The sequence below is a fragment of the Promicromonospora sukumoe 327MFSha3.1 genome, assembly GCF_000385135.1.
Classification (GTDB): Bacteria; Actinomycetota; Actinomycetes; order Actinomycetales; family Cellulomonadaceae; genus Promicromonospora; species Promicromonospora sukumoe_B.
Genome location: NZ_ARQM01000010.1, coordinates 2166712 through 2208261, shown reverse-complemented (window position 1 = coordinate 2208261; position 41550 = coordinate 2166712). Strand labels below are relative to the sequence as shown.

General features: G+C 71.7%; 52 protein-coding genes and 2 pseudogenes (1 of these 54 only partly in view). 21 read left to right on the top strand and 33 right to left on the bottom strand.

The features are described from left to right. The 5 genes and pseudogenes from H291_RS34200 to H291_RS0113745 all read left to right on the top strand — a co-directional run. Positions 1-265, top strand: a pseudogene (locus H291_RS34200) (hydrolase); the annotation flags it as partial. 103 nt (positions 266-368) lie between these two features. Beyond that, a complete protein-coding gene (locus tag H291_RS0113760) occupies positions 369-989 on the top strand; it encodes a superoxide dismutase (RefSeq protein WP_020015587.1) in 621 nt (206 codons plus the stop codon). A 12-nt stretch (positions 990-1001) separates the two neighbouring features. Beyond that, on the top strand, positions 1002-2192 hold the full coding sequence (locus H291_RS0113755; protein ID WP_020015586.1) for a zinc-dependent alcohol dehydrogenase: 1191 nt from the start codon (positions 1002-1004) through the stop codon (positions 2190-2192). A 7-nt stretch (positions 2193-2199) separates the two neighbouring features. Next, positions 2200-3528 carry a cytochrome P450 gene (locus H291_RS0113750; protein WP_020015585.1) on the top strand — a complete coding sequence of 443 codons (1329 nt, stop codon included), beginning with the start codon at positions 2200-2202 and terminating at the stop codon, positions 3526-3528. Between the two features lie 20 nt (positions 3529-3548). Then, positions 3549-3998: an SRPBCC family protein gene (locus H291_RS0113745; RefSeq protein ID WP_020015584.1), complete on the top strand. Its 450-nt coding sequence runs from the start codon at positions 3549-3551 to the stop codon at positions 3996-3998. A gap of 18 nt (positions 3999-4016) precedes the next feature. Here H291_RS0113745 and H291_RS30075 read toward each other — a convergent pair whose 3' ends face one another. The 10 genes from H291_RS30075 to H291_RS30055 form a co-directional block, all read right to left on the bottom strand. Beyond that, positions 4017-4805 (bottom strand): GvpL/GvpF family gas vesicle protein, encoded by a 789-nt coding sequence (locus H291_RS30075; protein ID WP_020015583.1) that lies wholly within the window; start codon positions 4803-4805, stop codon positions 4017-4019. Next, positions 4802-5119, bottom strand: a complete 318-nt coding sequence (locus H291_RS0113735; RefSeq protein ID WP_033325970.1) for a gas vesicle protein K — start codon at positions 5117-5119, stop codon at positions 4802-4804. The genes H291_RS30075 and H291_RS0113735 overlap by 4 nt, the downstream gene beginning before the upstream one ends. Further along, positions 5106-5762 (bottom strand): gas vesicle protein, encoded by a 657-nt coding sequence (locus H291_RS33785; RefSeq protein WP_020015581.1) that lies wholly within the window; start codon positions 5760-5762, stop codon positions 5106-5108. Before H291_RS33785 ends, H291_RS0113735 begins: the two co-directional genes overlap by 14 nt. Further along, positions 5759-6127: a gas vesicle protein gene (locus H291_RS34795; RefSeq protein WP_033326836.1), complete on the bottom strand. Its 369-nt coding sequence runs from the start codon at positions 6125-6127 to the stop codon at positions 5759-5761. Before H291_RS34795 ends, H291_RS33785 begins: the two co-directional genes overlap by 4 nt. A gap of 127 nt (positions 6128-6254) precedes the next feature. After that, a complete protein-coding gene (gene gvpO / locus H291_RS30065) occupies positions 6255-6557 on the bottom strand; it encodes a gas vesicle protein GvpO (RefSeq protein WP_020015579.1) in 303 nt (100 codons plus the stop codon). Beyond that, the gene (locus H291_RS0113715) at positions 6550-6801 is read right to left on the bottom strand and encodes a gas vesicle protein GvpG (protein WP_020015578.1); all 252 of its coding nucleotides are present in this window, start codon (positions 6799-6801) and stop codon (positions 6550-6552) included. The genes gvpO and H291_RS0113715 overlap by 8 nt, the downstream gene beginning before the upstream one ends. A 3-nt stretch (positions 6802-6804) precedes the next feature. After that, entirely contained in the window at positions 6805-7539 is a 735-nt protein-coding gene (locus H291_RS0113710) for a GvpL/GvpF family gas vesicle protein (protein WP_020015577.1), read from the bottom strand. 27 nt (positions 7540-7566) lie between these two features. Then, complete coding sequence (gvpJ, locus tag H291_RS0113705) at positions 7567-8028, bottom strand: gas vesicle protein GvpJ (RefSeq protein WP_026365729.1); 462 nt, start codon at positions 8026-8028, stop codon at positions 7567-7569. Positions 8029-8035: 7 nt separating this feature from the next. Then, the gene (locus tag H291_RS30060; RefSeq protein ID WP_020015575.1) at positions 8036-9010 is read right to left on the bottom strand and encodes an SRPBCC family protein; all 975 of its coding nucleotides are present in this window, start codon (positions 9008-9010) and stop codon (positions 8036-8038) included. 54 nt (positions 9011-9064) lie between these two features. After that, on the bottom strand, positions 9065-9709 hold the full coding sequence (locus H291_RS30055) for a hypothetical protein (RefSeq protein WP_020015574.1): 645 nt from the start codon (positions 9707-9709) through the stop codon (positions 9065-9067). Positions 9710-9977: 268 nt separating this feature from the next. Between H291_RS30055 and H291_RS0113690 the strand changes: the two genes are divergently transcribed. Both H291_RS0113690 and H291_RS0113685 read left to right on the top strand, forming a co-directional pair. Next, positions 9978-10397: a CBS domain-containing protein gene (locus H291_RS0113690; protein WP_020015573.1), complete on the top strand. Its 420-nt coding sequence runs from the start codon at positions 9978-9980 to the stop codon at positions 10395-10397. 43 nt (positions 10398-10440) lie between these two features. After that, on the top strand, positions 10441-10623 hold the full coding sequence (locus tag H291_RS0113685) for a hypothetical protein (RefSeq protein WP_020015572.1): 183 nt from the start codon (positions 10441-10443) through the stop codon (positions 10621-10623). 26 nt (positions 10624-10649) lie between these two features. On the opposite strand, the gene ligD (H291_RS34870) is transcribed toward H291_RS0113685, so the two are convergent. From ligD (H291_RS34870) to H291_RS0113675, 3 genes and pseudogenes are all read right to left on the bottom strand, one after another. Continuing rightward, positions 10650-11636, bottom strand: a complete 987-nt coding sequence (gene ligD / locus H291_RS34870) for a non-homologous end-joining DNA ligase (protein WP_051109424.1) — start codon at positions 11634-11636, stop codon at positions 10650-10652. A gap of 20 nt (positions 11637-11656) precedes the next feature. Continuing rightward, positions 11657-12538, bottom strand: a pseudogene (gene ligD / locus H291_RS34865) (non-homologous end-joining DNA ligase); the annotation flags it as partial. Between the two features lie 54 nt (positions 12539-12592). Further along, positions 12593-13168 (bottom strand): iron transporter, encoded by a 576-nt coding sequence (locus tag H291_RS0113675; protein ID WP_020015571.1) that lies wholly within the window; start codon positions 13166-13168, stop codon positions 12593-12595. A 247-nt stretch (positions 13169-13415) separates the two neighbouring features. Here H291_RS0113675 and H291_RS0113670 point away from each other — a divergent pair, with 247 nt between their 5' ends. Continuing rightward, positions 13416-14147, top strand: a complete 732-nt coding sequence (locus tag H291_RS0113670; protein ID WP_332256653.1) for a PAS and ANTAR domain-containing protein — start codon at positions 13416-13418, stop codon at positions 14145-14147. A 157-nt stretch (positions 14148-14304) separates the two neighbouring features. On the opposite strand, the gene H291_RS0113665 is transcribed toward H291_RS0113670, so the two are convergent. The 5 genes from H291_RS0113665 to H291_RS0113645 form a co-directional block, all read right to left on the bottom strand. Beyond that, complete coding sequence (locus tag H291_RS0113665) at positions 14305-14757, bottom strand: Hsp20/alpha crystallin family protein (protein ID WP_026365728.1); 453 nt, start codon at positions 14755-14757, stop codon at positions 14305-14307. Positions 14758-14895: 138 nt separating this feature from the next. Continuing rightward, positions 14896-15915 carry a hypothetical protein gene (locus H291_RS30045; RefSeq protein ID WP_232216043.1) on the bottom strand — a complete coding sequence of 340 codons (1020 nt, stop codon included), beginning with the start codon at positions 15913-15915 and terminating at the stop codon, positions 14896-14898. 40 nt (positions 15916-15955) lie between these two features. Continuing rightward, positions 15956-16219: a GlsB/YeaQ/YmgE family stress response membrane protein gene (locus H291_RS0113655; protein ID WP_020015567.1), complete on the bottom strand. Its 264-nt coding sequence runs from the start codon at positions 16217-16219 to the stop codon at positions 15956-15958. A gap of 83 nt (positions 16220-16302) precedes the next feature. Next, the gene (locus tag H291_RS30040; RefSeq protein ID WP_020015566.1) at positions 16303-17304 is read right to left on the bottom strand and encodes an HAD family hydrolase; all 1002 of its coding nucleotides are present in this window, start codon (positions 17302-17304) and stop codon (positions 16303-16305) included. A gap of 325 nt (positions 17305-17629) precedes the next feature. Next, positions 17630-18520, bottom strand: coding sequence for a LysR family transcriptional regulator (locus tag H291_RS0113645; RefSeq protein ID WP_020015565.1), 891 nt, complete (start codon positions 18518-18520; stop codon positions 17630-17632). Positions 18521-18666: 146 nt separating this feature from the next. On the opposite strand from H291_RS0113645, the gene H291_RS0113640 reads away from it, so the two are divergent. After that, on the top strand, positions 18667-19794 hold the full coding sequence (locus H291_RS0113640) for a serine hydrolase domain-containing protein (protein WP_020015564.1): 1128 nt from the start codon (positions 18667-18669) through the stop codon (positions 19792-19794). 202 nt (positions 19795-19996) lie between these two features. After that, positions 19997-20170: a hypothetical protein gene (locus H291_RS0113635; protein WP_157236856.1), complete on the top strand. Its 174-nt coding sequence runs from the start codon at positions 19997-19999 to the stop codon at positions 20168-20170. A gap of 106 nt (positions 20171-20276) precedes the next feature. On the opposite strand, the gene H291_RS30035 is transcribed toward H291_RS0113635, so the two are convergent. After that, the gene (locus tag H291_RS30035) at positions 20277-21344 is read right to left on the bottom strand and encodes a LacI family DNA-binding transcriptional regulator (protein ID WP_033325963.1); all 1068 of its coding nucleotides are present in this window, start codon (positions 21342-21344) and stop codon (positions 20277-20279) included. A gap of 33 nt (positions 21345-21377) precedes the next feature. Between H291_RS30035 and H291_RS0113625 the strand changes: the two genes are divergently transcribed. Together H291_RS0113625 and H291_RS30030 are read left to right on the top strand one after the other, a co-directional pair. Further along, positions 21378-22148: an SDR family NAD(P)-dependent oxidoreductase gene (locus H291_RS0113625; protein WP_051109422.1), complete on the top strand. Its 771-nt coding sequence runs from the start codon at positions 21378-21380 to the stop codon at positions 22146-22148. A gap of 34 nt (positions 22149-22182) precedes the next feature. Then, positions 22183-23415, top strand: a complete 1233-nt coding sequence (locus tag H291_RS30030; protein WP_232216042.1) for an MFS transporter — start codon at positions 22183-22185, stop codon at positions 23413-23415. Between the two features lie 99 nt (positions 23416-23514). On the opposite strand, the gene H291_RS0113615 is transcribed toward H291_RS30030, so the two are convergent. The 3 genes from H291_RS0113615 to H291_RS0113605 all read right to left on the bottom strand — a co-directional run bounded on the left by H291_RS0113615 (position 23515) and on the right by H291_RS0113605 (position 26950). Then, entirely contained in the window at positions 23515-24171 is a 657-nt protein-coding gene (locus tag H291_RS0113615; RefSeq protein WP_020015559.1) for a PAS and ANTAR domain-containing protein, read from the bottom strand. A 137-nt stretch (positions 24172-24308) separates the two neighbouring features. After that, positions 24309-25169 carry an SDR family oxidoreductase gene (locus tag H291_RS0113610; protein ID WP_020015558.1) on the bottom strand — a complete coding sequence of 287 codons (861 nt, stop codon included), beginning with the start codon at positions 25167-25169 and terminating at the stop codon, positions 24309-24311. Next, positions 25166-26950 (bottom strand): thiamine pyrophosphate-requiring protein, encoded by a 1785-nt coding sequence (locus H291_RS0113605; RefSeq protein WP_020015557.1) that lies wholly within the window; start codon positions 26948-26950, stop codon positions 25166-25168. The genes H291_RS0113610 and H291_RS0113605 overlap by 4 nt, the downstream gene beginning before the upstream one ends. A 321-nt stretch (positions 26951-27271) precedes the next feature. On the opposite strand from H291_RS0113605, the gene H291_RS0113595 reads away from it, so the two are divergent. The 4 genes from H291_RS0113595 (at position 27272) to H291_RS33355 (ending at position 28652) form a co-directional block, all read left to right on the top strand. Beyond that, positions 27272-27691, top strand: a complete 420-nt coding sequence (locus H291_RS0113595) for a CBS domain-containing protein (RefSeq protein ID WP_020015555.1) — start codon at positions 27272-27274, stop codon at positions 27689-27691. 56 nt (positions 27692-27747) lie between these two features. Further along, a complete protein-coding gene (locus H291_RS0113590; protein WP_020015554.1) occupies positions 27748-28167 on the top strand; it encodes a CBS domain-containing protein in 420 nt (139 codons plus the stop codon). A gap of 99 nt (positions 28168-28266) precedes the next feature. Then, the gene (locus H291_RS0113585) at positions 28267-28482 is read left to right on the top strand and encodes a DUF2945 domain-containing protein (RefSeq protein WP_026365727.1); all 216 of its coding nucleotides are present in this window, start codon (positions 28267-28269) and stop codon (positions 28480-28482) included. Continuing rightward, positions 28479-28652, top strand: coding sequence for a DUF3140 domain-containing protein (locus H291_RS33355; protein WP_084468026.1), 174 nt, complete (start codon positions 28479-28481; stop codon positions 28650-28652). The genes H291_RS0113585 and H291_RS33355 overlap by 4 nt, the downstream gene beginning before the upstream one ends. Before the next feature lie 2 nt (positions 28653-28654). On the opposite strand, the gene H291_RS32580 is transcribed toward H291_RS33355, so the two are convergent. From H291_RS32580 to H291_RS0113570, 3 genes are all read right to left on the bottom strand, one after another. Beyond that, positions 28655-29737, bottom strand: a complete 1083-nt coding sequence (locus H291_RS32580; RefSeq protein WP_157236855.1) for an FUSC family protein — start codon at positions 29735-29737, stop codon at positions 28655-28657. Between the two features lie 5 nt (positions 29738-29742). Then, positions 29743-31155 carry a glycosyltransferase gene (locus H291_RS34195; RefSeq protein ID WP_020015551.1) on the bottom strand — a complete coding sequence of 471 codons (1413 nt, stop codon included), beginning with the start codon at positions 31153-31155 and terminating at the stop codon, positions 29743-29745. 80 nt (positions 31156-31235) lie between these two features. Continuing rightward, on the bottom strand, positions 31236-32399 hold the full coding sequence (locus H291_RS0113570) for an iron-containing redox enzyme family protein (protein WP_157236854.1): 1164 nt from the start codon (positions 32397-32399) through the stop codon (positions 31236-31238). A 173-nt stretch (positions 32400-32572) separates the two neighbouring features. Here H291_RS0113570 and H291_RS0113565 point away from each other — a divergent pair, with 173 nt between their 5' ends. Both H291_RS0113565 and H291_RS0113560 read left to right on the top strand, forming a co-directional pair. Continuing rightward, a complete protein-coding gene (locus H291_RS0113565; protein WP_020015549.1) occupies positions 32573-32794 on the top strand; it encodes a CDGSH iron-sulfur domain-containing protein in 222 nt (73 codons plus the stop codon). A 29-nt stretch (positions 32795-32823) separates the two neighbouring features. Next, positions 32824-33195, top strand: coding sequence for a CBS domain-containing protein (locus tag H291_RS0113560; protein WP_020015548.1), 372 nt, complete (start codon positions 32824-32826; stop codon positions 33193-33195). On the opposite strand, the gene H291_RS30015 is transcribed toward H291_RS0113560, so the two are convergent. The 8 genes from H291_RS30015 to H291_RS0113515 form a co-directional block, all read right to left on the bottom strand. Then, on the bottom strand, positions 33137-33946 hold the full coding sequence (locus H291_RS30015) for a glycosyltransferase family 2 protein (RefSeq protein WP_020015547.1): 810 nt from the start codon (positions 33944-33946) through the stop codon (positions 33137-33139). The two genes, H291_RS0113560 and H291_RS30015, sit on opposite strands and share 59 nt — an antisense overlap. Next, entirely contained in the window at positions 33936-34511 is a 576-nt protein-coding gene (locus H291_RS0113550; RefSeq protein ID WP_020015546.1) for a hypothetical protein, read from the bottom strand. The genes H291_RS30015 and H291_RS0113550 overlap by 11 nt, the downstream gene beginning before the upstream one ends. A gap of 95 nt (positions 34512-34606) precedes the next feature. Next, positions 34607-34906, bottom strand: a complete 300-nt coding sequence (locus H291_RS0113545) for a rhodanese-like domain-containing protein (protein ID WP_020015545.1) — start codon at positions 34904-34906, stop codon at positions 34607-34609. Between the two features lie 38 nt (positions 34907-34944). Next, the gene (locus H291_RS0113540; protein ID WP_020015544.1) at positions 34945-35208 is read right to left on the bottom strand and encodes a hypothetical protein; all 264 of its coding nucleotides are present in this window, start codon (positions 35206-35208) and stop codon (positions 34945-34947) included. After that, positions 35205-35687 (bottom strand): membrane protein, encoded by a 483-nt coding sequence (locus H291_RS0113535; RefSeq protein ID WP_026365724.1) that lies wholly within the window; start codon positions 35685-35687, stop codon positions 35205-35207. The genes H291_RS0113540 and H291_RS0113535 overlap by 4 nt, the downstream gene beginning before the upstream one ends. A 77-nt stretch (positions 35688-35764) precedes the next feature. Further along, on the bottom strand, positions 35765-36184 hold the full coding sequence (locus H291_RS0113530; protein WP_020015542.1) for a MarR family winged helix-turn-helix transcriptional regulator: 420 nt from the start codon (positions 36182-36184) through the stop codon (positions 35765-35767). Between the two features lie 240 nt (positions 36185-36424). After that, a complete protein-coding gene (locus H291_RS32035) occupies positions 36425-37669 on the bottom strand; it encodes an FAD-binding oxidoreductase (protein ID WP_020015541.1) in 1245 nt (414 codons plus the stop codon). A gap of 514 nt (positions 37670-38183) precedes the next feature. Beyond that, entirely contained in the window at positions 38184-39050 is an 867-nt protein-coding gene (locus tag H291_RS0113515; RefSeq protein ID WP_020015539.1) for a helix-turn-helix domain-containing protein, read from the bottom strand. 149 nt (positions 39051-39199) lie between these two features. On the opposite strand from H291_RS0113515, the gene H291_RS0113510 reads away from it, so the two are divergent. The 3 genes from H291_RS0113510 to H291_RS0113500 form a co-directional block, all read left to right on the top strand. Beyond that, complete coding sequence (locus H291_RS0113510) at positions 39200-40000, top strand: NADPH-dependent F420 reductase (protein ID WP_020015538.1); 801 nt, start codon at positions 39200-39202, stop codon at positions 39998-40000. A 181-nt stretch (positions 40001-40181) separates the two neighbouring features. Then, positions 40182-40949: an SDR family NAD(P)-dependent oxidoreductase gene (locus H291_RS0113505; RefSeq protein ID WP_020015537.1), complete on the top strand. Its 768-nt coding sequence runs from the start codon at positions 40182-40184 to the stop codon at positions 40947-40949. Between the two features lie 49 nt (positions 40950-40998). Further along, on the top strand, positions 40999-41550 hold the 5' portion of the coding sequence (locus H291_RS0113500; RefSeq protein ID WP_033325959.1) for an NADPH-dependent F420 reductase. 132 nt of this gene lie beyond the right edge of the window; only the first 552 of its 684 coding nucleotides appear in the window; its start codon is at positions 40999-41001; its stop codon lies beyond the right edge, outside the window.

The following is a 41550-nucleotide window of genomic DNA, read 5'->3' as shown; positions in this document are numbered from 1 at the left end:
GGGCAGGGGCGTGCTGCTCAGCGGCGACACGATCTTCGCGAACCCGGACCGGACGTCGGTGTCGTTCATGCGCAGCTACCCGAACCGGATCCCGCTGTCGGGGCCGGTGGTGCAGCGGGTCGCGAACCACGTGGCGCGGTTCGAGTTCGACCGGCTCTACAACAACTTCCGGGGCGTGATCCCGGTGGACGCCCGGGCCATCGTGCTGCGTTCTGCGGACCGGCACGCGGCCTGGACGAGCGGCGCCAACGACCACCTGACGTAGGCGGGGCCGCCCAGCGTCCCGCTGCGAGTGCCGTGGGTGCGGCCTAGCGTCGAGAGGGCCGGCCCGGGCGAACCAGGCCGGCACACGACGACAGGAGCACGAGATGACGGTCTACACGCTGCCCGACCTGCCCTACGACTACTCGGCGCTGGAGCCCCACATCAGCGGCCGGATCATGGAGCTGCACCACGACAAGCACCACGCCACCTACGTGGACGGCGCGAACAAGGCGCTGGAGACGCTGGAGCAGTCCCGCGAGAGCGGGGACCTCGCCGCGGTGAACCTGGCCGAGAAGAACCTCGCCTTCAACCTGGGCGGGCACATCAACCACACCGTGTTCTGGAACAACCTCTCGCCCGACGGCGGCGGTGAGCCGGACGGCGAGCTCGCCGCGGGGATCACCGAGTTCTTCGGTTCGTTCGCGGCGTTCCAGGCCCACTTCACGGCCGTCGCGACGGGAATCCAGGGTTCGGGCTGGGCGGTGCTCGGCTGGGACGCCATCGGGCAGCGGCCGCTGGTCTTCCAGCTCTTCGACCAGCAGGCCAACGTGCCCCTCGGGATCACCCCGCTGCTGATGCTGGACATGTGGGAGCACGCGTTCTACCTGGACTACCTCAACGTCAAGGCCGACTACGTCAAGGCGTTCTGGAACCTGACGAACTGGCCCGACGTCGCCGGCCGGCTCGACCAGGCCCGCGCCGCGACCTCGACCCGCGCCGTCTGAAGGCCGGCGAGCATGAGAGCACTCACGTGGCAGGGTCAGGAGCAGGTCGGCGTCGAGGAGGTACCCGATCCCGCGATCCAGGAGCCGACCGATGCGATCGTCCGCGTCACGTCGACCGCGATCTGCGGGTCCGACCTGCACCTGTACGGCGTGCTCGGCGCGTTCCTCGACAAGGGCGACGTGCTGGGTCACGAGGCGATGGGTGTGGTCGAGGAGGTCGGCCCGGAGGCGGGCGGCCTGAAGCCCGGAGACCGTGTGGTCGTCCCGTTCGGGATCGCCTGCGGCGGGTGCTGGATGTGCGAGCGCGGGCTGCAGTCGCAGTGCGAGACCACCCAGGTCACCGACCAGGGGAGCGGCGCCGCACTGTTCGGGTACACCAAGCTGTACGGGCAGGTCCCCGGCGGGCAGGCGGAGTACCTCCGCGTGCCCCAGGCCCAGTACGGCCCGGTCGTGGTGCCCGACGACGGCGAGCCCGACGAGCGCTACCTTTACCTGTCCGACGTGCTGCCGACCGCGTGGCAGGCGGTCGAGTACGCGCAGGTCCCCGACGGTGGGTCGGTCGTCGTGCTCGGCCTGGGCCCGATCGGCCAGATGGCGGCCCGGATCGCCGCGCACCGGGGCGCCGGGCTCGTCATCGGTGTGGACCTGGTGCCCGAGCGGCTGGCGATGGCGGCACGGCACGGGGCCACGGTGATCGACCAGAACCGGACCGACGTCGTCGGCGCCGTCCGCGACCTGACCGACGGGCGCGGCCCGGACGCGGTGATCGACGCGGTCGGGATGGAGGCGCACGGCTCACCCGTCGCGGAGGCGATGCAGAAGGCGGCCGGCGTGATGCCGGACGTGCTGGCCAAGCCGCTGGTGGAGCACGCGGGGACGGACCGGCTGGCTGCCCTGCTCACCGGCATCGAGCTCGTACGCCGCGGCGGGACGCTGTCCCTGGCGGGCATCTACGGCGGCGCGAAGGACCCGCTGCCGATGCTCACCCTCTTCGACAAGCAGGTGACGATCCGCCAGGGACAGGCCAACGTCCGGCGCTGGACCGACGACCTCCTGCCGTTGGCGAGCGACCCGGCCGACCCCCTGGGGGTGCTGGACCTGCGGACCCACCGCTGGCCGCTCGAACGGGCGCCCGAGGCCTACACGATGTTCCAGGAGAAGGGCGACGGATGCATCAAGGTCGTTCTCGACCCGGCGGCCTGACGGCCGCATGACGTCCACACCCGTCGACCTGAACCCGGCCGAGGCGGCCCGGGTGGTCGCGTCCGTCCTCGCGCCGCTCGTCGCCCAGGGCGCGATCGTCCGCCGTCCGCGCGCCACGGCCTGGGCGGAGCGGCGCCAGACCGACCGTACGGCGCGCGAGGTTCTGACCGACCTGCGCGCGCGGCACGACGGCGCCCCGCTCGCGCTGCGACTCGGGCCCCGCCGCCTGGTGGTGGTCACCGAGCCCAGCGACGTGCAGCGCCTGCTCGAGGGCTCGCCCGAGCCGTTCACCCCCGCGACCAAGGAGAAGGTCGGGGCGCTGAGGCACTTCCAGCCGGACGGCGTCCTGATCTCGACCACCGCCGACCGGCGGTACCGTCGCCCCTTCAACGAGACCGTGCTGCGACCCGAGCTGCCCGTGCACGACGACGGAGCGGCCTTTGTCGAGGCCGTACGGCGCGGTGCGGCGGCCCTGGCCCGGCAGCTGCACGATTCCGGCAGGCTCGACGCCGCGACGTTCACCGACACCTGGTGGGAGATCGTCCTCCAGGTCGTGCTCGGGCCCGCGGCGCGCGCTGACCGCCAGCTCGTGGACGTGCTCGACGCCCTGCGCCGCGACGCCAACTGGTCATGGTTCCACCCGCGCAACGACCGCCTCCGCGCCGAGCTCGCCCGCCGTGTCGAGTCGTACGTCGCCACGCCGGAGCCGGGCACGCTGGCCGCGGCAGCCCACGCCGCAGGGCCCGTCACCGCCCCGGGTCAGGTGCCGCACTGGCTCTTCGCCTTCGATGCGGCCGGGGCCGCGACCCTTCGGGCGCTGGCGGTCATCGCCGCCCGGCCCGAGGTACGCGCGCGGGTCCTCGCCGGGGTGGCACCGGGTGCCGAGCCCGCGCTGCTGCCCTACGCACGCGCGTGCGTGCTGGAGTCGCTGCGCCTGTGGCCGACGACGCTCGTGGTGCTGCGTGACTCGACCGGCCCGACCACCTGGGGCGACCGCACCCTGCCGGGCGGGACCGGGTTCGCGGTCGTGAGCGCGTTCTTCCACCGCGACCCGGACCGGCTCGACCATGCCGACGGCTTCGCCCCCGAGGCATGGCTGGACGGGCGCAACAACGCCGACTGGGGGATGGTGCCGTTCAGCGGCGGCCCGGTCTCGTGCCCCGGCCGGAACGTCGTCCTGCTGGTCACCTCGCACCTGCTCGTGCACCTGGCCGCGCACGACCTGCGGGTCGAGCGGGGGCGTTACCTCACGAGCGACCCGCTTCCGGCCACGATGGACCACTTCGGGCTGCGGTTCGGGCTGCGAGTCGCCGGATCTGCCCTGACGGTGGAATGACCCGACAGAAGGAGCAACCCATGACGAGCATCATGAAGTCCGTCGACGTCGACGTCCCGGTGCGCACGGCGTACAACCAGTGGACGCAGTTCGAGGAGTTCCCTCGGTTCATGGGCGGCGTCGAGGAGATCCGCCAGATCGACCCGACGCTGACCCGTTGGCGGACGAAGGTCGGCGGCGTCGAGCGTCACTTCGACGCGCAGATCACCGAGCAGCGCCCGGACGAGCGCGTGGCGTGGAAGAGCGTGTCGGGACCGGAGCAGGCGGGTGTGGTCACGTTCCACCGGCTGAACGACGAGCAGTCCCGAGTCACGGTGCAGCTCGACTGGACGCCGGACGACGCGGTGGAGAAGATCGGCAGCGCGCTGCACGTGGACGACCGCCAGGTCCAGGGCGATCTCGACCGGTTCAAGGAGTTCATCGAGGGTCGCGGCGCCGAGGACGGAGCCTGGCGCGGCGAGGTGCGCTGACCGGGTTCCCGGAGCGGTTCAGCCGGTCTCGTCCGGCGGAGCCGTCCTGAGGATGTCGGCGAAGGAGTAGGGCGGCCAGGGCCCGAGGTAGCGGATGCGCGCCGCCGGTTCTGCCTCCTGGATCGCCGTCAGCGCGGCCCCGACGTCGTGCACCGCGTCCGCCCGCACGAGCAGCGAGGCGGACAGGACAAGAGCGGTGTCCGGGTCGGGGCGCGCCCGGCGGTTCTCGTCGACCTCGTCGCTGACCCCCTTCAGGACCTGGTGGTAGCTGTCGAACCGCTCACGGGCAACGGCCTCGGTGATGTCGCGCTCCAGGTGGTCCAGCCGTTTGCGGAGCAGGCGCTGGACACCCGGTGGGCGATCCTTCAGCTCGGTCCGCGCCGCGACCACCTCCGGATGCCGCCCGCCCGTCAGATGGTGGTCCAGTCCGATCTCCACGCGCAGCTCGACCCGCCCGGACAGCGCGTCCAGGCGATCGCGCAGGCTGCTGGCGTGCGTGGCGAGCCAGTCCTGCAGCCGGCGACCCGCGGTCATCTCCCTCGTGGGCGCGACGATCACGTTGAAGGTGGCCGGAAGGATCGTCCCGGTGTTCTGCCATATCCGCTCGACCGCGGCGCTGTGCTCGACCACCCACCGCTCGACGTCGGCATCCGCCCCCTGGTACGGCTCGCCCTCGTGGTCGTGCACGAGCGCAGCAATGCCTTCCGGCCCGGGCACCGCGTGCAGCGGCAGCCCGTCGATGCCGGTCCCGAGTTCGGCGGGCGCCGTGGTCACGACACCGTAGAGGTACAGGCGGTCGGCGGTCATCGGTTCTCCCCGCCGGGCTCCCGGACCCACCGCGCCGGGTTGGCGAGGCGGTCGACGAGGTCACCGACGACGTCGTCCAGACCACGCCTGAGGTCCGCGACCGACGCGGTCAGGCCGTGGTCGTCCTTGATCTGCTCGATGGCCTCGTCGAGGTCGAGCAGTGCCTGGCCGAGGCGCTCCTGCTCGTCGTCGGTGAGCCGGCCGCCCTCGATCCGCCGGATCGCCTGGCTCTCCAGGGCTTCCTCGATGACCTCGACGAGAGTGACGACCAGGGTGAGCAACCCGTTCTTGAGGCTCGTCTCATCCACCTGCATCGTCGCCCTCCCCCCGGGGGACAGGGCCGGGCGTCGCGGCTCCGCCGGTGGGCCGGGTGAGCGTGCCCGCGCGGAGCGCGTCGTGGAGCCGCTGGGGTGCCGCCGCGGTCAGCAGCGTGGTGCCCTGAGGGGTGGTCACGCACACCCGCAGCCGGTCCGCTCCGCCCACGCTCACCTCGGGTCGCAGCTCCACCCCGGTCACGTCGCGCAGAGCGCCCTGCCACAGCAGCTCGCGCGGGTCCGGTCGCCAGACCAGCACTCGTCGTGAGGTGACGTAGACGATCCCCGGCCGCCAGGTCCGGTACGGCACCTCCTGCAGGTGTCCGCCGGACATGCGCAGCACGATCTCCTCGCCGTCGAGCAGGGGGACCTCGCGCTCGGCGCCGCTACGGCCCGACCCGCGGATCTGTTCGTCCCAGCCCTGCATGAGGCCGTGCTCGAGCATCGTCTCGACGCCCGCGACGGCAGCCCGGAGGCTGACGCCGATCAGCGGTACGTCGGCGACCGTGATCACGAGGTCGAGGTCGAAGTAGACGCCCTTGTCGAGCACGACGTCAAGGAGGTCCGACAGGCTCGCGCGGAGGTCGTTCGTCGGCTCCATCCGGTTCTCGGGGGCGACGGGTGACCGGAGGTCGGTGCTCATGACGGCTCCTCGTGCTCCGCGATCTCACCGGCACGGCGCTCGGCCAGTGCGCTGCGCCAGCCGCACCAGGGGCAGAGGTCCTCGAGCAGCTGCTTCCTGGGCGAGGCCTTGCCACACCTCGGGCACGTCTCCTTCTGTTCTATGGCGCGCCGCCACGCGATCGACTCGGTGTTGGTGCCGGCGGGGAACTCCAGCCCGTACCGTGCCGCGGTCTCGAAGGAGGCGAGGGCCGCCCGGATCCGGATGCCCAGAAGCTCCACGCCTGCCAGCGACACCATGATGTCCGCGTTGACGACCAGCCCCTTGTCCAGGAGCGTCTCGATCACGTGGTCGAGCGACCCGTTCGCATCGTGCTGCGGAGCCATCACGCGTGACCTTTCGGGCCCCCGCCGTGGCTCCATCGCGCTGCCCCGGTCGCCGAGCGTGCTCATCCGTGACCACCTCCTCCGAGCGGGCGCGCGGTTCGGGAGGTCGCCCGCCGTCGAGCGCCGGTCACCTCTCCTCCGTGCGGCCGCGCACGTAACGCGACCGGCGCCGGTAGCCGGTCAGCTCGCCCTCCGCGTCGAGCTGTACCTCGTACTCGGCCATGACATCGGCACTGCTCGGTACGTGCGCGTCCTCGACCGCCTCGATGACGACGGTGAACGTGCCGTCCTCGGAGCGGATCCCCACGATGCTCTCGAGCTCGCGGGTGATGAGCTGCGAGAGCTGCTCCGCCGCCCTGCGGGCCGCCTGGGTGGCGGTGAGGGGGCGGCCGCGGGTCCGTTCGTCGACCTGCTCGTCGGCGTCACTCATGGCCCTCCCTGCTTCGCCGGTTCGCCTCGACCAGCCGCGCGATCAGGTGCTCCTCCAGGGCATCGGCCTCCTCGTCGTCGAGATCGCCGCTGTCCCGGGCCAGAGCGACCTCTTCGAGCTGGCGTCGCAGCGACGCGGCGTCGTAGTACTGGTGCTCGGCCTCGTGGAGCACCTGCTCGGCGATCCAGACCGTCCCACGGACGGGAGCCAGCGGAAGCGACAGCAGGCCGGAGAGAATGCCCATGACTCACCCCTCGTCCACGAAGTCCACGAAGTCGTAGGGCGCCTGCGGCCCGACCAGGCGAAACGCGACCCGTCCCCAGGCCCGCGCGGCGAGCCTCTCGAGCACGGCCTCGAACAGGGTCAGCTCGGTGCGTCGTACCAGCACCGCCATCTCCAGCACGTCCTCGACGAGATCGGTCTCGTGCTCCTGGAGCTCGACCGCGAACGGAGCGAGCTCCTCGTGCAGAAGAGTCACGTCGTGCTCGCGCTTGCGGGCGAAGCCCTGGACGATCAGCTCGCCGAGCCGGATCCGGGCCTCGTAGGCCGTGTCCGTCGGCAGCACCTGGAGGAAGGCACGCAGCTCGGCGATCTCGGTGTCCTCCGTGATCAGCTCCGCCAGCACCGTGTCGGTGACGTAGCGGACCTGGAGCGTGAACTGGGCGAGTCCGTCCAGCCGGCGCAGCGCCGCGGCGAGCGATGCGCGCTGTTCGGCCGGGAACGCCTCGTCCACCGCGCCCTCGTCGAGGACGGCGGTGCCGAACTTCAACGGGAGGACGGGGTGCTCCGCGGCCACGCCGTCGAGCACCGCGGTGTAGGCGCGTACCTCGGCGGGCATCCCGATGACCTCCGCCTCGGGAATCTCGGAGCTCAGCGCGGCGATCTGTCCCAGCCCGACCAGCCGCACCCCACCCACACCGAGATAGTCGACGTCGTCGGGTACGTCGGCAGTGGGAAGGACCAGACCGTAGAGGTACAGCATGGTTCGCTCGCACCGGTGGACGGGGACTCAGCGGGAACGTTCACCGGACACGCGCCGGCGGGGTCTGCGTTGCTCGCGGCGTCGTGGAGCGGGCTCGGCTTCGTCCTCGTCGGACGGCGAGTCCTGGGACTCGTCCTCGTCCTCGCCGCTGCCGACGAGGGCTTCCTTCGCGCTTGCCAGCACTCCCTTGGTCTTGCCCTTCGCGCCGCTCTGGGAGACGTCCTCCACGAGCTCGGGCAGGTCCCGTCCTCCGGTCTTCGCGAGGTCGAGACGGTTGGTGGCCTCGGCGAACCGCAGGTAGGTGTCGACGCTCGCGATGACGATGCGTGCGTCGATGGTGATCACCTCGATCCCGACGAGCGACACCCGTACGAAGGCGTCGATCACCAGGCCCTTGTCGAGGATGATGTTGATGACGTCCGCCAACGACGAGGACGACGGGCGTTCGAGGTACCCCGAGCTCCGGGGTCGGGTACTCAGTTCGGTCATCGCGCGCCTACCTGTTCTCGGACCCCGTGTCCTCGGTCTCCTCGGTGTCCTCTTCCTCTTCCTCTTCCTCTTCCTCTTCCTCTTCCTCCTCTTCGGTGCCCTCTTCCTCCTCCCGGGCAGCCTGCTCGTCCTCGACGACCTCCTGGTGGCTCCGGATCATCTCCTCGTCGCGGATCTCGGCGCGAAAGCCTTCGTCCTCCTCCGGTCGCAGGACCGACTCGGTCATGACGTGGCGGACGAAGTACTTGAGCTCCAGGCGCACCCGCCTGTTCACCGCCCGCCAGATGTTCCCGGTCTTCTCCATGAAGCCCTGGGGGTAGTAGGACACGACGATGATGAGCCTGGTCAGGTCGTCGGCCAGCTCGTGGAACGTCACGACCCCGCTCAGGTGTCCCTTGGCCCCGCTGGAGCTCCAGGCGATCCGCTGGTCGGGCACCTGATCCGTGATGACGGTGTCCCACTGCCGATGGGACCAGAGCACCTGCCCCTTGAGCTGGACCTCCCCGGACTCCTCGTCGAGCTCGGTGTGCTCCACCTTCTTCATGAACTCGGGCCACTTCTCGTACGACGTCCACGCGTTGAAGACGATCTCGACCGGCGCGCCGACGTCGATGGACTCGACGATGTTGTTGAAGGCGAACTTCTTGCCGCCTCCGCCACCTCCGCCGTTCCCGCCACCGAACGTCTCCTTGACCTTGTCCTTGACGCCCGCCACGGCCGCGGACAGCCCTGCCTTGACGGGTGACGCGCCCTGCGCGAGCTCCTCGGCGCCCTTCGCGGCCGCGGTCGCCTTGGCACCTCCGCCGTCGCCGGACCCGTTCGCGTAGTCGGTGAGCCGGTCGGTGAGCCCGCTCACCCGGTCGGTGAGGCTGTCGACCGCGTTGCTCGCCAGCGCCTTGACATACCCGCCGGCCGACTCCTTGAGGGCAGTGAGCGGCTGCGAAGCTGCCCGGTCCGTCGTTCCGGTGGACTCGTTGCTCATGGAATGCTCCTTCCCGGCGCCGACATGGTCCGTCGGCACCCGTGTCCGGCCCGGTCAGCGGGAGCCGGTCCTCCTTGCGGAGCTTCCGCCCGACGACTTCGTCGTGCTGCCGGACCGGGTTCCCGACGACTTCCTGGCCCGCGTGCCGGAGCTGCTCTGCTTCGAACCACTCTGGGCCGATGAGCGCGAGGAGCGGGATCCGCCGGACGCCGAGCTTTCCCGCTTGCTCCGCTTGGCGGCCGGCTCCTCCTCGTCCTCCTGGGCCGTCTCTTCCTCGCCCGACGGCTCCTCGGTCCCCTCGTCGGCCGGCTCTTCGGTCTCCTCGTCGGGCGATTCCTCGGCCGGTTCGGGCGACTCTTCGGGGGCCTCCGCGGGCTCGTCCTCTTCCGGGCCGTGCTCGGCTCGACGTGAGCCTGCGCGCTTCTCCAGGTTCGAGACGAGGCCGTCGACCCGTTTGGTCGCCACCGCGACAGCGGCGGTCTTCCCGGCTTCGACGAGCCGGCCGGAGAACTCGTCGGTGAGCTTCTTGACCGCGGGGGAGGAAAGGAGGGAACTCCCGGCCTTGAGGAGATCTGGGTTGGATCGCAGCTCCCTGAAGGCGAGTGCGCCGGCGACGGTCAGGGCCAGCTTCATCCTCTTGGTCCGTCCCAAGACGTACCCACCGAGCAGGATCGCTGCGAACTTGAGCTTGTCGTCCATGGTGATTCCCTACGGACCCTGGGGAGCGGACGGCGCACTGTCGCGCCGTGGGGGGTCCGGATTTTCAGGCTAGCACCGGGGATTTTGAGTCGCGTCCCGGAGATCCAGGAGCTCGTCACCAGTGCTCAGGACGCCACCGAAGACCGATACGCGCCAGATCGCGTCGATCGAGCGGATCACGTCTGGCGTTGCGAGTGCCGTAGCGCGAGCACAGGGTGAAGACGCCGGTGGAGCAGCCCGCCGTCGTCCACCACGTGAGGAGCGTGCAATGACCCAGCAGACCGTCGCTGACGTCATGACCCCGTCCCCGACCACCGTCGACATCACCGACACCCTCCGGACCGTCGCACGGACGATGACCGAGCAGGACATCGGTGCACTCGTGGTCCGCGCCGGCACCACCGCCGTGGGTATCGTCACCGACCGCGACCTCGTCGTACGCGGGCTGGCAGCCGGGCTCGCCACCGACACCCCGGTGCAACACCTCGTGACGGAGCAGGTCGTCACGGTCGGACATACCGACCCCATCGAGACCGCGATAGAAGTGATGCGCGACGCAGCGGTCCGACGAGTCCCCGTCCTGGACGGGGACTCCCTCGTCGGGATCGTCTCGATCGGCGACCTCGCTCTCGAGCGCGATCCGATGTCGGCGCTCGCGGACATCTCCCGCTCGGAGCCCAACCGGTGAGCCGAGACCTCCTGATCCCCGACCGTGCAACAGAGGAGCGAGCATGAACGACGACCGTCGTGACCCGACCCCGACCGAGAGCAGTGAGTCCCCGACCGGCGGACATGTGCCGTCCAAGGAAGAGGCCGACCGGCTCAAGCCGCATCCGGACGGGCCCGAGATCCCGGGTGAAGAGCCGGAGGACAACCCGGACGAGGAGGGCGAGGACCGCTTCGACGCGGGATAGCACTCGCGCGAGCCGAGTGCCTCGCCTCACTCGCGGCGTACTCGTTGCGGGTCCTTGTCCTCGCGCCAGCCGCGCCAGCGCGGCTGGCGCAGGCGGCCGTCCCTGGTCCACTCGGCGAACTCGACCTCTCCGACCAGGCGGGGTGTCACCCAGTGGGCATCGCGTGCGTCGGCCCGGGGTATGTCGTGGAACGGTGCGGTCTCGCGCGCGATCCGCCCGAGCCGGCCGTGCAGCTCGTCGAGGTCGCGGTGGGAGAAGCCCGTTCCGACCCTGCCGACGTACTGCAGCCGGCCCTCGGCGTCCCCGACCCCGAGCAGGAGCGAGCCGACTGTCCTTGCACGACGCCCCTGGCCAGGCCGCCAGCCGCCGATCACGACCTCCTGCGTGCGGGCGTGCTTGACCTTGATCCAGTCCCGGGTGCGTCGTCCGACGGCGTAGCGCGAGTCGCGGCGTTTCGCGATCACGCCTTCGAGGCCGAGCTCGTCGCTCGTCCGCCATGCGTGGTCGAAGTCCTCGTCGACCGCCGGGGGGACCTTGACGGACTCGTTCTCGGTCACCAGGGCAGCGAGTCGTGCGCGCCGCTCCGTGTAGGGCAGGCCGACGAGCGGCTCGTCGTCCTGCTCCAGGAGGTCGAACAGGAAGATCTGCGCGGGCACCTGTTCGGCCGCCCGGCGGATCTCCCGTGGATCGGCGAGGTTGATCCGGTGCTGCAGCCGGGCGAAGCTCGGCCGGCCCTTCGCGTCGAGCGCGACGATCTCGCCGTCCAGCACGGCCTGCCCGCGCACTGCGCGGCTGAGGCCCTCGACGACCTCCGGGTAGCCCGGGCCCTGCGTCTTGTGGTTGCGGCTGGTGAGGCTGACGGTGCTGCGTCCGTCCTGCAGCTCGACCCGCACCAGCGCCCGGACCCCGTCCCACTTCATCTCGAGCGACCAGTCGCCCTGATCGCCGTGGCCGACGACGTCGTCGCGCGTACCGAGGGTGGCGAGCATGGCCTCGTAGCCGGGCTGCGTCATCGCGCCACCTCGACGTCGTCGGCGAGGGGGTCGCCGCGCCGGCGGACACGGGGGAGCACCTCGTCCAGCTCGAGCTGGCGGAGCTGGGGCGAGCCCAGCTCGCGCCAGGTTCTCGGTAGTGCGACCCAGGGCCGGCTCCGGCCACGCAGCGAGTAGGGCGCGACGGTCGTCTTGCTGCCGTTGTTCTGCGACCAGTCGACGAGCACCTTGCCCGCGCGCAGCGACTTCTTCATGTCACTGACCACCAGGTCGCCGTGGTCGGCCTCGAGGGCCCGGGCGAGGTCGTGGGCCACCGCGGTGACCTGCTCCGCGGAGTCGTGTCCCTCCAGCGGCGCGTAGAGGTGCAGCCCCTTGCTCCCGCTCGTCACGGGCACCGGATCCAGCCCCATGTCCTGCAGCATCCGGCGGGCGAGGCGGGCCACCTCCACGCACTGGGCGAGCCCGGCTCCCTCGCCCGGGTCGAGGTCGAGCACGAGACGGTCGGGGGAGCGGGGCGCGCCGTTGCTCGCGGCCGGCCTGCCGAACCGCCACTGCGGCACGTGGATCTCCAGAGCGGCCATCTGCGCGAGCCAGACCAGCGTCGCGGTGTCCTGTACGAGCGGATAGGTTGACGTGCCGGTCTGGTGGCTCAGGTCGCGTCGTGCCACCCACTCCGGCGTGCCTCGACCGAGGTCCTTGTGGAAGAACGGGTCTTGCCCGACTCCGTCCGGCCAGCGCTTGCGGGTGGCCGGACGGTCCCGCACGTGCGGCAGCATCGTTGCGGCCACGGCGGCGTAGTACTCGACGACGTCGCGCTTGGTCGTTCCGGTCTCCGGGTAGAGAACCTTGGACAGGTGCGTCAGGCGCACCTCGCGGTCGTCCAGCGTCACGACCTGGGTGTCCTGGTCAGCGTCCGTGATCATCTCGCCCCCCTCGGACATGCTTGTTCCTCCCCTGCGTCGTCGCCGTACGCTCGATCAGCTCGGTGGGTCGACCGGCTCGGCACCACGTTCGATGCCGACCCCGGTGAACTCGACGTCGACGGGTGAGGCGAACCGTCGTCCGTTGATCTCGTCGTGCCGCATGAAGGACGGTGGGTCGACGTGCACCTTCAGGGTGTAGTCGCCGTCCTCCGGGAGCTCCCAGTTGCGTGCGTAGTGGTAGAGCATCGGATGCCAGACCAGCTCCTGCGGGAACGGCCCGAGCTCCTCCCCGCCAGGCGTCACGAGAGTCGCGCTCACGTTCAGGCCGGGGACGAAGCGACCGTCGGCCGCGTCGCAGACGACTACCTCCACGTGCGAGTTCGCGTCACCGGGGTTGTGCCAGACCAGCTCGCCCTCCTGCAGGTGGTACATGCCCTCGGCGTCCTCGATGGCATAGCCGACCAGGTAGTCGCCGACCTGTTTCGTCCCCGCCGTCTTGGCGACGTCCTGCGCCATGTGGTCGAGAGCCTGCCGGTAGGCCTTGCCCTGGGCGACGGCCAGCCGCAGCTGGTGTTCCGTCGCCTCGGACGAGCCGGGGTCCATGGGCGGGGTGGTGGGGGTCGTCGTCATACGTGCCTCCTCGGGTGGAACGGTGGGCGCGTCTCGATGCTGCATCGCCGGTCTCCCGCTCGCACCCCGGGCCTCAGCGAGCTGTTCCTCGTTCGACCGGGCGCGCGTCCGTGCGACGCCGGTGATCGCCACCCACACGCGGGGGCCCGCTTGCCTTGGAACTTACGGGGTCGGCGATGCACCATTCTGCTGAACTCTGCAGTGAGGACAGCACCTCTGCCCGGCCCTCGCACCACTGACCAGTGGCGTGCCGTCGGCCGGGCACGGTTGCCCGACCGATAGGAACGCCGTGAACGACTCCCAGCCCTCGCCGAACTCTGTCGAAGCTGCCTTGGCGCCCGGTCAGGAAGCTCCCGTCGGCCGTTACCGGCTCGAGCTGAGCACGGGGCGATGGGCGTGGTCCGACGAGGTCTTCCTGATGCACGGGTTCCAGCCTGGTGAGGTCGTGCCGACCACCGAGCTCGTCCTCGCGCACAAGCACCCGGACGACCGCGAGCGTGTGGACCACGTGATGCGCGACGCCACCGCGACGGGCCGTCCGTTCAGCTCCGTGCACCGCATTCGGGACGCCCAGGGCACGATCCGTACCCTCACGGTGACCGGGCAGGCCACGCGTGATCCGCAGTCCGGTGCGGTCACCGAGATACGCGGGTACTTCATCGACGTGACCGCTGCCAACCGTGAGAGTGCCGCGCAGCAGGCCTCCTCCTTCATCCAGGCGTCGTCGGCGAACAGGGCGCCGATCGAGCAGGCCAAGGGCGTCCTCATGGTGGCGTTCGGCATCGACGACCCCACCGCGTTCGACCGTCTGCGTGTGGCGTCCAACCAGCTCAACGTCCCGGTCAGAGATCTCGCCCGCTGGCTGATGAACTGGTTCACCGACGCATCGACCGCCGAGATGCCGACGGCGGACGAGCTGGCCGACTTCCTCATCGCGCCGGTGCCGACCGTGGGTCCTGAACACCAGCCGGCCACGTGAGGGGCGTCGCCGTCCATGGATCCGAGTCGGTGTAGAGGCCGCCCGCCTTCTGTGGGATGGCTCCGACACGGAGGGCCGGTTCCCTTCCGGGAACCGGCCCTCCGTACCAGCCGCTGGTGCCGGCGACTGGCGGCGGGGTCGCACGGAGCCGTCGAGATCAGGACTCGATGGACTGACGTCCCTCGGATCCTTGGCCGATCGGTGTCGTACCGGACGTGTGGGTGACGTCGATCCTCCGCGGCTTGGCCTCCTCGCTGACGGGGATCGTCAGGGACAGGACACCGTCGGTGTACGAAGCGGAGATCCGGTCGAGCGCGAGTCCGCGCCCCACGGTGAGCTGCCGGGCGAAGGTGCCCGTGGGACGCTCTCGGACCAGCCACTGTGCGTCGTCACCGGAGCGCTGCGTGCGCTCGGCGCGGACGGTCAGCGTGCGGTCCTCGACCGAGACGTCGATGGTCCCCGGGTCGACGCCGGGCAGGTCCATGGACAGCACGTAGTGGTCGCCGGTGCGGAACAGGTCCATCGGCAGGGTGCCCGACTGTCGTGCGTTGCTCGCGAACGAGCCGAACAGCCGGTCCATCTCCTGGAACGGGTCCCAATAGGTAGCCATTGCGCATCACCTCCCATGCTGATGCGGTCCTGGCCCCTCCAGGACCGCGGCGCTCGACGGCGGTGGGGCCGCCGTCCGGCTACGTCTCCATTTTTAGCACTCTCGACGCGAGAGTGCCAAGAGGCTGGAGTTGACGTTCTACGTGTTGCGTCGGTCGCGCGCGAGGCGTTCACGACGTTCCTCCTCGCGCTTGGAGTAGGCGGCGGCGCGGATCGCCTCGTCCGACTCCAGACCGGACCCGAGGCCACCGCCGACCGTTGCTGCTGACGCGACGAACCACGCCAGGACAAGGAGGTCGCCGTAGCCGAGCGTGGAGCCCACGTAGCCACCCATCACCTCGGGGTCGAGGACGAAGAGTGCCCACGCCAGGTTCACGACGTAGAGAGCGACGTAGCAGATGGCCACACCGGCCAGCAGAGTCAGTACGGTCGAGGCGTTGTAGAGGCGGGATCTCTCCCTTGCCTGCGGCGAGTCGTCCTCGGGGCGGTCCCACAGTCCGCCGTCGATCACGAGCCAGGCCGCGACGAGGGTGACCGAGGCGATGGAGGCGACCACCAGGCGCCACCAGGACAGCGAGTCCGCCAGGACCCACACCGTCGAGTTGATCGTGGCCACCGCGCCGGTCGCCAGTGCCGCCACGAGCGCCGACTTCAGCCCGGGTACCAGCCGCCAGGGACGGTTCGCGAGCACCATGCCCAGCAGCAGCCGCCACCGGCCGCGCAGGCGGGGCAGGACGACCCGGTGCTCGTCGTCCTCACCCGGCTGAGCCATCGTGGCGACCAGCGAACGCACTGCCCGCCGGGCGTGAGCGTGGACCCGGAGCCCGCCGAGCGCGGGCAGGGACAGCACCGCGGTCCGTCGATCGGGATCGGTGTCGGCCAGCACGTGGCGGCCGTCGCCGTCGTGTAGCGGGAGCTCGGTCAGGCCGACGACGAGGTCCCAGTCCCGGTCGCGGGCCTGGTCCCGCAACCGGTCCATCGCGGTGCGGAGGTTCTCGGACCCGGTCGTGAACGGCTCGCTGACCACGGTGATGTCCCACGCGACGCCACCGTCGGGTGGGCTCAGGTCGGCCATTCCTTGCGCGATGTCGGTGGGTGCGGCTGGGTCGGCCACGAGTCCGACGCGGACGGACACCATGTCGGCAGACTCCCGTCTCATCGGGGATGCGTGCAGCGGCAGCGAACATTCGCGGGTTGGCTCAGGCGCGTCGGCGTGCGATCGCTCCCCAGATGGCGAGGACGAGGAGCGAGCCGATGAGGGCCCAGAACCACGTGGTCAGTGAGAAGAAGGACTCGTTGACCCGGACGTCGAAGAGCGCTCCGCCGATCCAGCCGCCCAGGAGTGCGCCGAGAACGCCGACGACGAGGGTGATGAACCACCCTCCGGCGGCTCTGCCGGGAAGGATGGCTCGGGCGATGGCGCCCATGATGAGTCCGATCAGGATCCAGCCGATGATTCCCATGGAAGCTCCTTCGAGAATGCGTCCCCTGACTCGCGCAGACGCTCTGGCTCAGGCCCGGAAGACGATCTGTTGCACGTCCACTTTCACCCCGCTGGCCAATGTTCGCCAGGGGAGAGCGGGGCTTTCTGAGGCACATTCCCATCAGCGAAAGGCAGCGAAGTACCAGGGGAGTCGGCCGGGCCATGATGTGCTCCGAGTTGTTGCCCCAGCCGGAGAAGGCGACAGGCCGGCTGAGGAAGTTGCCCAGCCGCCAGTGAGAGCAGGGCGCCTGCGGCGCCTTGCTCGTCGACACTGCCCGTGACAGAGGCGGCGACGGCTTTCACCCGCGCGTCGGCCTGGCCCATGGCCACGCCGTGAGCGGCCCAGGCAAGCATCTCCGTGTCGTTGACGCCGTCACCGATCGCGAACGTGTCGTCCGGCGGCACGCTGAGGTGAGCCCGGACGAGTTCCAGTGCCGACGCCTTGGAGAGCTGGTCGGCAGTCACGTTGACCCGGTCGACTCCCTCCGGGGTCGCCCGGACGCCGAGGCGGTGCAGCGAGCTGACCAAGGACGTCACTGATGGGCCGGCGAGCACGACGCGGGTGGTTGGCATCGCCCAGAGCTCGTCGTGCCGGTCGATGACCCGCTGACGGCCGTTCAGGAGTCCTGCCCTGAACGGCTCGGTGACGAGCCAGCCCCGACCGAAGTCCTCAGTTGCGATCGATACCTCGCCGAGGCGCAGGCGAGCCAGCCGAACTACGGGCCGGGCATCGAAGGTGTGACGGGCGTGCAGTCTGTACCCACCGAGCGCCGTGTTCTCGAGGCGCGCGGTCACTGCCCCGTTCGAGGCGACGATCCACTCGTTCGTCAGTCCCAGGTCCTTCGCGACTGCCAAGGTGCTGGCCAGCGTCCTGCCGGTGGCCAGCACCACGTGATGCCCGGCGGTCCGGACCAGCCCGACAGCGTCGATGGTGGCCTGCGGGACGCGAGTGCCGCTGGGGAGCAGGGTGCCGTCGATATCCAGTGCGACCAGATACCGCCGTGCCGCGCCCCGGCGGCACAGGTACTTCGCTTCACATCCACGCGCGGCCTGTAGGTCAGGCACGGGCCGGGACCGAGACACTCCGACGGCGGTGCCGGCTGTCGGCGTAGAGGCGATGCGTCTGCTTCACGTGTCCCAGAGAGCCAAGCGGGGAGTCCATGGCGGTACCGCGGCTGGGTGGTCCCGGGCGGGAGCGCGCGCTCGATCGCCATCGGTTCAGTCATCCCTGCAGCCCTTCGCGCATTCCCCGCGCCGGTGAGCCGCGTCTTGACTCCGTCCGACCGTATCGCGCTTCGGGACGCAGGGGCCGCAGATCGTGGCGGGCGCCGCGACCACCGACAGTGCGGACGAGCCTGTCTCGCTCCCGGGCGGCCGGCTGCACCTGGGGTCAGAGTGCTCGTGGGCCGAGGTCGGTCAGCACGGCGGTGAGGTGACGGATGCCCGGGCTGTCGTTCTCGGACTGCCAGATGGGGCCCCAGCTGATCGTCCAGTCCTGGCGGAACTGCCGGTAGGTGAGGTCGGGACGCCGGTAGTAGCGGGCCGCGTGCCCGCCGAGCGGCTGCGCGACCTCGCCGTTCGCGGTGGCGCTGAACGCCTGTTCCAGGTCCGCGACCAGGGGGCCGCGGGTGATGGTGCGTCCTCGGGGTGTGTGGAACGGGTTGAACACGTCCAGGTACTCGAGCGGGAAGGCGCTGGCGGTGTCGATCACCTCGAAGGCGGCAAGGTCCTCGAGATCGACCGCGTCGCGTCGTGCCAGCTGGTGGTCGAGGGACAGGGCCACGACCATCGGCTCCGTGAACATGACCGGTCCGCTGGTGAGGTCGGGTTCCGTCATGGGGAGCCATCCGATGTAGACGTCGATGTCACCCTGGCGGATCGCCGTCATGGCGCTGCTGAAGGGCTGGTAGCGCACCCGGAGGTCCCAGGCGGGGTGCGCGGCGCGGAAGGCGTCCCAGAACGGCCGCAGCTCCAGGGTGTTGCTCGCGGCGGTCCCGACGCGCAGCACGCCGGTTCGTCCGCCGGCGGCCGCGCGCGCTCGGTCGGTGCTGTCGGTGATGGCCCGCAGCAGGGGCCGCAGCTCGTCCCGAAGCTGTTCACCGATCGGCGTGAGGCGCACGACCCGGCTCGTGCGTTGGAACAGCGGGGCACCGATGCTCCGCTCGTGCTTCTGGATCACCTGGCTGACCCGCGACTGCGAAAGGTGCAGGCGCTGCGCGGTCCGGCCGAAGTGCAGTTCTTCGGAGAGGGTCAGAAAGATCTCGATCTCCCGGAGCTCCATGACTCTCCTGTCGATGAGCGGTGCTGATCGCTGCGATGCGATTTTCGCCGTTGTTGTGCGGTTTGGCCGGAATCGATGATAGGCGAGGCGGCCGGGACGACGTCCTGCCGGTGCCGCCACCTTCCCCAGATAGAACGGAGCCACGCATGACCGCGCCATCCCTCCCCGCCTCGCAGGCGGTCGACCGCGAGCAGCTGCAGCGGGACATCGAGAAGATCGTCGGATCCGGGTTCACCGGTATGCAGGTGCGCGTGCACGATGAGCGGGGTGACTGGACCGGCGTAGCCGGCCGGCAGGCATTGGGCGACGACACCCTGCCGCCGGTCGACGGGCACGTCCGGATCGGCAGCAACACCAAGACCTTCGCCGCGACCGTGGCGCTGGCGCTGGTGGGCGAGAACGTGCTCGGCCTCGACAGGCCGGTGCACGACGAGCTGCCCGAGCTCGGGCTGGACCCGCGCATCACGTTGCGGATGCTCCTCCAGCACACGAGCGGCGTCTTCAACTTCACCGGTGAGTACTACGACGACGGCACGTTCGTGCCAGGTATCCCCGCGACGCAGTCGGGCAAGGAGTGGGTGGACAACCGGTTCCGGACGTACGCGCCGGAGGAGCTCGTCGGGATCGCACTGTCCAACCCGGCGCGGTTCGAGCCGGGCACGGACTGGAGCTACTCCAACACCAACTACGTGCTGGTGCGGTTGCTGATCGAGCGGGTTACCGGGCGCTCGCTCGCCGAGGAGACGCAGCGGCTCGTCCTGGGGCCACTCGCCCTGACCGGCACGGTGCTGCCGGGCACCTCGCAGGAGATCCCCGCCCCGTACGCCCACGCCTACTACCGGTACGACGACGGCGGCGCGGAGAAGACCGTCGACGTCAGCCAGCACAACCCGTCCTGGATCGCCACCGGCGGCGACATGATCTCGACCACCCAGGACCTGCAGACGTTCATCATCGCGCTGGTCACCGGCAAGCTGCTGCCCGCGGAGCTGCTGACCGAGATGCTGACGCCGCACCCCAAGGCGGGCTACGGCCTGGGCGTGTTCGTGCAGCCCACCGAGGCCGGCGGCACCGTCATCACCCACAACGGCGGTATCGCAGGCCACGCCGCGCTCATGTACAGCGCCCCGGATGGCAGTCGAACCCTGACCGGGGCGCTGTACTACGTGGACGACGCCACGATGTCGATGGGCGCAGCCTTCCAGCAGGCCACCCAGCTGCTTGTCCGGGCAGTCTTCGGGGGCGACGACGTGGTCGGCGAGGCCAAGGCCTGAGCACCGGCCCCGCACCCGCTCCGGGTGCGGGGCCACCTCGCCGTGCCTGGCGGAGCCGGATGCTCGAGGCGATGTCTCGCCACGCGACGGCGTGGGCGGGGGAGCCGGCCGTACCCACCCGGAGAGGTAGAGCTCAATCAGGTGTCTGCGGCCGGCACGGCACACCGGGGTGCTCTCAATCGTGGAACTCGCTCGCGCCCCCGTGCGCCAGACCAGCGCCGAGCCGATCGATGACCTCGTCCAGGTACTGCGTCGCGAGCCTCGCCGCGGCCTCATTTCGATGGAAGGCGATGTCGATCCCGTCGGTCCACCGGCGGTAGAGGTCGACGCAAGCAAGAAGCGCTTCTCCGATCTCGTCGCCGTCGTGTCCGCATAAAGTAGCTGTGAGCTGGTTTGCGGCGTCAGGGTCTATCGTCTCGAGCCGTCGTTCGACCCGGGACTTGGGGGCGATCCCCGCGGGGTGGTCTGGTCAGCAAGGTCGCCTACCGGAAGGCGCCCGGCCGATCGTCGGGTGCGACGACCGTCCATGGCACCGAGGGTGCATCGAGCGTGCCCGACAGGGCCGCCTGCGCGCACGCGCGGCCCTGCTCGCGCAGTGAGGCCGCCACGGACCAGACCCCCGCGGCGGCAGCTTCCCGCGAACCATCCCAACCGGTGATTGTCACCGCACGCTCTGTGCGGCTCAGCGCTGAACGGGCGCCGAGCGCCAGCTCGTCGCTCATCGCCAGGACGACCACCGGGCCAGAGTCCTCCAGCGCGTCGAGCAGCGCTGCGGCGGCGCCCGCACCCAGGTCGCGCTGGTTGCGCTCGACGACGGCGACCCGCACGTCGCCCCAGTCCTGTCCGGCCTCGGCAAGCGCGTCGCGGTAGCCGGCCAGTCGGGCCCCGGTGACGGGGAAGGGGACCGCTTCCAGGTCTGTCAGGTCAGGGGGCAGGCCGCCGCCGCGGAGTACGCCGCCGGTGCGGCGTCGGTCCAGGGGGAAGCTGATGATGACGGGGGTCGCGTCGGCCAGCGGCGTGGCGGCCGCGACCGCCGCGGCGGCCGCCCGGTCGTCGGGCCCGACGCGCACCAGCCCCGGGTGGGCGGGGCCGCCCTGGATGGCGGCGGGTCGCCCGCCGGCCGCGACGGCGGCGAGGACCGGGTCGTCGGCCACGGTGGTCCACAGCACGTAGCAGTCCACTGCCGCCGACAGCACCCGGTCGACGTCGGAGGCGTCCCCGCGGGTGGGGATGAGCACCATGCCCAGGTCCTCGCTGACGCAGACCTCGGCGATCCCGGCCAGGAACTGCGTCGCCTGCGGATCGTCGAAGAGGTAGGACAGGTGCTCGCCGACCACGACCCCGAGCTGCTGGGCGCGCCCGGAGCGCAGGGCGCGGGCGGTGCTGTCCGGGCGATAGCCCAGGTCGGCTGCGGCCGCCAGCACCTTGGCCCGGGTGGCCTCGGCGACCCGGGCGGGGTGGTTGAACGTGTAGGAGACCGTCATCGGCGCGACCCCCGCCTGCTCGGCCACGTCCTTGACGGTGGGCCGTCGTCGTCCAGGTGTGTTCACAGCGGACAGCCTACTTGTGTAACGTTACGATTCATGAGTCACGACGCGAGTTCCCGCTCCGTGCCCCGTCCGCCCGCCCTCGTCACCGGCGCGGGACGCGGCCTGGGCGCCGCCATCGCGGCGGCGCTGGCTGCCGGCGGGCACGCCGTGGCGGTCAACGACCTCCCGGACAGCCCGGGTGCCGCCAGTGTGGTCGACGCCGTTCGCGCCGCCGGAGGCCGCGCCGTCCTGGCGCCCGGGGACGTCACCACCCCCGAGGGGGTGCGGGCCGTGGTGTCCGCCGCCGAGGACGGGCTCGGGCCGGTCGGGGTGCTGGTTCCGTGCGCGACAGGCCCGCAGCCGGAGGTCCCGGTCGACCGGATGACCTGGGACGACCTGCTGCTGCCCCTGCGGTTCTTCACGCTGAGCCCGTTGCTGCTGGTGCAGGCGGTGCTGCCGGGGATGCGCGCGGCGGGCCGTGGCCGTGTGGTGATGGTCGGGTCGGACCTGGCCCAGCGCACCGACGTCGGGTGGTCCGCCTACTCGGCGGCCAAGGCCGCTCAGCTCGCCCTGGTCCGCACGTGGGCGCGCGAGCTGGCGCCCGACGGTGTCACCGTCAACGCCGTCGCGCCCGGGTGGATCCCCGTCGAGCGCCATGCCGGCACGCCGCCGGAGTTCCTGGAGGCCTACACCGCGAGGGTGCCGCTGGGGCGCATGGGCACTCCCGCGGACGTCGCCGCCGCGGTGGTGTGGCTGGCCTCCGGGGGCGCCTCCTTCATCACCGGCGAGCAGGTCACCGTCAACGGCGGCCACGGGCTCACCTGATCTCATGGCGTCGAACCGGGACAAGGCCTCTTCCGTGGAGCGCTCGCCACGCGTCGGTGGTCGCGCGGCGTACGCGCCCTACGCCGCCTTCGCCGCGTTCGGCATCTTCTGGGGGGCGTGGGGAGCTGCGCTGCCCGCGCTGCGCACCCAGGCGGGGGTCAGCGACGGCGAGCTGGGCACCGCCCTGCTCTTCGTCGGCCTGGGCGCGCTGCCGACGATGGCCCTCACCGGACGCGCGGTCGATCGCTTCGGGCTGCGGGTGGCGGCGTGGCTGCTGACCGCGCTGGTGGGCGCGGGCCTGCTCATCACCGCCGCCGACGGGATGGTGGTGCTGGTGATCGGCATGCTCGTGGTCGGCGCCGCCTCGGGGGCCGCGGACGTGGCGATCAACACCCTGGCCGGGCGCGCGGAGCATGCGACTGCCAAGCCGCTGCTCACGCGGTCCCACGGGCTGTTCTCCGTGGGCGTGGTGATCGCCAGCCTGTCCACGGGGGCGCTGCTGGGTACGGGGTCGTCCCTGCTGCTGGCCTTCGCCGTGGTCGCGGTGGTGGTGTGTGCCTTGGTCGCGGTCGTCTGGCTGGCCAGCGCGTCGCTGGAGGTACCGGCTCACCGGGGCGAGGCCGGCCAGGAGCGTGAGGTACCGGAGGGCCCCGGGGTGGCGGCGCCTCCTGGCTCACGCAGCCTCGCGGGCATGCTTCGCCGGATCGGCCCGACGTCGCCGCTGTTCGTCCTCGGACTGGTCGCCGCCCTGGCCTACGCCGTCGAGAACGCCCACCAGAGCTGGGGAGCGGTGCTGCTCACCGACGTCTTCACCGCCTCGCCCGGGCTCGCGGCCGCGGCCCCGGCGGCCTTCGCTGCCGCCGCGGCGTTGGCACGCCTGAGCCTGGCACCCCTCTCACGCAGCCACCCGGTCGCGATGCTGGTCGGTGGTGGCGTCCTGGCGACGGTGGGCACCGTGGTGCTGGCCGCCGCACCCTGGGTGGCTGTTGCCCTGGTCGGGCTGGTGCTGGCGGCGCTCGGCACCGCGACCTTGTTCCCCACGCTGCTGAGCCGCAGCCTGCGTGGCACGGAGCCGGGTCGGCACGGCCGGGCCACGTCGACGGTCGCCGCCACCGCCTACCTGGGCTTCCTGCTCGGCCCGGCCTACGTGGGCCTGCTCGCCGAACGCAGCGACCTGCGCGGCGCGATGCTCGGCGTGGCCGCGCTGGCACTGGTCTTCACGCTGGCGGCGGCACCGATCAGTGCCTGGGCTGCGCGGAGGAACTGATGCCGTCCGACGGGATCCCGGCTGCTCGCAGGCGTATCCGCGATGGTCGCCCAAGCCGTTCCTATCCCTGCGGCGACGTCGCGGCGCCGAAGGGCTGTGCTAGTCGCCGGGCACCACGTCCGTCGCGGGCACGACAGGGCTCAAGACGGCCAGCACGTCCTGGGGCGTGCCTCGGTTGCCGGCCAGGTCGACGATGCGTTGGGCGACGTCGCGCACTGCGACGTTGGTGTCATTCGATGTGCCACGCATCCGCTCGAACGCATCCTCGGGGTCGATGCCCAGGGTGATAGCGACAATTCCCTTGGCTTGTTCGATGGACGCGCGTGTCACCGCCGACGCCCGGATGGAGGCGTCAGCGGCCTTGTTGGCCTGCGTGGTGATGCCGGCCGTCACGTCGACGAAGTAGCCGACCAGCTCGGTCACCCGGCCCGTGGTGTCACGTCGGCCTCGCCCGATCACGGTGAGCGTCCGTTCCTGGCCCTTGGCGTCCATGATGCGGTGGACGCTGCTGAAGGGTTCACCGGTTACGGCGGCGTGGGCAAGGATGCGCGAGACGCGGAGCCGGTCGTCGGGATGCTTGTGCGCGAGGATGAGGGAGGTGGTGGGCACGATGTCGCCGGGCTCGAAGCCATGGATCCGGAAGACCTCGTCCGACCAGAACCAGATCTGTGTCGTGAGGTCGTACCGGTAGTGTCCGATGGCGTGGTTGGCGCCGAGCGTGAGGGCACGCTCGATCTCCAGGGGTTCTGCGGTCATGTGTGCAGCCGTTTCATGCGCCGTGCGCTGACGAGCCGCGTCCTGACTCACCTCGACCGTAGCGTTAATGACCGGTAACCGACAGGGCTGGGTAAGGGGACCCAAACTCCGGCCGGTTGAGACCAGAGCGACCCGGTTCAGAAGACGGGCTTGCCGCCCGTCACGCCGAGCACCGTCCCGGAGACGTACGACGCGGTGACGGGTGAGGCGAGGTAGACGAACGCGGGTGCCACCTCGGCGGGCTGCCCGGCCCGGCCGAGCGGGGTGTCGGTGCCGAACACGGTGATCTTCTCCTCGGGCTGGGTCGCGGGCTGCAGCGGGGTCCAGATCGGCCCGGGCGCGACGGCGTTCACCCGGATGCCTCGCGGCCCCAGCTCGGCGGCGAGGTTGACGGTGATGTTGTTGATCGCGGCCTTGGTGGCGGCGTAGTCGAGCAGTGACGTGGACGGCTGGTAGGCCTGGATCGAGGAGTTGTTGATGATCGCCGAGCCCTCACCCAGGTGGTCCAGGGCGGCCTGGGTCACCCAGAACAGGGCGTACAGGTTGGTCTTGAGCACGCGGTCCAGGTCGGCGGTGGTCACCTCCGCCACGGACTCGCGGCGTGCCATCTGGTACCCAGCGTTGTTGACCAGCACGTCGAGCCCGCCCAGGTCACCCGCGGCCCGGTGAGCGACCTCGCGCGCCGTGGCCTCGTCGCGCAGGTCCCCGGGGAGCAGCACGCAGCGCCGTCCGGCGGCCTGCACCAGCTCCTGGGTGGCGCGCGCGTCCAGCTCCTCCTCGGGCAGGTACGAGATCGCGACGTCGGCCCCCTCCCGTGCGAACGCGATGGCGACCGCGCGCCCGATGCCGGAATCGCCACCGGTCACCAACGTCTTGTAGCCCACCAGCTTCTCGCTGCCGACGTAGCTGGCCTCACCGTGGTCGGGCTCGGGGTTCATCCGGCCCGTCGTGCCGGGGGGTTCCTGCTGCTGGGCGGGGAAGGCGTTGTCCTGGTTCATCGGGTCCTCTTTCGTCTCTCGTCTTCTCGTTGTTCGATCAGCAGGGCGCGCGCCTGGTCCGGGTCCGGCTCCTGCTCCAGGCCTGCCAGCGTTCGTTCCACGGTGGACCCGGGCCGGTGGGGCGGTAGCAGCGGGACGTCGGGATCCACCACCGCCTCGATCAGGGTCGGCCGGTCGGCGGCCAGCGCCTGCTGCCAGGCCTCGCCGACCTGGCCGGGTTCCTCGACGCGCAGCCCGTGCAGGCCGAGCAGGTCCGCGTAGCCGGCGTAGGGGAAGGGCGGTACCCGCTGGGAGGCCGGGAACCGGGGATCGCCCTCCATCTCGCGCTGCTCCCAGGTGACCTCCGCGAGGTCCCCGTTGTGCAGCACGAGGACCACGAACCGCGGGTCGGCCCAGTCGCGCCAGCGGTCCGCGACCGTGATCAGCTCGGACAGCCCGTTCATCTGCATCGCGCCGTCGCCGGCCAGCGCCACCACGGGGCGGTCCGGGTGCAGCAGCTTGGCCGCGATCCCGTACGGCATCGCGGAGCCCATGGACGCCAGGGTGCTCGACAGGTTGGCGGGCACGCCCGGGGGCAGCCGCAGGAACCTGGCGTACCAGTACGTCACCGAACCCACGTCGACGGCCACCTGCGCGTCGCGGGGCAGGCGCGCCGACAGCTCGCGGACGACGTGCTGCGGGTTGAGCCGCCCGGACCGCTGGGCGGCCCGGCGGTCGGCGACGTCGTGCCAGGCGGACACCGCGCGCTCGACGTCCGCCCGCCAGCCGGGGCGTTCGGGCAGCAGGGGAGCGAGCGCGGTGAGCGTCGCGGCGGCGTCGCCCGCGAGGGCGACCTCGACGGGGTACTTGGTGCCGATGTTGCGGGGCGTGACGTCTATCTGCACGGCGCGGGCCTGCCCGGGCGCGGGGTAGAACTCGGTCCACGGGTCGTTGCTGCCCACCACGAGCAGGGTGTCGCACCCTGCCATGAGCTCGGCGGAGGCGGTCGTGCCCAGGTGACCCATGACCCCGCAGTGGTAGGGCAGCGACTCGTCGAGCAGGGGTTTGCCGAGCAGTGACGTCGTCAGTCCTGCGCCGAGGCGCTCGACGACGTCGCGCACCTCGCGCTCCGCCCCGGCCGCGCCCTGGCCGACCAGGACGGCCACCCGCTCGCCGGACCCGAGCACCTCGGCCGCCGCCCGCAGGCTGTCCTCGTCCGGGAGCAACCGTCCGGCCGAGTAGGCGGTCGACGACCGCACGATCCCGTGCTCCTGCTGGTCGCGTGCCGGGGCATCGGCCTGCTGCACGTCGTGCGGGACGACGACGCAGACCGGGCTGGAGGTGGCCTGCGCCGTGCGGAAGGCGTTGTCGAGCACGTGCGGGAGCTGGTCGGGTGCGGACACCACCTGGAGGTACTGCGCGCAGACATCCTTGAAGAGGGTCTGCAGGTCCACCTCCTGCAGGTAGCCCGACCCCAGCGCGGTGCTCACCACCTGCCCGACGATCGCCACGACCGGCTTGCGGTCCAGCTTCGCGTCGTAGAGGCCTTCGAGCAGGTGGATGGCACCGGGCCCCTGGGTAGCCAGGCAGACGCCGGTACCGCCCCCGTACTTCGCGTGGCCCGTCGCCATGAAGGCGGCCATCTCCTCGTGGCGTGCCGTGACCAGCTCGATGCGGTCCTGCTGCCGGTGCAGGGCGGCCAGCAGCGGGTCGACGCCGTCTCCCGCGTACCCGAACACCCGCTCGACCCCCCAGTCGAGCAGCCGCTCGACGAGGTGGTCGGCCACCGTGGCGGTGCTCATGCGCCCTCCTCGCCCGCGCGGCCGGCGGCCGGGTCGAGCTCCTGGATCGCAGGATCGGGCACGGTCTCCACGCCGACCTGCTTCTGGCCGTGCCAGGTGAGTGCTCGCATGGGGAAGTCCTCCTCGTGGTCGCGCACCGGTCCTCGAACATGCGGGTGGCCGCTCGAGGCGGCTCCTTCTCCACATTCACCCGGTCGAGACCCACCCGCATCCCGGCCGGCGCGCAGGACACCTCCTCGTGCGAGTCGGGCCGCCCGGGGACACGGTGGGGGAGCCGGTGCAGCAGACCGCCGCCGGCTCCCCAGCCAAGGAGACACGCACATGGCCAAGCAGACCGCCGCCGATGTCATGACCCCGGCACCCGCGACCATCGACCAGACCGAGACGCTCGAGGCGGCCGGGCGGCTGATGGCCGAGCACGACGTGGGGGTGCTGGTCGTCCGGGCCGGCCCCACCGCCGTCGGCGTCGTCACCGACCGGGACCTCGTCGTGCGCGGACTCGCCGCCGGCCTGGACGCCGACGCGACCGTGCAGCAGGTCACGACCGACAAGGTGATCACCGTCGGTGTCGGCGACCCCGTGGAGACCGTCGTCGAGGTGATGCGCGCGGGCGCCGTCCGCCGCGCACCCGTTCTGGACGGGAACGTGCTCGCGGGGATCGTCTCGATCGGCGACCTCGCCGTCGAGCGCGACCCGGACTCCGCGCTCGCGGACATCTCCAGGGCGCAGCCCAACCGCTGACCGACCACGCAGCCCGTGGAGCAGCAGGTAAGCAGCAGCGAACGAAGGAGGACGGCATGACCACCCACACCGTCGCCGACTTCATGACCCCTGCCCCGGTCGTCCTGGAGGCGACCGACACCCTCCAGGACGCGGCCCGCGCGCTGGCCGAGCACGACATCGGGGCGGTCCTCGTCCGGGACGGCGAGCGCCTGGCCGGGATCGTCACCGACCGTGACCTCGTCGTCCGCGGCCTGGCCGCCGGGAAGGGGCACGACGCCCCGGTGCTGGAGGTGACCAGCACGTTCGTCGTCGCGGTCGGCCCCGAGGAGTCCGTCGCCACCGCCGTGCAGGTGATGCGCGAGGAGGCCGTCCGCCGCGTACCCGTCGTCCGGGACGGCGACCCCGTCGGCATCCTCTCCATCGGTGACCTCGCCGTGGCCCTGGACCCGGACTCCGGGCTCGCGGACATCTCCGGGGCGGAGCCCAACCGCTGACCGCGCGGGTCCGGCCAGGCGCGGTCATGCGTTCGGGAGAGCTGACGCGCGTGTGGTGCCTGCCGTGCGAGTCGCCGGCGGGCGGCACACAGTGGGCGCATGAGTGAGAAGAAGCCCCACAGGGGCGACGAGGTGACGTGGTCCAGTCACGGGCAGACGGTGCACGGCGAGGTGGTGGAGGAGATCACCGAGGACACCGAGGCGGCCGGCCGGACGGTCCGGGCCTCGAAGGAGCACCCGCAGTACCGCGTGCGCAGCGACAAGACGGGCAAGGACGCGGTGCACAAGCCGTCCGCGCTGGACGACGACTCGTGAGCGACGAGTTCGACGACGTCGTGAACATGACCCCGGCCGAGCTGGAGCGGTGGTTGGACACGGACGAGTCGAGGTCGGTCGGCCAGTCCGATGGTGGTGAGTCGGTCGGGAATAGGCGAGTGCGAGTCCCGGACCGAGCATCAGGTCCGCCCCACGCGCGACCGCATTGAGATCACGGGTGGCCGTCTGTTCTAGCGGGACCGCGGTCGCCCAGCGCATCCACGCCCCGCCTCAGGGCGACGACGAGCGCCCCGGCGACGAACAGGTCGTCTCCCGAGTCCCCGCGGGCGGCGCGCACCGCGTCGGCCAGCCGGGAGACGGCCTCGGCGGCCCCGTCCGCGGAGTCGTCGTCCCGGTCCGACCGCAGCGCGGCAGCGTACGAGCGGAGCGTCGTCGCCAGGACCGGGCGGATCTCCGGGCCGAGAGCCACGTCCGCGCGGTCCGTGTGCTCCCACTCGGCGAGGAGCCGGACCACCTCGTCGAGCACGTCGGCGGCGGTCCACAGCGCCTCCGCGCGCCCCGCCTGCGCACCGGCCCATCCGCTGTAGCGATGCCCACGCAGGTTGACCCGCATCGCCTCGTCGGTCTGTGCCATCGCGCCGTGCGACCGGTCGGTCGTCGGCGCCACGGCTCGTCGTCGTCGCCGCCACTCGTCGGCGACCAGGGGGCCCGACCGTTCGAGGCGGTCGGCCAGCACCTCGGCCTGGTCAACGAGCACCCTGCGCAGCCGGTCCAGAGCATCCTCCGAGGGCGTGAGGGGCAGTGGCGGGAACAGGAGGTTGACGGCGGTGCCGATCACCGCGCCGACGACGATCAGGCCCGAGTAGACGGTGATGAACTCGAGCGGTTCCGACCCGCCCAGGATCAGCACGAACAGCGCCGACGTCGCCACCCAGCGACCCATCTCGCCGAAGAGCCGCCACCCGGAGCACAGCAGGGCCAGCCCCACGGCGAGGGCGACGGACAGGGTGCTGGAGCCGAGAACGAGGTCCACCCCCTGGGCGAGCACCGCACCGAGGAGCACCGCTCCGGTCGCCTGGGCGGACTGCCGGACCGAGCGGACCGCCGTGCTCGACATCGCGATGAGCGCGCCGAGGGGTGCGTAGTACGGGTAGTCGGAGAACGGCGCCGGTGCGAGCACCGCGACGACCCATGCCAGCGACGCCGCGAGCGAACCCTTGATCGCCAGCGCCCAGCGCGGGTGGCGTGACCAGCGGCGGTGCAGGGCGACGAGGAAGCGCGGCGGGGTGGGCATGACCGTCAGGCCCACCCGGCGTCAGTCGGCAGGACGATGCTCCGCGCGCCGGCGGTGACCGCCGCACCGATGCCGTCGCGGACGTCTCCCACCACGGCGCACTCCGCGGGCAGCACCCCCAGCTCGGCCGCCGCCCGGAGTACCAGCCCGGCCTCCGGCTCGCGGCACGTGCAGCCCTCTGTCCGTGCGTGCGTGCAGAGCTGCCAGGTGTCGACCCGGCCCAGCACGCGGCGCATCTCCCGGCCCACGGTGTCCGCCTGCGCGACGGTCAGGTGACCGCACCCGGCGTCGGTCCGATCCCACACCAGGCCGACGAACATCCCGTCCGCCCGGAGTCCTCTCAGGACGCGCCGTGCGCCGGGAAGCGGCTCGACGACGTCCGGGCCCGCGTCGTCGGGCACCACGCGCACCAGGGCGCCCTTGGCGAACAGCACGGCGCGAACCGGCAGGGGCCGCGCGGGAACCGTGCGCCCCAGGCCCTGGCGCCACCGCCACGCCCCGCGGGCTCGGTAGGCGACAGCGGCGAACGGGGCCAGCGCACTCGTCAGGACCGTCCGGCGCGGGGCCCGTTCCCACGCGAGCCCTGCGGTGAGCGCCACCCAGACCAGGCCCGCGAGCGCCGCGACGGCGTGGGCGACGTGCGGTTCGCGTGCATCGAGGACGGCCGCTGCCACTCCTGCGGTGAGGGCGGTCAGGCCGGCCGCCACGGCGGCGACGTGCCAGGGCAGGCGCCCCGGCCCCACCTCGGCACGGGCGCGCCAGGAGCCGCCGTGGCGTGCACGTAGCAGGGCGTCGTCAGCGTTGTGCGTCTCGGTGCGCAAGCCCGCGAGGTCCCTGGCGGGTCGCACCGATCGCTCGACGGACCGGGTGCCCCGGCCGAGCTGCCAGCCCGCCGTGCGCAGCCGCAGGGCGAGGTCGGCGTCCCCGCCGTCCGCCGTCCGGGAGCGTTCGTCGAAGCCGTGCACCCGTTCGAGCGCGGCCCGGCGGAAGACCATGTCCGTGGTGGCCCAGCGGGCGTGCTCCGGCCCGGCCAGCCGTGGGTCGTCAGGGAGCGGTATCCGGAGGTGCCCCTGCAGCGCGGCGACGTCCGGCCCGGCCGCCGTCACGTCCCGCACCAGCGCCGCGGCCCAGAGGGCGGACACCACGACGTCGTCGTCCAGGAAGACCACCCACTCCGTACGGGTCGAACGCCAGCCGACGTTCCGCGCGGCCGCAGGACCTCGTCCTCCGCTGCGCACCACCCGCACACCGGGGACCGGACCGGGGCCCAGGTCCAGCGCCTGGTTCGGCCCGCGCGCCCCGAACGGGCGATCGTCGATCACCAGCACGTCGAGCGGGTCCTGGCCACGCGCGGTCGTCTCACGGACCGAGGCGACCAGGAGGCCGAGCCGGGGATGGCCGAGGGTGGGGACGACCACCGAGTACGACGGTCTCAACCGGTACCCCCTGTCTCCCGGAGTGAACACTTTCGACCAGGCCCGCACGCGTGCTGGGTCGGCTAGGACGGCGCAGGGGTCCCGAGGTCCGGGCGTGCCGGGCTGTCGTCCAGCGGGACCAGTAGCGAGGAGTCGCCCCGCCCCCAGCGGTCGAGCGCGAAGGCGGACACGTCCCCCTCGACGGCCAAGCAGGCCGCGGCACCGAGGAGGATGTCGTCGCGCACGCCCGGCTCCTGTTCGGCGAGGCGGCCGGCCAGGTCGCGGCCGGCGATCTGCTCGTGCACCGCGTCGGCCTCGACGTGCTCGTCGAAGTAGCGAGTGGTGTCCGCGTCGTGGCCGAGGCGGCGGAACCCGTTGCCGTACAGGCGGCTGGGGATCGACGACGTCATCTCGTACGCGGCCAGGTGTCCCACGATCGCGCCCCGGAGCCGTCGGTGCAGACCGAACAGCGACATCGTGTTGAGGGCGACGAGCACCGGCACGGGTACCGCGTCGACGTACCGGCCGTACGCGTCGTCGAGACCGGCACCGCGCATGGCACGGGCGAAGAGCTCCGCGTGCATGTGACCGGCTTGGCCACCGCCGTACTCGTCCGTCTGGATCTCGACGAGCGCGGCCTTGGGCGCGCCGGCCAGGCGGGGGATGGCCCACGTGTGCGGGTCTGCCTCCTTGAGCTGGTACAGCGACTTGAGCACGAGGTACTCGCGTGCCTGCTCGGCGTCGGCGTCTTTGGCGACGTAGCGCGCCAGGCTCGGCGCGTCGTCGGCCGCGACGAGCTGGAACAGGCGACGGGCCACGCCCGCGGCGTCCGTCTCCTCGCAGCTCGGCTGCCCGGCGCGGGACCGCAGCGCAGCCTCGAACGGGCGCTCCAGCGACTGACGGACGGCGAGCAGCCCGGGTTCCCACTCCCACGCGTCGTCGACGCCGTCGACACCGCGGTGGTGCAGCTCGTACAGCACGGTGAGCGCGAGCTGAAGGTCTTCGTCCTGGAGAGCGTCGCGGTCCCGCCGGACGAGGTCGGCAGCTGCTTCCCGCAGCGCTGCGACACGTGCCTGCGAGTCCGCCGAGGGCGGTCCGGCGGTGAGCGTCGCGAGCAGGGCCGCGCTCAGGGCACCGCGGGCTCGTGGAAGCGGCAGCGGCCGGGTCCGGCGTGCCTCCTCCTCCGCCACGCCGTGCGGAGCGGGGACCTTCACCTGCGGGGACGTCCTGGCTGTCACGGAGGTCATGGAAAGCTCCCTGCCTGGTGAGGTGCCCGGAGGCGCGTCGGGGTGGTCGCGTCATGGTGTCCACGGACCTGCCCGCTCGCAAGAGGGACGAGCAGGCTCGTGCCGAGGTTGCGAGTGCCGGCGATCGTCCTAGCTTCTACAGGAAGTCCTGAAAGACGGTCCTTGGAGGCGGCATGGCGGAATCAGCGGACGGCGCGCCCACCGGCGAGGCAACTGTCGTCGCGTGTCCCGACGGTCCGCTGCTGGTGCGCGGCTCCTTCACGATCGTGGACCAGAGCGGTGACCCCGTGCCGCGGCATCGCGCGACCGTCGCCCTGTGCCGCTGCGGCGGCACCGCGATCGCGCCCTGGTGCGACGGGACGCACAAGGTCAACGGGTTCCGGTCGGACGGCTGACCATGGATCATCCGCTCGTAGCAGACTTCATGACCCCCGTACCAGCCACGGTGCAGGTGACCGAGACGCTGCGCCGGGCCGCCCGTGAGATGGTCGAGCACGACGTCGGAGCGCTGGTGGTGCACGCAGGGCGCAGGGCGATCGGGGTCGTCACCGACCGAGACCTGGTGGTGCGAGGCCTCGCTGCCGGGCTCGGGACGGACGCCACCGTGCAGCAGGTCACGAACGGCAAGGTCATCGCCGTGGGCCACACCGACCTGGTCGAGGACGCGTTCGAGGCGATGCACGCCGCCGGAGTCCGGCGTGTCCCCGTCCTGGACGGAGACACGCTCGTCGGGCTTCTCACCTTCGGTGACCTCGGTGTCGAACGCGACCCCTCCTTGACGCTTCGACCCTGGTGAGGCTGCTCCCCGGTCGTCGTAGCCTGCGCCACCACCGGTCCCACGGGGGAGACACCTGCCAGTTGAGGCGCAGGGTGTGCCAGGCGCGTCGGAGGCGCCGACGTCGTTGCCGTCGTCCGCGCAGGCTGCGCGCCGAGACCCCCACCCGCCAGGAGTGGAGCAGCCGGATGCGCCGGGCCGGTCCGCACCGGAACGCGAGGTCGAGGTCGTCGTGCACCTCGGGGTCCTCGCGCACGGCGTCCCGGCGCGCGGCCTGCCACGTGCGAGAGCGCATCGCCATGCACGACCCCCACAGCGCGGTGTGCCCGAGCGCGAGATGGGCGAGCGCGTAGTACGCCCCCAGATATACGAGGCAGGACGCCGTCCGGAGGCCACGCGGCAGGTCGTGGAACTGGCCGGTCCCGGTGATCGCGTCGAGCTCCGGGTCGGCGGCCATCCGCTCGACGATCATGCTCACCCAGTGCGGGCCCGGGCGTGAGTCGGCGTCGAGGCGGGCGATGACGTTACCCTTCGCGGCGTCGTACCCGGCTGCCGCCGCGGCCGGGATGCCGACCCGGGGTTCGCCGACGACCACGGCGCCCCAGCGGTGCGCCACGGCCGCGGAGGCGTCGGACGAGGCGTTGTCGACGACGACGACCTCCAGCGGGGCGACGGTCTGGCGTGCGAGCAGGGACAGGCACACATCCAGTGCCCGCGCGTCGTCGCGCACGGGCACCACCACGGAGACCGTCGGGGTGGGGTCAGCGGGCATCGTCCGACCTCCTGCCGGCCTGTTGGACGGCGAGGACGACGCCGGCGGCCAGCGCGCCGAGCACGCCGAACGAAAGGTCCCCGATCGTGTCCGCGTACCCGACGCGGATCTCTTCGTCGACGTAGGTGTACCCGGCCCACTCACCGAGCTCCCAGAGCACCGCACCCAGTGCGCCCGTCGCCGTGGTCGTCACGACCAGGCCGGCGTGCGCCCAACCGCCGGACACCCGGGACGCCACCACCCGCCAGCGGATCAGGGCGAGGACACCGACGGCGGCGACGAGGCCCGTGCAGACGGCGTGCACCAGGAGGTCGAGCCACGGGACGGCTTCGTACCACCGGAGCAGTGCCGCCCAGGCCGCCAGCAGGAGGCAGCCGCCGAAGCAGACGTCGAGTACCGCAGGCAAACCGAGGAACCGAGGGACGAGTGCCCCGCCGAGCGCGAGGAGGAACAGTGCCACGGCCAGACCGCCGAGGGTCGCCCCACCCACCACGACACTGACCGCCACGGCAGCCCGCACCACGTCGCCCGGAACGAACAGGTGCTCGACGGTCGTGCCGCGCATGGCCCTCCACGAGGTCGGGGACGGTGGCCCCCAGTTTCGCACCGAGCCCGGCCACCCGCACGGAGCGCTGGCCGCAGGCCGGCGCCGCACCGACCTCAGCCCACCCGCTCGCCCTCCAGCGCTCCGCCCGCGGCGCGCCACGCCATCAGGCCGCGTGCGAGGCTCACCGCGTCGAACCCGAGCTCCGTCAGGAGGTTGGCCGCGCCCCGGGACAGCAGGCCGCCGGTGCAGAACGCGATCAGCACGCGGTCCTCGGGCAGCTCCTCGGCGCGGTCGGCCAGCTCGTCCAGCGGCAGGAGGACCGACCCGGGCACGTGATGGTTGCGCCACTCCCGCTCGCGGCGCACATCCACCACCAGTGCGCCGTCATCGATGAGCCGGAGCGCTTCGGCCACACCTACCTCCGGCGGGCGGCGGACGTAGTGACGCAGGCTCACCGGCGTGCCTCCCGTCGCACGTTCACCAGCGTGAGGACGCCGCCGAGCACCGGGACGAGCGCCAGCAGGCGCGTGCGGAGCAGGAGCCCCTGGCCCAGCAGGGCCGTGACCGCCACCGCCAGGTAGAGGGCACCGTGCGCGGGCCCGAGCGCCGACGCGACGCCGTCGACATGGACCGTGGCCAGGTTGACGAGCAGGACGGCAACGCTCACCAGCTCCAGCACCGAGAGCACCTCGAGGGCGCGCAGCAGCGGCCTCATACCGACCCCGGCCGCACGACCATGAGCACCACGACCGCAGCCCACAGCAGGTTGAAGACGCCGGTCAGCATGCTCAGCCCGCGCAGCCGCGCGGCGTCGCCCGGGACCTCCAGCACGGCACGCTGGGCCGGGGCGATGCGCAGCGCGAGCAGCCCGCCCGCTACGGCCGTGAGGACCATCGCCACGATGATCCAGACCTCGCCGAGGCGCCCCTGGACGGCCGCCAGCACGAGACCGAGCACGGGTACCACGAGGGCCAGGACGCCGTAGACCCGCGTGACGCCGTGCAGCATCCGGGCCACCGATGCGCTGCGCTCGTTCCGGACGGCGGTGCCGGGCGAGCCGGGCGCGGCGGAAGCACCGGCCGAAGCGCCGGCCGAGACCGGCGCGAAGCGCGGGAACAGGCTCGTGGTCACCGCCACGGGACCGACGAACAGGATGCCCGCGAGCACGTGCGCGGACAGCAACAGATTCTCCATACCTTCAGCCTAACTGAAGGATGGTTATGCTTCAGACCGCCTGAAGGTTGCGCGCTTCCGGAACCCACCGCCTCGCGTCATCCGTTCCGCGACATGCGCTCCTCGATCTGCCGCCGCAGCCCCTCGGTGAGCACGGGGTACTCCTCGGTGAACCGGGCGTCGAGCGCTGCGACCCGCTCCGCCGCCTGCTCCAGGAGCCGCTCGCCGGCAGCGGTGACCCGCAGCCGCGAGGCCGCGCCGGCGCGAGCCGTCGTGTCCTCGACCAGGCCGTCGGTCGTGAACGCGGCGACGGCGGTGTGGGCGCTCTGCACGGTGATGCGGGAGCGGCGGGCCAGCTCGCTGAAGGAGACGTCCGGCGTCGCACGGATGTGGCCGAGCAGACCGTACTTGCGGGTCGTCAGGCCGAGTGGCTTGAGTGCGTCGGCGAAGGCGACGTCCCACACCCGGCTGACCGTGAGCAGGGCGACGGTCGGGCTGAACGGCGGTTTCTCGGGCATGGCAGCAGGCTAACGGCGACCGGTCCGGGCGGCCCGCGCCACGTGGCGCCCCACTCCTGGTGGGGCTTCGGTGCGCGGACCGTCGGCCTGCCGGCGGGCGTCGGGCGCAGGGTCAGTCCGGTGCGACCGGGTGGTTGCCGCGGATCATGTCGGCAGGGTCGTACCGGGACTTGATCCGGCGCAGCCGGTCGAGCGTGGCCTGCTCCGCGAACGGGGCGTTGCCGGTGCGTTCGGCGAAGTTCAGGTAGGAGACCGGCGCGGCCCAAGGAGCCAGAGAGCGTCGCGCAGCCGGTCCAGGAGGACGTGCGCGGCCTTCACGGTTTCCTCGTCGGGGGTCAGCGCAGCGCTGAAGACCACGTACCGGGCGTCGAAGCCGGTCACGGCTCCACCGCGGGACGGATCGGGGGCGAGGGCCCCGCCCAGGTGGCGGATCTCCGTGGTGAGCAGCGAGACGTCCGCGTCCGGCCCGGTCACCGACAGGAAGGCGTCGAGCGTCTCAGGGGTGAGGTCCGCCAGCAGGAACCCGTCGCCCGTCGCAGGAACTGGACCGGGCGGGTCCATGTGGATCAAGCCGAGGTCGGCGGGCCCGGACGGGCGGACGGTGTCCATCACCGGCCCGAGCTCACGCAGCGGCTCGAGGAGCCGGTCGGTCGCGCTCTGGCCCAGGAGGGAGACCACCTCGACCACGGCGAACGACCCGCCGCGCACGGGCTCTGGGATCTCCGGCATCGGCGGGAACCGGAGCAGCCGACCGAGCGAGGTGATCTCCGGGGGCACGAACGCGGTCCACTCCCGCCAGGTCGTCAGCACCTTTGCGGCGCGCTCGAGCGGGAAGAACAGGGTGCCGCCGTGGAGGTCGGGCACCGGGACGAGGCTGAGCTCCAGCGCCGTCACGACGGCGAAGCTGCCGCCGCCGCCGCGGATCGCCCAGAACAGCTCCGGGTCGCTCGCGGCGTCGATGTGCCGCAGCACGCCGTCGGCCGTCACGACGTCGGCGGAGAGCACGTGGTTGGCGGCCAGCCCGTGAGCTCGCCCGAGCCACGGCAGGCCACCGCCCACGGTGTAGCCCACCACGCCGACGTCGTCGGAGGTGCCCGCCAGGCCGGCCAGCCCGTGCAGGGCGACGGCGGCTGTCACCGCACCCCAATGGGCGCCCGCCCCGACACGCGCGGTGGCTGTTACGGGGTCCACGGAGATGTCCGTCATGCCCGAGGTGCGCAGCAGCACCGTCCCGGCCAGCGGCCCGAGGGGCGCGGCGTTGTGGCCCGTCGACTGCGCGGCGACCCGCAGTCCTGCGGTTCGGGCGGCGTTCACCGTCGCGACCACGTCGGCGGTGGTGGTGGCGAGGACGACGGCGTCCGGGTGCTGGTCGACGGCCAGCTGCCACGCCTGGCGTGCCTCGTCCCAGCCGGGCTCTTCGGGGAGGACGAGTGTGCCGTCGAGCTCCGCCCGCAGCTTCGCGGTGTCGAGGGGTTTCGTGGACATGGGTGCTCCTGTTCGAGTCCTTCGTCGGCTGGGCACGCTCGGCGCTCGACGCTCGGCGCCCGAGCCCGCGACCAGGGGAGTTGTCACGCCCCCGAAAGAGTCTCTGAACTGGGATCTCACCACACATGCCTGCGGGGCGCAGAGGGCACGCGCTCCCACCCCGGGCACATGACGTCGGCCTCGGACGAAATTCCTCGGGTCGCGAAACGGGGCCTCCCGATCTGGCGCTCCGGTGACCGTGATGGCCCGAGATACCCAGGGCCGTCGAGGAGAGATTCCGCCCTGTGCCACAGGCCGGCTGCCCGCCGCCGTCGGGACCGTCATCGTCTCCCTCACCCTGATCCCCGCCATCGCCCTGGCGATGCTCCGGGCGCGCGGCTGACCGGTCCGCACCCGAACTGAGCAGCTCAGGACCGCAAAGGATCGCGGATCGTGATCATGGCGACGGTGGCCGCGGCCGCGCCGAGGAGGGCGTAGCCGTTACCAGGAGACGGGTCGTAGCCGCGGATGCGCGTCAGCGCGGTGCGGCGCCTGCCCGCTCGCGCAGGGCGTCGAGCCGCTGCGCGTCGCGCGTGCCCGGGACGGCCCAGTTCATGACGACGTGCAGGTCGGCGTGCTCGATGGTGAGGATGTCGCAGTCCAGGGTGATCGCGCCGAGCTCCGGATGGACGACCGTCTTGTGCGAGCCCGCCAGGGGCAGCGTCTCGTAGCTGGCCCAGAGCTCGTCGAAGCGTGGCGACGCGCGCAGGGCATCGATCAGCTCCGTGACGGCACGGTCGTCGGGGTACCGGTCGGCGGCACGCCGCAGGTCGGACACCATCATGCGCTCGAACGCGTCGGTGTGTGCGGTGTCCCGCTCCACGCCGGATGCGCCGGCCGGCGGCTCGGCCGCGAAGTGTCCCCGGACCATGTTCGGAGCGTGACCGTCGCTCCCTGCTCCGGAGCCGGGTACCGCGGGGCTGCCGAACAGCTCGCCCCACAGCGGGTTCCACTGCACTGCGTCCCACGACGCGGTGAAGACCGCCACCGGTGTGTCGCTCATCCGGTCGATCATCCGCTGGACACCCGCCGGTATCGCACTCGGGACCAAGCCCGAGGGAGGCGGCACCAACCCGGCGAGACGGTAGAGCACCTCCCGGTCCACGGCGTTCAGCCGCAGTACCTCCGCCAGCGCCCGCAGCACCTGGGGCGAGGGGTTGGCGGCACGGCCCTGCTCCAGCTGGACCAGGTAGTCGAAGGAGATGTCGGCCAGCAGCGCCACCTCCTCGCGCCGTAGGCCGGGCACCCGACGGCGGACACCTGCCGGCAGGCCGACGTCGGCCGGTGCGACGCTCGCCCGCCAGGCGCGCAGTGCGCTGCCTAGCTCGGTCTGGGTGGGCATGTCCTCAGTATGCGCGACCGGCTTCGCAGCTGGGTGGTACTCCCAGTCATAGCGAGAACGACGCCTGGTGCCGCCCCGGGGGCGCGCAGAGGATCGGTCCGTCCCCGCAGCGGTCCAGGCCGCTGCTCTCGCACAGGAAAGATCTCGTGATGACACAGACCATCGGAATCATCGGCTCCGGCCTGGTGGGCGGCGCGCTCGCCCGACTGGCGGTCGACGCCGGCCACAACGTCGTCCTCAGCAACTCCCGCGGTCCGGAGACGATCGCCGGACTGGTCCAGGAGCTCGGGCCCCTCGCACGCGCCGGCACGGTCGACGAGGCGATCGAAGCGGGGGACATCGTCGCGCTCCCGCTCCCGCTCGCCAGCTACGAGGCGTTGCCCGCCGACAAGCTCGCCGGAAAGGTGGTCCTGGACCAGACGAACTACTACCCCGAGTTCTGGCGCGACCCCGAGCTCGACAGCGGCGCGCTCACCTCGAGCGAGCTCGTGCAGCGCCACCTGAAGGACTCGATCGTCGTCAAGGGGCTGCACAACTTCGACTGGAACCACATCTACGCCAACGCCCGCCCGGTGGGTGACCCCGACCGGATGACGATCCCGGTCGCCGGGGACGACGACGCCGCCAAGCGGCTCGTGGCGCGGTTCCTGGAATCGGTCGGCTACGACGTCATCGATGCGGGCTCGCTGGCAGAGAGCTGGCGCATCGAGCCCGAGACGCCGATCTACTTCTGGCCCTACGCGCCCGCGGTGCCGGACGGTCTCACCGAGGACGAGCAGAAGCGCCACTACCTCCAGGCCCCGGTGCCGCCCGTCACGGCCGAGACCGCCCGGAGGATGATCGACAGCGCGGTGCGCCCGTCGCCCGTCGGCGGACAGCTCGCGAAGATGCCTCCGGCACACGTCGCCATCTTCATGGAGCTGGCGAGCGGCAGCACGGTCAAGAAGTAGCGCACCCACTGACCGTGCCCTCCGGGCGGTGCCCGGAGGGCACGGGGCGATCGCTGGGTGGTACCCGGATTCCCAGGGAACACGGGCGCCTGTCACCCGTGCGCCGGCGGTCGGAGGATCGATCTCGGGCGGCCCGGTCCCGGGCACCCAGCTGCTGGCAACACCGATCAAGGGACGTTCCATGTCGCACTCACTCTCCGGGAAGACCGCCCTCGTCACCGGGGGCTCACGGGGTATCGGCCGTTCGATCGCCGAGCGCCTCGCAAGCCAGGGCGCGACGGTCGCGCTCACCTACAACGCGAGCAAGGCCGGCGCCGACGAGGCGGTCGCGGCCATCGAGCAGGCCGGAGGGAGGGCCTTCGCGCTGCACGCCGACCTCGCCGACGCCGCGTCGATCCCCGGCCTGTTCGAACAGCTCGACCGCGAGCTCACGGAACGCACCGGGAGCGCGTCGCTCGACCTGCTGCTCAACAACGCGGGCAACTCCGGCTGGGGTGGTCTCGCCGACGCCACGCCCGAGAGCTGGGACACCCTGTTCGCGGTCCACGTGCGGGCACCGTTCTTCGTGGTGCAGTCGGCGCTGACCCGCCTCACCGACGGCGGGCGCATCGTCAACGTCTCCTCCGCTGCCGGTACCCGGCCCATGCAGTCCGTGCCCGTCTACTCGATGGCCAAGGCGAGCATCAACAACCTGACCCACACGCTCGCGATGGAGCTCGGACCGCGCGGGATCACCGTGAATGCAGTGGCCCCCGGGTGGGTACGCACGGACATGAACACGGCCGTGCGCCTGGACGCCGACCTGGTGACCGCCATCGAGGCCGACACGGCACTGGGCCGCTTCGGCGAGGTCTCCGACATCACGGCGGTGGTCGCTTTTCTGACCTCCGACGAGGGTCGCTGGGTGACCGGTCAGGTCATCGAGGCGAGCGGCGGCTACAAGCTCTGACGCTGCCCGCACGAGAACCCGCCACATGCATAGAGGACAGAGGAGAGACATGCGTATCGGAGTGGTCAACGCAGGAAACATCGGACGGGCACTGGCGCGGGCCTGGCTCGCGGCCGGGCACGAGGTGATGGTTGCCAAGGACGCCGGTCAGGAGAAGCTGGAGACGTTCCTCGAGAAGAACCCGCGAGCCGTGCGCGGCGCACCCGCCGAGGCGGCCGCGTTCGGCGAGGTGGTCCTCTTCTCGGTGTACTGGCCACGGCTGGACGCGGTGCTCGACGCCGTCGGGCCGGTGGATGGCAAGGTCGTCATCGACACCATGAACCCCCTGCGGGTGAGCGGCGATTTCGAGCACTCCTACGACGCCGCATTCATGGAGACCTCGTCCACCAGCGAGGAGCTGCAGCGCCGGCTCCCCGGGGCGCGCGTGGTCAAGGCGTTCAACACCATGCCCTCCACCGTGCTCGACGCGCGGCGGTGGCCCGCGCCGGAGTCGACACCACCGGTGTTCCTCGCCGGCGACGACTCCTTGGCCAAGGCGCAGGTACGCACGCTCGCGCAGGACGCCGGCTTCACCGCGCTGGATGCCGGCCCGCTGACCTCC

Coding starts and splice junctions, on each gene's coding strand:
- H291_RS0113750 (WP_020015585.1), top strand. CDS start 2,200: ATGACGTCCACACCCGTCGACCTGAACCCGGCCGAGGCGGCCCGGGTG.
- H291_RS0113625 (WP_051109422.1), top strand. CDS start 21,378: ATGAGTCACGACGCGAGTTCCCGCTCCGTGCCCCGTCCGCCCGCCCTC.
- H291_RS0113590 (WP_020015554.1), top strand. CDS start 27,748: ATGACCACCCACACCGTCGCCGACTTCATGACCCCTGCCCCGGTCGTC.
- H291_RS0113540 (WP_020015544.1), bottom strand. CDS start 35,208: ATGAGGCCGCTGCTGCGCGCCCTCGAGGTGCTCTCGGTGCTGGAGCTG.
- H291_RS0113510 (WP_020015538.1), top strand. CDS start 39,200: ATGACACAGACCATCGGAATCATCGGCTCCGGCCTGGTGGGCGGCGCG.
- ligD (WP_051109424.1), bottom strand. CDS start 11,636: ATGACGCAGCCCGGCTACGAGGCCATGCTCGCCACCCTCGGTACGCGC.
- H291_RS0113560 (WP_020015548.1), top strand. CDS start 32,824: ATGACCCCCGTACCAGCCACGGTGCAGGTGACCGAGACGCTGCGCCGG.
- gvpJ (WP_026365729.1), bottom strand. CDS start 8,028: ATGACCGAACTGAGTACCCGACCCCGGAGCTCGGGGTACCTCGAACGC.
- H291_RS0113515 (WP_020015539.1), bottom strand. CDS start 39,050: ATGCCCACCCAGACCGAGCTAGGCAGCGCACTGCGCGCCTGGCGGGCG.
- gvpO (WP_020015579.1), bottom strand. CDS start 6,557: ATGAGTGACGCCGACGAGCAGGTCGACGAACGGACCCGCGGCCGCCCC.
- H291_RS0113615 (WP_020015559.1), bottom strand. CDS start 24,171: ATGACCGCAGAACCCCTGGAGATCGAGCGTGCCCTCACGCTCGGCGCC.
- H291_RS0113585 (WP_026365727.1), top strand. CDS start 28,267: ATGAGTGAGAAGAAGCCCCACAGGGGCGACGAGGTGACGTGGTCCAGT.
- H291_RS0113605 (WP_020015557.1), bottom strand. CDS start 26,950: ATGAGCACCGCCACGGTGGCCGACCACCTCGTCGAGCGGCTGCTCGAC.
- H291_RS30055 (WP_020015574.1), bottom strand. CDS start 9,709: ATGGACGACAAGCTCAAGTTCGCAGCGATCCTGCTCGGTGGGTACGTC.
- H291_RS0113755 (WP_020015586.1), top strand. CDS start 1,002: ATGAGAGCACTCACGTGGCAGGGTCAGGAGCAGGTCGGCGTCGAGGAG.
- H291_RS0113745 (WP_020015584.1), top strand. CDS start 3,549: ATGACGAGCATCATGAAGTCCGTCGACGTCGACGTCCCGGTGCGCACG.
- H291_RS0113645 (WP_020015565.1), bottom strand. CDS start 18,520: ATGGAGCTCCGGGAGATCGAGATCTTTCTGACCCTCTCCGAAGAACTG.
- H291_RS0113710 (WP_020015577.1), bottom strand. CDS start 7,539: ATGCTGTACCTCTACGGTCTGGTCCTTCCCACTGCCGACGTACCCGAC.
- H291_RS30015 (WP_020015547.1), bottom strand. CDS start 33,946: ATGCCCGCTGACCCCACCCCGACGGTCTCCGTGGTGGTGCCCGTGCGC.
- H291_RS0113655 (WP_020015567.1), bottom strand. CDS start 16,219: ATGGGAATCATCGGCTGGATCCTGATCGGACTCATCATGGGCGCCATC.
- H291_RS0113550 (WP_020015546.1), bottom strand. CDS start 34,511: ATGCGCGGCACGACCGTCGAGCACCTGTTCGTTCCGGGCGACGTGGTG.
- H291_RS0113535 (WP_026365724.1), bottom strand. CDS start 35,687: ATGGAGAATCTGTTGCTGTCCGCGCACGTGCTCGCGGGCATCCTGTTC.
- H291_RS30075 (WP_020015583.1), bottom strand. CDS start 4,805: ATGACCGCCGACCGCCTGTACCTCTACGGTGTCGTGACCACGGCGCCC.
- H291_RS0113570 (WP_157236854.1), bottom strand. CDS start 32,399: ATGACCTCCGTGACAGCCAGGACGTCCCCGCAGGTGAAGGTCCCCGCT.
- H291_RS32035 (WP_020015541.1), bottom strand. CDS start 37,669: ATGTCCACGAAACCCCTCGACACCGCGAAGCTGCGGGCGGAGCTCGAC.
- H291_RS0113760 (WP_020015587.1), top strand. CDS start 369: ATGACGGTCTACACGCTGCCCGACCTGCCCTACGACTACTCGGCGCTG.
- H291_RS30060 (WP_020015575.1), bottom strand. CDS start 9,010: ATGAGCAACGAGTCCACCGGAACGACGGACCGGGCAGCTTCGCAGCCG.
- H291_RS0113690 (WP_020015573.1), top strand. CDS start 9,978: ATGACCCAGCAGACCGTCGCTGACGTCATGACCCCGTCCCCGACCACC.
- H291_RS32580 (WP_157236855.1), bottom strand. CDS start 29,737: ATGCCCACCCCGCCGCGCTTCCTCGTCGCCCTGCACCGCCGCTGGTCA.
- H291_RS0113640 (WP_020015564.1), top strand. CDS start 18,667: ATGACCGCGCCATCCCTCCCCGCCTCGCAGGCGGTCGACCGCGAGCAG.
- H291_RS0113735 (WP_033325970.1), bottom strand. CDS start 5,119: ATGCAGGTGGATGAGACGAGCCTCAAGAACGGGTTGCTCACCCTGGTC.
- H291_RS33785 (WP_020015581.1), bottom strand. CDS start 5,762: ATGAGCACCGACCTCCGGTCACCCGTCGCCCCCGAGAACCGGATGGAG.
- H291_RS0113505 (WP_020015537.1), top strand. CDS start 40,182: ATGTCGCACTCACTCTCCGGGAAGACCGCCCTCGTCACCGGGGGCTCA.
- H291_RS0113565 (WP_020015549.1), top strand. CDS start 32,573: ATGGCGGAATCAGCGGACGGCGCGCCCACCGGCGAGGCAACTGTCGTC.
- H291_RS0113685 (WP_020015572.1), top strand. CDS start 10,441: ATGAACGACGACCGTCGTGACCCGACCCCGACCGAGAGCAGTGAGTCC.
- H291_RS0113715 (WP_020015578.1), bottom strand. CDS start 6,801: ATGGGCATTCTCTCCGGCCTGCTGTCGCTTCCGCTGGCTCCCGTCCGT.
- H291_RS30045 (WP_232216043.1), bottom strand. CDS start 15,915: ATGAGACGGGAGTCTGCCGACATGGTGTCCGTCCGCGTCGGACTCGTG.
- H291_RS0113530 (WP_020015542.1), bottom strand. CDS start 36,184: ATGCCCGAGAAACCGCCGTTCAGCCCGACCGTCGCCCTGCTCACGGTC.
- H291_RS0113610 (WP_020015558.1), bottom strand. CDS start 25,169: ATGAACCAGGACAACGCCTTCCCCGCCCAGCAGCAGGAACCCCCCGGC.
- H291_RS0113595 (WP_020015555.1), top strand. CDS start 27,272: ATGGCCAAGCAGACCGCCGCCGATGTCATGACCCCGGCACCCGCGACC.
- H291_RS34795 (WP_033326836.1), bottom strand. CDS start 6,127: ATGGCTCCGCAGCACGATGCGAACGGGTCGCTCGACCACGTGATCGAG.
- H291_RS0113665 (WP_026365728.1), bottom strand. CDS start 14,757: ATGGCTACCTATTGGGACCCGTTCCAGGAGATGGACCGGCTGTTCGGC.
- H291_RS0113675 (WP_020015571.1), bottom strand. CDS start 13,168: ATGACGACGACCCCCACCACCCCGCCCATGGACCCCGGCTCGTCCGAG.